Raw genomic sequence first — 44,965 nt, 5'->3', positions numbered from 1 at the left:
GAGACCACCGGCTGAACGGAGATAAAGGGCAAAAGGGGCGATGCAATTGAGCGCGTTGCCCCTGTGAATCTGTACGCACAAAACCTGAAAATCATGATTTCCGATACATGCGCCAGAATGGGGAAGGCCTGATATTAATTTCGCAGAAGAGATATTATGGAACTTATTCTTGCAGCCTTTGAAAATCAGTACCTTACCAATCGGTGGCTTGCCGCTTGTCCCTGCGTTCAACAAAAAGGCCGGCTCGGCGGGCAAGCCGAGCCGGCCTTAAAATCAGGCCGTAAAATTCGGCCCCAGTTAAAAACTCAAAGGACCCCGCTCAGCAATGCCACTCCGGCGACGGCTACCGCCGCGCCAGCACCGCGCACCAGAGCTGCACCTGAGGTCTTCCCGAGTTGCTCACTCAGCCACCCGATGCCGAACCCGAGACCCAGCCCGGCGAGATGAAGCAGCCCCGTCCCGACCACGAAGCCAGCACCGTAGGACAGTGCGCCCGCGCTCTCCGGCATTTCTGCACCATGGGCATGGCCGTGGAAGACAGCAAACAGTCCGACGAGGCCCATGGCCACAGCGAGTGGCGCCTTCACACCAAAGGCGACCACAGCGCCGAGCACGACCACCGATAAGGTGATGCCGGTCTCGACATAAGGCAGAGCGAATCCACCCATTCCGAGCAGTCCGCCAACGACCATGAGGGCCATAAAGCTCACCGGGAGGAGCCACAACGCCCGTCCGCCCATCTGCCAGGCCAGCAGACCGACAGTAACCATTGCCAGGACGTGGTCGAGACCGGTGACAGGATGCAGGAAGCCGTGCACGAAGCCGTGCGTGTCCCCGACACCTGTATGGGCAAACGCAAAGGACGGCACCAGCGCCAACGCGCCAGCCACGCCGAGGGTACGTAAGACGGGACGGGTCATGGAAATCACTCTCCTGAAGGATGGGTCATCTTTGGTTGATTGGACAAAACTCACAAGCCATCGGACTCAACAGATACGCGGCAGTTGATCGCCGACCAGCATGTCGACGATGCGCTCACCGCCGAACCGTGTTGCCATCACGACGCGTCCCGGCCGTTCTGCGACCACCGTGCCGATCGCGGTCGCCCCCTGCCCCAGCGGATGCATTCGCCATGCCGAAAGCGCGGCGGTGGCTTGCTCCTGCGGCACGACGGCCACGAGCTTTCCCTCGTTCGCAAGGTAAAGTGGATCGAGCCCAAGGATCTCGCAGAAGCCGTTCACCTCCGGCCGAATGGGAACGTCCATCTCGCACACCCGAATGCCGACGGCGCTCGCTTCGGCCAATTCGTTGAGGACTGCCGCAACTCCGCCACGCGTGGCGTCCCGCATCATCCGCACACCGGGCGCCGCATCGATCAGCACCGCGATAAGATCATGCAGCGGTGCACAGTCGCTCTCGATCGTGGTCTCCAGGGCCAGATCGCCACGGCCGTTGAGGATCGCGGCTCCATGGTCACCGAGCCAACCGTTCACAAGGACAACGTCACCCGGGCGCGCACGATCTATGCCGACATGCAGCCCGGTGCGCACCACTCCGATGCCGGTGGTGGTGATGAAGAGCTTGTCGCAGGCCCCGCGCGTGACCACCTTGGTATCGCCGGTGACAATGGCGACACCCGCCGCCACCGCCGCGCGCGCCATTGAGGCGGCAACCGTGCGCAGGGTTTCCACAGGCAGCCCTTCTTCGATGATGACGGCGCACGACAAAGCCACCGGCCGCGCGCCGCCCACGGCAAGATCATTCACAGTGCCGCACACGGCCAGGGTGCCGATATCTCCACCGGGAAAGAACAGCGGGTCGACCACGAAGGAATCGGTCGTGAAGGCCAGCCGGTCGCCCAACGCCGCAAGGGCATTGATATCGAACCGCGCCTGGTCCTCGGGGGCAGGGTGCCCTGCCCCCGCAAAGGTTTCCAGGAACACGTCCTCAATGAGGTCGCGCATGGCTGTTCCGCCACCGCCATGGGCCAGGGTCACGCTCGTTTGCGTCACGCGGCGCGGCCGGCGCACCGGCCGATCAAAAGGAATATTCATGCCGCACCCTTCATGCCGCCATACTGATAATAGGCCGCGCACGCGCCTTCAGACGAAACCATGAGCGCACCGAGCGGCATCTCGGGCGTGCAGCCGGTACCAAATACCGGACAAGCCCAGGGCTTCACCGCGCCGGTGAGCACCTCTCCGCAGCGGCAGGCGGCGGGGTCCGCAACCTTTACGTCCGGCACCGAAAAGCGTCGCTCCGCATCGAAGGCGGCATAGGCTTCGCGCAGGCGCACGCCAGAGTCTGCGATCGAGCCCAGCCCACGCCATTCGAAGGTCGGGCGGGTCTCATAGACTTCCGCGACGGCCGCGAGAGCTGCAGGATTGCCATTTTCCGGCACGACGCGGGCATATTGGTTTTCAATCCGCGCTTCGCCCGCCGCGAGCTGGCGCAGCACCATCAGAAGCGATTGCAGCAGGTCGATCGGCTCGAAGCCGGCCACGACAAGCGGCCGGTGAAATTCATCCGCGATGAACCGATAGGGCGCGGTGCCGATCACCATTGAGACATGGCCCGGCCCGATGAAGCCGTCGATGCCGAAATCCGGCTGCTCCAGTAGGGCCCGAAGCGTCGGGATGATGGTGATGTGATTGCAAAACAGGGAGAAGTTCGTGACCCCCTCGCGCGCCGCCCGCAGCACTGTGAGCGCCGTAGAAGGCATTGTGGTCTCAAAGCCGAGACCGAAGAACACCACGTGCCTTTCCCGATTGCGCCGTGCCAGTTCCAGCGCATCGAGCGGCGAATAGACCATGCGCACGTCGGCGCCGTCCGCCTTGGCTTGAAGAAGGCTCTTGCGCGAGCCGGGAACCCGCATCGCGTCCCCGAAGGTCGCGAAGATGACCTCCGGCCGCTCAGCGATGGCCACGCAATCATCCACCCGCCCCATGGGCAAGACGCAGACGGGACAGCCCGGGCCGTGCACGAACTCGATGATGTCTGGCAGCAGACCTTCCAGGCCATAACGGAAGATGGCGTGGGTGTGCCCGCCACACACCTCCATGACGGTGACCGGATTGGAGCGCCCGCGCTCTAGACGCGCGGCAAGAACACCAATCTCGCGGATCAAGCCGGTTGCCAGGGCCGGGTCGCGGAACTCGTTGACGAAACGCATGCCCGCCTCCCTACCCGGCTCGCACGAGCGGCTCGACGCTGCCCGTTCTCATGGCGTCCATTTCCGCATCCATCTCACCAATTTCGGCGAGCACTTTCAGCGTCGCAGCCGCCTCAGCCTCGTCGATGCGGCTCATGGCGAAGCCCACGTGAACCAGCACCCACACCCCGATGAGCGCCTCCGGGGGCTCGCCGGGGAGTGTCACGCACACCACGTCCACGCTGCGACGCACGCCCGAGACGTCCACCATTGCCAGCATGGCATCCGCGTCGGAGATCGCGACAATCCGGCCGGGAATTCCAAGACACATGGCTTTATCCCTCAATGTCGCGCGAAGGTACGGCCGCGGGCGATGCCGTAGCGGTCGAGCTTGGCGCGCAGGCCTACGCGAGAGAGACCGAGTTCCTCGGCCGCCCGGCTCTTGTTCCAACGGCAGCGCACCAATGTCTCCATCAGGATGGAAGCCTCGATGCGCTCGATGCGTTCTTTCAGCAGGCCGCCGTCAGGCAGGGAGATCTGCTGGGGCGCACTTTCCGCAGCGGCCGCCGCGCGCAGAACATGGGACGAGAGAAGATCAGCGCCCAGATCCGGCCCCGCGGCCAAAACAAGCATCCGCAAGACTTCGTTCTGCATCTCGCGCACATTGCCAGGCCAGTCATAAGCCTCGATGCAGGCGAGGGCCTCTTCGGTGAACCCCTTCACCGTCTTCCCATGGAGGTTGCACAGGCTGTCGAGAATGGCCGTTGCCAGCACCCGCAGATCGTTCCGCCGGGTGCGCAGGGCCGGCATCATCAGCACCATAGCCGACAGGCGGTAATAGAGATCCTCGCGGAAGCGCCCCGCCGCCACTTCCTGCGTAAGGTCGCGATGAGTCGCAGCCAGCACGCGGATGTTCACCCGCTTTGCCTCATTGGAGCCCACCGGGCGAATTTCGCCTTCCTGCAGGAACCGCAGCAGCTTGACCTGGAAGGCCGGCGAAACATCGCCAATTTCGTCGAGAAGCACGGTGCCGCCGTCGGCCTCGTCGAATAGCCCGATGCGGGTTGCGTGCGCACCGGTAAAGGCGCCCTTCTTGTGCCCGAAGAGTTCGGATTCCAGCAATTCGTCCGGGATCGCCCCGCAATTGACCGCAAAGAAGGGGCGGTCCGAGCGCAGGCTGGAATAATGGATGGCGCGTGCGAGCAGTTCCTTTCCGGTCCCGGTCTCGCCCTGAATGAGCACCGGCACGTCGAACACCGCCACCTGTGCCGCCCGCCGGCACGTCTCGTTCAGGGGGCTCTCCGGGGTACGGATCAAGGTATCGAAATTAAAGTTCCGCGCCACCCGTTCGCGTTGCGCAGCCATACGTGCCTGCGCCACCGGCGCTGCGAGCTTCAGTTCGAGGGACAAGCGGTGGTGGTCGCGTTGCAGTGTGAACAGATGGGCCGCATTGCGCGCCACCAGCAGTAGTTGATCCGGGTGCCAGGGCTTGGTGATGTATTGATAGATGCCTGCGCCGTTGATGGCGCCAATCATGTCTTCCGGCTCAGTGTAGCCGGTAACGATGACGCGGACGATTTCCGGCCAGCGTTCGCGCACCTCCGTCAGGAACGCGACGCCGGAGACGTCCGGCATGCGCTGGTCGCAGAAGATCGCCTGCACCCACTCGCTTTCCAGAATGCGGCGAGCCTCCGCCGCGCTCAGGGCGGTGAACACCTCAAATTCCTCGCCAAGCACGCGCGCCATCACTTCGACGGAACGCAACTCATCGTCGACCAGGAGCAGGGCGGGGCGTGTGCTCACCGTTCTACTCCGCTACGGCGTGCGCGACGCCGCGCAGCGCATGCGCCCGCATTTCGGCAGCGCGAACCAGAGTTTCCAACCGGGCGCGCCGAGCGCCCTCCAGCCAAGCCAGCCAATCGGAAAACCCGGATCCGGAGCGGGAGGAGACGGTGATCACGGTTGCGCTGGGATTGATGCGCGCCACGTTGCGGGTGATGGCGTCGAAATCCACATCCAGATGCGGCAGCAGGTCGGCCTTGGTCAGGAGCACCAGATCTGCACCCTGAAAAATATCAGGATATTTCAGCGGCTTGTCCTCGCCCTCGGTGACCGAGAGCAAGGTGATGCGCTTATCCTCTCCAAGATCGAAGGCTGCCGGGCAAACCAGATTTCCCACATTCTCGATGAACAGCACGCCTCCCGCCGGTAGGGGCACGCGGTCCAGGGCATGGCCGACCATATGTGCATCAAGATGGCAGCCCTTGCCGGTATTGATCTGCACCGCCGGGAAGCCGACCGCGCGGATGCGCTCAGCATCATTCGCCGTTTGCTGATCACCCTCGATGACAGCCGCGGGAACGCGGCCGGCCAGTGCTTTCAGGGTCTCCACAAGCAGCGTTGTCTTTCCGGCGCCCGGGCCTGCGAGCAGGTTGAGCGTAAAAATGCCGTCCTCCGCCAAGCGGGCGCGGTTCTGCGCCGCGAACCCATCATTCTTGGCCAGGATATTCTGCTCGATTTCCACCATCCGGCGCGGATCGAGGCCGGGAGCATGAGCATGCCGCGGCCCGGCTTCGTCATGGCCATGGGGACCATGGGTGTGAGTGTGCCCTGCCCCGTGCGCGTGCTCCCCTTGCTGGTGCTGCCCGTGCGCATGCCCCGCGTGCTCCCGGGCCCCATGGGCATGAGAATGCCCATGGTCATGTGAGCTGGACGGGGGCGCCTCGGCTCCATCGGGGCCGGAAATGGTGACCGCATCTGAACCGCAACCGCAGGTGACGCACATCACACGACCTCCAGGTCTTTGATTTTCATTTCTGTGCCGCCATTTGGCACAAGGCGTTCGCCACCGCAGGCTGGGCAAGGGTCGAGCCGTCCTGAAAGCGGCACCGTGATACCGCAATCGAAGCACCACGCGGTGCCGCCCTCTTCCATCACGATCAGTTCGGCGCCCTCAGCCAGGGAGCCACGCATGACCACGTCGAACCCAAAGCGGAGAGCCTCCACCTCGACCCCAGCGAACGCACCGATTGCAAGGCGCACGCGCGTGATGCGGGAAAAGCTCTGGGTCCGCGCGGCGTCCTCAAGCGCATCACGCAGGCTCTCGCATAGGGCCATTTCGTGCATCTCAAATCTCCCCTGCGCATTGGAGCGTGAGGGGAACACAGGGATTGACCGCGCTTTCCGCAAGCTTCGCAAGCATCGGCGCCTCGCGTCGTGCCGGCAAAGCCGCAAGCATGCGCTCCAGCAGACCATCCGGCGCGAGGTTCCAGGCACTTGGAGTGTGCACACGATAGGCGAGAATTAGGCCATCCCTCGCCTCCGCCCGGTGCACGAGCAAGCCGCGCGCCGCCTGCGCATAACCCGCCCCTGCCCTGCTGCGCCCAAAGGGCGGGCGCGCCGCACGTCCTGAAAGCGCACAGAATAGATCCACCACGCGCGCGAAGAGGCGCACGAACAGGCTCGGGCCCTCACTCATCAGAAGTTCACGGATGACCGGCACATCGCGCACCCGGTCGAGCACCGTGGTTTCACGCGGGTCGGTCGGCTGAACATCCAGGGTTTCCACTTCGACCGAAGCCAGTGCGGCGCGGCCCCAGGCTGGATCAAGCCGGTCGCGCAGATCGCGCAGCAGGTGAGCCGCCGGCTCCGAGCCCGTCTCAAGCCAACTATTAAGATCCGACTCCGAGAATTCAGATAAGTCCTCGCCGCAGACATGGCGCGCCACGTCACTGGCCTGACCGCCTGCCAGCAGCGTCAGTCCCGCACGGTCCGGCTTTGAGCCGAGCAAGACAGGCCAGCCATGGAAAAGCGCGAGGCCGTGATCGCGTGCCGTTTCCGCATGGATCGCGTCCTCTCGCACCGCATCCACCTGACCGAGAGCGGCCGCAGCGGCGGCCCGATGCGCCGCCGCGCACAGGTTGAATACACGCGGCAGAAGCTCCAAAGCCTGCTCTACACTTCGCCCGACCAGCAGCGGCTCGGGATCGAGCGCCCGCTGGGCGCTGAAGCGCCAGCTGCTCGCATATTCTGCCGTGGTCAGGGCTAAGGTCATGCGGGCTCCGACGCAGGTCGGGCGGCCGAGGCAGCGCCGAAAATCAGTTCGCGACGCGATGGCTGGGGCGACAGCGCCGGGCGGTCGGACCCTGCCGCGAGCGTCCCCGTCTCATCCTCGTTTAACGCTTCGGCCTCCTCCGCCTCCTGCGCGGCCAATTCTTCAGTGCGCCGTCGCCGGATTTCCGCCGTGGGAGCCCCGTCTTCCCGGTGAGCCGGATCGAATAGCGCGATCAGCGCGGCCTTTGCGGTCTCGCTCGCCTGAAGCATGGAGGTGAAATCAAACATGGGCGAAAACAACGAGCAGGCTTTATAAGGCCCGACGTCAGGCCGGTTGGCGCCGAGGAATTCGTACCATCCGGAAGGAAAGGCGATCAGCTCCTTCTCGCCCGTCACAAGGCGAGACCAGTCATCCTCCGGCCCCGGGAGCAGCACCAGATTCATGAACCAGGGCGTCACCAGCATGCCGAGGACGCGGCCCTCATGCGGCCGGAAGCCGATTGCCTTTACGGACAATGTCTCGTTGACGATCGGCACGCCCCGCATCTGCCCCGCATGGATCTCACGGAATGCTGCTTCGAGGCGCGGCGAGACCGTGCGGATGATCTCCTCCAAGCGGGGATCGACCGCAGGAGCGGACGCGATGGCCACCCCCTCCCCCCGATCGAGCACCATGAACTGATCGCGCTCACCATCACAGACCGGACAGCGCCAGTGGGCCGGCAGATCGGCAAAGGCGGTGCCGGCAGGGACCTGCCAAGTCTCGCACCCATCAGCCGGATCATAGACATGCCAGCACACCTTGCACTCAAGTCGAGTGCGCGGATCGAGCCCGCCAGCGGCTCCGCGAAATGATCCTTCAAAGCGCATGATCCGCCCTCATCGTATCGCTGCGAGCACTTCGACCAGCCGCTCAGCGGAATCCGCGAGATCCTCCGGGGCCGCGCATGCCACTTCGGGAATGTCGGTGATTTCCAGCGTGTCGAGAATGAGCATGTCGGTGGAATTGTAATAACGCACCCGCCATACATCCCGCCGCGCGGCGGCATCGATGCGGCAATTGCCGTAGCCGCGCGAAAGGATGGTGAGGCAACCGACACCCACGGCGGCATCGATCAGCGCGAGATCTTCCGGCGTATGCGGAAGCAGGGAAAAATTGATGACATGGGCGGGTGTCCCCGGTTCCCGTGCCTGCGTGCGGTGAGCAATCTCGGCGATGATGGGGGGAGCATTCACGACGCCCTGGCGCGGCCGGGCCGTATCCGAAAGGTCGATGTCCCAGCGCGAGGGAAAGGCGCGAAGCAGCGCGCCGCGTGGAAAAGCGCCCACCTCGATCCGATCCACCCCCTCAGCGCCAAGCACCCGCCAGACTCCGGCAAAGGTGGCTTCCTGGATTTCGAGGGGCGTTCCGCCGCCAACCCGCACGGCAACCTCCCCTTCCCCCAGCGCCTCATCGATCAGCCGCCGGTTTGCACCATCGAAGCCGGCGAGGGACACCGTGGCATGATCTCCGGGTTGCCAGCTCTGAAGCGCTCGCAACACCTCCTCCAGCGCGGCGAAGGCTGGCGCAAAGCCGACCTTATCCTCGACATCAGGAACGTGGGGCTCATAGACCCGCATGCCAGACGGCATCGGCAAATAGGCGAGCCCGTCGGCACCTTCCGTCTGGCTGCCGGGACCGAAGCCGATGGGGGGCTGTGTGGCGATGGGGAGCGCGGCCATGGGGTCTGATCTCAGTGAGTGACACAGGTTTCGGCGAGGACAGCCCCGAGCCGCGTGAGATATTCGTCCCAATCCCGCATGCGGGCGATGGAGCCGATGGGATCGCCGTTGCGCAGAACGACAATGGCCGGCAGCGCCAGCGCCATGGCCTCACGCAGGGCGGCTTCGACGGCGGGCCCCGCCACAGCACCGGTCAGGCGGCCGCGCCCAGAGTCCAAGGCTTGGACAAGCTCTGGCAGGACCACAGCGATATCCGGCGTTTCCATATGCGATTTGCCGTGCGCCGGCAGGAACAGAAGCTGGTCGCGCGGATCGCCGAAAAGATCATCAGGCGCAAGGATATAGGCGTACCCATGTGCGGTCATGAGGCGTTGCACCAAGGGATGCAATGCAGCGGCAGCATGAGGGGCGGGAGACGCAATCTCGGGCATTAAGCGTCCTTTCGGCCGGCCGCATGAGCGGCGGCGAGATGGGGCGGAAGTTGGGGTTCGCGATCCAAATCGGCGAAGGCGGCCGCAAGGGCACTCGCCGAGCCGGTCCCCGACATCACTGCGGATAGGGCCGCAAGAGCATCGGCGATCAGACGTGCCTCTTGCGCCTCCAGAAGACTTCGAGCAGCGCCCAGAAACACCAGGACATGATCACCGGCCTTGGCTTCCGGAACCAGGGACAAGTCCACACCCTCCAGGCCCGCAGCGCTCTCACATTGAGCGAAGTCTCCCGCGCGGCTGACAATGCGCATGGGAATGCCGACACACATGTCACGCGTCTCCCTGCCGGTGAGCGAGAACGCGGTCATCACCAATGCGGCAGGCATCCGCCGCGCTTGGTCGTCCAGCTTCATAGGCATCGCGGGCGATGGCTGGTGCGAGAACGGCTTCCTTCGCTTGCGTCCTTGGCGCGGGCGAGACACCAAATGAGTCTCGCAGCAAGGACAACACATGCGCGGCTGCGGGCGCCACCTGCGCCGCCACCACTTCGGTCAGACCGCCGCCGTAATCATCCAGCGTGTGGGGCTGCACCCCCACCAGGCGCAGGACTCGGGGCGCACAGCCGCGCAATTGCAGCAAAGCCAGAACTTCTTGAAAACCGGTCTGGTGGAGACTGACCTTGCGCGCCCCCAGAACGGCGGGCACTTCATCGTCTGATAAAAAATGCAAGGTGCCGGGAGGCAATCCGTAATCCACCGCGTCGACGATGACGACGATATCGGCATCTTCCAGATACGGCAGGAGATAGAGCCCTTGGGTTCCACCATCGAGAAGGGTCACCGCATCGGGCATCACATAGTCGCGGTCGATAGCTTCGACGACGCGCACGCCGAAGCCCTCATCCGCCCAAAGGATGTTGCCAATTCCGAGCACGAGGATGCGATCGTCGAGCATGCGACGCTATCTCCCTGGTTGGCTCCCAATGCGGTCTGCCGCCGCGGCTTTTTCGAACTAGTCCAATACAAGAGACGTGCCAGCGCGCGGCCGGATCGCAAATCGTGTGACGGCAATGCTCGGCCTTGGCCGTGAATATGCCCGCCTTCAAACAAACTGTCAGGTATCTTTCCACTTTTGACAAACAATGGAAGCATGACTTCCAAACGAAAGGGCGCAGCTTGCGCCGCGCCCTTTTTGCCCTCGAAGCCCGCAAACGCTATTCGGGGTCGTCGTCGCGGAAGGTGCGATAGCCATTGGTCATGGCCGAAATCATGCTCTGGCGGGACATGATGTCTTCCCGGATGACGGAATAGACATGGATGATCACAAACAGGATGAACACCCACATGCCGATGTGGTGATAGGTGTGCACGTTCATGCTTCCGCCGAGGGCCGGGATGATCCAGCCGAACAGCCTGTCCTGCCAGCTTCCCAATCCCTCGCCTTCGGAATAAAGCGCGAAGCCGGTGCCGATCATGAACAGGCCGCCCACTACCATCACCCAGAACATGAACAATTGGGCGAGAGGGTTGTGGCCCACGAACTTCAACGGCCGTGGCTTCAGGAAGGCATACCATTTCACTTCGACGATGAGGCCCCGCCAGAAGCTGGCGCGCCAGAACGGGAAGGTAAAAAGCTCGCGGGCATACTTATTGCCCACGAACGCCCAGAGAATCCGCCCCACGAAGCCAATGGCGAAGATGTAGGCCGCCGAGAAGTGGATGAAGCGGATGATCCCCATCTGGTAGTGGGCGCTGGCCTCTCCCGAGAGCGTCGGGAGCGGCGAGGCGATGAGATAGCCGGTGATGCACAGCACTACGATGGATAGCGCATTGACCCAGTGCCACAGCCGCACCGGCGCTTCATAGACATAGACCGTGGTCAGCTTGCGCCATCCACGGACTGGTGCCGCATCATTTGCGGGAACGGCAGTGGAAGGCGTTGCCGAGCCGAGAGAGGTGTCGGTCATAGCTGCCTCCCCTCAGCGCACGGTGACGCGGGCAAGTTCCTCGCCGCCCGGCGCCAGCACATGGGTGGAACAGGCCAGGCATGGATCGAATGAATGCAAGGTGCGCAGGATCTCCACCGGCTCCTCGGGGCGCTCCATGGGCGTATTCAGAAGCGAGGCCTCGAACGCGCCGATGTTGCCCTTGGGATCGCGCGGGCCGCCGTTCCAGGTCGTGGGCACCACGCACTGGTAGTTCTCGATCCGCCCGTCCTTGATCTTGATCCAGTGGCCGAGCCCGCCGCGTGGGGCTGCCACCGTACCGACGCCCTTGGCTTCCTTCGGCCAAGTCGCAGGGTCCCATTTCTCGACATTGGCCGTGGTGCTGTCGCCGGCCTTGATGTTGGCGATGAGATTGTCGAAATCGCCCAGCATCATCTCGGCGCAATAATGCGCCTCAAGCGCGCGCGCGAGCGTGCGGCCGATGGTGGTGGGAAGCGCCTGCTTCGGTGTCAGATTCGTGCCGGCCAGCGTGTTGAAGCGACCGAGCGCCTCATCCACCTGCCCCTTCACGTAATCCACCCCGTGGGCATAGGCGAGGGTGTAGCGGGCGAGCGGGCCGACCTCGCACGCATTGCCCTTCCACCGCGGCGCCTTGATCCAGGAATATTTCGCCGCCTCGTCCACGGCTTCGATGTTGGTCTTGGTGCCTTTGGCCGCCGGGCCGAGCTGGTAGTTCGGCTCCGTGACGCCGTCCCAGGGATGCAGGCCGACGTCGTTCTTGCCGGCGCCATAGGTGTACCAGGAATGGGTGACGAACTCCTGCACCTGCTCGGGGTCGCGCGGGTCGATGGGGTGGATCTCGTTCCAATTGCCGTTCAGGATCACGCCGCCCGGCAGGCGATCCGTGGATTTCTGGCCCTGGATGGCTTCGTAATCGCCATAATCCATGACGTTGGTGGCCGAAAGGCCGCCGCCATAGAGCCAGCCCTTGTAATAGCTGGCGATGGCGATGACGTCCGGCACATAGACGTTCTTGGAGAATTCATAGGCTTCCTGAAGCTTCAGCTTCACGAAGTTCAGGCGCTCCATGTTCAGCGGCGCGCCGGCTGACATGTCGCCTTCCATGTTGATGGCACACGGCACGCCGCCCACCATGTAGTTCGGATGCGGGTTCTTGCCGCCGAAGATGGTGTGGACCTTGACGATCTCGCGCTGGAAATCCAGCGCCTCAAGATAGTGCGTCACCGCCAGCAGATCGGCCTCGGGCGGCAGCAGATAGGCTGGGTTGTCCCAATAGCCGTTCTTGAAAATACCGAGCTGTCCGCTCTCGACGAATTTCTTCAGCCGGTTCTGCACGTCGCGGAAATAGCCGGGCGAGGATTTGGAATGGTCGGAAATCGCCTGCTGGAGGGCCGACGTCGCCTTCGGATCCGCCTTCAGAGCATTGACTGGGTTCACCCAGTCGAGCGCATGCAGGTGATAGAAATGCACCACGTGATCATGCCATTGCAGCACCTTGGCCATGATCTCGCGGATCAGGAAGGCGTTGTTGGGGATCTTGATCTGCAACGCATCTTCCACCGCGCGCACCGAGGTGAGCGCGTGGCAGCCGGTGCACACGCCGCAGATGCGCTCCACGAACGCCCAGGCGTCGCGCGGATCGCGGCCCTTGAGAATGACCTCCAGCCCGCGCCACATGGTGCCGGTGGAGACCGCGTTGCGGATCACATTGTTGGCGTCCACATTCACTTCGCAGCGCATGTGGCCTTCGATGCGGGTGACCGGATCGACGACGATGCGGCGCCCGGCGGTGTCCAGGCTGAAGCCGTTGGGGGTCAGGATGGTCACTTGGCGTCTCCCTTATGCTGGGCGCGCTTCAGGGCGCTGACCGCCGCATGCAGCACCACGGCGCCGCCCACGACGCCCGCAGCCGCGAGCCCGATCTGATCCGCATTGGCTTCCACACCGAAGCCCTTGCCGTTGATGTCCGCGAGGCGCGCATACCAGGAGCCCTTGTCCCAGAAGCCGTCCTCCGAGCAGCCGATGCAGCCGTGGCCGGCCTGGATCGGGAAGGAGACGCCGTCGTTCCAGCGCACGGTCGAGCAGGCGTTGTAGGTGGTCGGGCCCTTGCAGCCCATCTTGTAGAGGCAATAGCCCTTGCGGGCGCCCTCATCGTCGAACTTCTCGACATATTGGCCGGCGTCGAAATGCGGGCGCCGGTAGCATTTGTCGTGGATGCGCTGGGAATAGAACATCTTGGGCCGGCCCTGGCGGTCCAGCTCGGGAATGCGGTCGAAGGTGAGCATGTAGGTGATGACGCCGGTCATTACCTCGGCGATGGGCGGGCAGCCCGGCACCTTGATGATGGGCTTGTCGAAGATCACCTCATGCACCGGGGTGGCGCGGGTGGGGTTCGGGCGCGCGGCCTGCACGCAGCCATAGGAGGCGCAGGACCCCCAGGAGATGATGGCCTTTGCGTCCTTGGCCACTTTCTTCAACTGGTCCACGAACGGCTTGCCGCCGATGATGCAATACATGCCGTCTTCATTGAGCGGCGGATTGCCCTCCACCGCGAGGATGTAATTGCCTTTGTATTTGGTCATCACCTCGTCGAGGATGGCTTCCGCCTGGTGGCCCGCCGACGCCATGAGCGTGTCGTCATAGTCCAGCGAGATCATCGAGAGCACCACATCCTTCACCAGGGGATGGGCGGAGCGGATGAAGCTCTCCGAGCAGCAGGTACATTCCAGCCCGTGCAGCCACAGCACCGGAAGGCGCGGCTTGGTCTCCATCGCATGGGCGATCTGCGGCGCGAGTTCCGGGCCGAGGCCGAGCGCGGCGGCGGTGAGCGAGCAATATTTCAAGAACGAGCGGCGGGTGATGCCCTGCCGCCGCATGACATCATAAAAGGTCTCGAGGCCGGCCATGCGGCGTCCCTCCTGGTGGTGCTCTCGCGCCATCGCGTCGAGGCGATGCGCTCAAGCTCCATCAGCAACCCGCGTGCCAGTTTTTATTTATTTTATTTGCAAGGTGTTAGGTTAAGCGCCCTGCAATTCGACCGGAAAGTGGCGCCCCACTTTCCAGCTCGGCCGGAAAGCTTGTGACCGATTCTGCTCCGGCCAAAAGGCACGCGGCCGCGACTGCTGCCTGTCCGAAGGCAAGCCCGCCGTCGTTTGCTGGTACGTCGGCGGGCGCCAACACCTTCAGTCCGGCAGAGCGAAGCCGTTCCGTCACAGCGTCGAGCAATATTGCGTTTTGGAATACGCCGCCGGAAACGGCCACATGGGCTATCCCTTCGTCCCGCGCGACCTCCACCGCTGCCGCAACGAAGGCTTCAGCGACGCCCGCGTGGAAACGCGCGGCGCAAATCTGAGGAGCGCCGTTTGCCGCACGATCGGCAAGTGCGGCACGCCACAGCGGGGCCGGATCCAATTCCAGCATGCCGTCCTGAACCGCGCATGTGAAAGGATAGGGCGGCGACGCCCCCTGCCCTTCGGCGCAGGCTTCCAGTGCCATCGCCGCCTCCCCTTCAAAACTGAGCCGGTCCGGCGCGAGGCCAAGCAGGGCGGACATGGCGTCGAACAGGCGTCCTGCAGAACTGGCCAGCGGCGCGTTCACGCCCTTCGCTATCATCGCGCGCACGGTTGCCACCGGCTTCCCTGCGAACAGGTCCGCGGGCACTGCTTCGGCACCAACTGCCGCGTCCAGATGGGCCAGCAATACGCGCCAGGGTTCGCGGCTCGCACTATCGCCGCCGGCGAGGGCGATGGGCGAAAGCCGCGCCCGTCGTCGAAAGGTGAGATAATTGCAGACTAAGATCTCCGCGCCCCAAGCCGTGCCGTCGGTGCCGAACCCGAGACCGTCCAAGGCGATACCGACAACCGGACCTTGGTCGCGCCGCCAGCCATTCTCGGCCATCGCGGCGGCGATATGGGCGTGGTGGTGCTGAATGGCGATGATCGGCAGCCCGCGCCGGTCCGCCTCGCTGCGGCCGAAGCGTGTGGCGCGATAATCGGGATGAAGATCGACAGCGATGGCCAACGGGGCGTGCGTGAAGACGGTTTCGTAATCGCCAAGCGCGGCAACAAACTCATCCTCGATGGCTGGCGTGTCCAGCTCACCGAGATGGTGTGTCAGCAAGGCCTTGCGCCCGTGCGTGAGGCAGGCGGCGCTTTTGAGATCCCCGCCAAATGCCAGCACAGGAGGAGCTTCGGCGAAGTCTTCAGGCAGGTTCAGTGGCCGCGGCGCCTGCCCGCGCCCGCGCCGGAGCACCCGCGTCTGCCCGGATATCACTCGCACCACCGCGTCTTCCAAGCGCCGCGCGATGGGCCTGTTGTGGCCGAGGATCGCATCGACGATGCCGTCCAGCTCCTGCACCGCCTCCTGGTCCCGAAACACCTGGGGTGCATTCGAGCGATTGGCGCTGGTCATCACCAGGGGCCGCCCGGTCCTGGCCAGCAGCAGATGATGCAGGGGCGTATAGGCCAGCATGACGCCAATATGACTCTGGCGGGGCGCAACCCCTTCTGCAAGGGGACTTTCCACCTTGCGGCGCAAGAGCACGATAGGTGCGGACGGATCCGCCAGCGCATCGGCCTCCCCTGTTGCCAGATCGCAAAGCGCGGCCGCCGCGTCGAGATCCGACACCATGATTGCCAAGGGTTTAGATGGTCGGCTCTTACGCCGCCGAAGTTCGCTCACCGCTCCGCTGTTTGTCGCGTCGCATGCGATGTGAAAGCCGCCAATTCCCTTGACTGCGACGATGCCGCCATGCCCGACCAGCGCCGCCGCGCAGGCCAGCGCATCGGCACCGATTGCAGAGACATCTGTGGCTGTCGCCAACGGTGTCCACGTCAAGTGGGGGCCGCACACGGGGCAGGCGATGGGCTGGGCATGAAAGCGCCGGTCTGCGGGATCTTCATATTCCGCGCGGCAATCCGGACACAGGTGAAAGCCACGCATGGTGGTCCGGCCACGGTCATAGGGCAGGCCCTGGACAATGGAAAAACGCGGGCCACAATCGGTACAATTGGTGAAAGCATAGCCAAAGCGCCGCGCCGCCGGATCGGCGATCTCGGCCAGACAGGCCGGACATATGGCGAGATCCGGGATAATGCCCACCGATACCGAACCCGCCCCGCTCTCCACGATACGAAACCCATCTCCAGCCGGCGGTTCGGCGGGATGAGCGGAAATATCCTCGATGCGGGACAGGGCCGGCGCCTCGGCGCGCAGGGCGATCAGCAATGCCTGCAACGTGGTTTGGGATCCGCCCGCGTGGATAAGGACCGCGTCGCCGACATTGCGCACGACACCCCTGAGTTGAAGACGATGGGCGAGGCGCCACACGAAGGGGCGAAACCCGACGCCCTGCACGATGCCGCGCACCGTGATTTCAACCCCCCGCACTTGCGACATGGTGGCCTCAATGCACCGTGCAGACCATGCAGGGATCAAATGACCGCACAATATGCTGCACGCTCAATGGCGTCGGCTCACCCGGGTGCACGACCGCGCCCACCAGGGCCGCTTCGAGCGGACCGGGAACTCCGGCGGCATCGCGGGGCGAGAAGTTCCATGTGGTGGGAGCAATGATCTGATAGCGCGAAATTTTCCCGCCCTCCACCTGCACCCAATGGCCCAGCGCACCGCGCGCGGCCTCCGTAAGCCCGGCGAACTGCCCATGGGCCGGCGTTGCGCCCTGGGCACACCAGGAGCCCTCGGGTTCCAGAGCACGGACCCAACTCTCCATTGCAATCAGCGTGCGGGCACTTTCCACCAGCCGCGCAACAACCCGCGCGAACACGCTGCCGCCGCCGTGCTCCACCAAGGCGCGCAACAGCGGCTGCCCGTCGATCACCTGCCGCGCGAGGGCTCCGGTCTCGAAGGGCTGGCCATTGAGCCGTGGCGCCTTGCACCAAGTGTAGCCCGTCTCGTCGAGACCATCGGGAACAGTCGAGCCCTCGAATGGAGGGTGGGCCCGTGTGCGATCCTCCATCCGGGCATAGGTGTGGTCTTCGGCTATATCAGCCGGATCGAAGGTCTCAACGCGTCCATTCACATGAACGCCAGCGCGATAGAACGTCCCCTCCTGCGAGGGATAGGCGCCATAGGACAGGAACCGATCATAGGCCCGCCCCATATGCGCAAGTTCCAGATCTGCGGCGATCTCCAGGAACAAGCGAAAATCACCATCGGGACCAGTCGCACGCCAGGTATCTAGGTCGTCGCGGCTTGCAAGTGCGGCCACGTGCTCAAGGCGCGTGCCAAAAAGCTGGTCCTCCAGCACCGCGCGCACCGCCCCAAGCGTTGCGAGAAGGCGAACTTTATCGCGGGATTCCGCACGCTTGGTCACCCCGCCCGGCTGGATCGCCAAGGTATGCGGCCAGCGGCCGGCGAGAAGACCGAGCACATGCAGCAATGTCGCCCGTGCCTCCAACATCCGCCGCGCACTGCTGCCGCGCCCGGCCTTGAAGCGGGCCTCCGCCTTGGCGAACCAAGGGCGCCCGGCATAAGCGAGGCGTGCGAAATCGGGCATGAAGAAGAGATGGAAATGGGTGAGATGGTCCGCCACATTTTCCGTCGCGACGATCAGATTTGTCGCGATGCGCCCGTTGCGGGTCGGCTCAAGCCCCTGCAAACCGGCCAGCGCCAATGCGGCGGCCTGGGATTGGGACACCGAGCAGATGCCACAGATGCGCGGCGCGATCACCAGCGCATCCATGGGATCTCGCCCCTCGAGAATACGCTCGAACCCCCGGAATAGCGGCGACGACACCTGCGCCTGCGCCACCGCTCCATTGGCGATGTCGAGCCGAACTTCGAGATCGCCCTCGACGCGATTGAACGGGCCGACGATCAGGCGCGTGATGCCATCGGCCGATGGGCCCTTCTGGCTGCTCATCGCCGCTTGATGTCCCGGATCGTAGGCGGCACCACGAGGTGATCACTCACCGCGTTGCGACGCAGCCTTTCGGGCGTTGCAGCCTTGGCCAGGGAGGACAATGCGATGAACCAAGCCTTGGGCATATCGGTCGGCAGCCCCACCGGAATGCCGGCAATCTTCGGTGTGTCCAGGAATGCGTGGCCGGGCTCCTCGAACTCGGGCGCGGTGCAATTGATGCAGGCATAGCCGCCACGGGTGCAGGAGCCCTCCCCGTTCCAGGACCGCGTGTTGCAATCGGCATGCGCCTGAGTGCCCAGGCACCCAAGGTGCTCCATCATGCAACCAAGATCCGACATTTTCTCCGCGCTCGCCTTGAACTCGTAATATTCGTTGCGCGGGCAGCCGTGGTGCACCAGGTGGTCGGCATAGAAGCGCGGGCGGCGATAGGCATCGAGATCAGTTTCGCCCAACAGACCGGCGGCCAGCAGCATCAAGGTCTCAGTCACCCAATTGGGATGCGTGGGACAGCCCGCCACGTTGATAACCGGTGAGCCCGAACGTGAACGGAACGCGGCGCCGAGCGCCCCGCCCTCGCGTCGCCCATCATATTGTAGGCCGCACGCATCGGCAGGATTGCTGCCCGCCGCCGTCACGCCGCCATAGGCCGCGCAGGTCCCCACCGCAACCACATGTTCGGCAAGGCCGGCAAGCTCGCGCACCCACTCTATGGTCGGGCGCCCGGTGCCTGCGAGCACATGGAAGCGACCGGTTCCGTTGGGACCGCGCAGCAGCGAACCTTCGACGCATAACGCATCCAGCCGAACCGCTCCGGTTCGCACCTGCTCCAGAATGAAAAGCGCCTCGCTGCCGGTCTCCTCGGAAAGACTCGGATGCCACAGCATGCGGATGCCCGCGCCGTCGAGGGTGGTCATCAAGTCTGGCCCCTCGGCACAAAGCAGCGACATGGTGCAACCGCCACACCCGCCGGACTGCAGCCAGAGGATGTTGAAGGGGCGGGTCATGCCTGCCTCCCTCCCTGAGCCGCGGGGACGGTCACGGTGATGACCGCGCCGCCTTCGGGATGATTGCCCGCCTCCAACTGGCCCTCGTGCTCCTGGGCGATGCGATAGCTGATGGACAGACCGAGGCCCGTGCCCTTGCCCACCGGCTTGGTGGTGAAGAAGGGATCGAAAATGCGCGAGAGATGGGGTGGAGCAATTCCGGGTCCGGTGTCACGCACACGAATAACCACGCTCTCGGCCCGTCGTTCACCTTCGATCACCATCCGGCGCTCCGGAGAGGCTTCCATCGCATCCACGGCGTTCTGGATCAGATTCATCATCAGTTGATGCAATTGGCCGGGATGCCCGATGACTTCAAGGCCGGAAGCCATGCTGATCGTCGTCTCGACCGCCGGACTCCGCGCCTTCGCCACCCAGTCGAGCGCGGAGCGCACAACGGCCGCCATGTCCACCAGCTCGGATGCTTCGCGTCGGTCTGAGGAAAAGCGCCTGAGATCGGCGACGATGTCGCGCACCCGTTCCGCCCCCTCAAGCATGCCGGCGATGGTCGGCGCCATTTCGCCCAGCGTGCGGTCGATTTTCAATTGCGCGCGCAGGTCCATGGGGATCGGATCCGGGCCGTGGAGGGCGTCCACATAGGCCACCAAGCGTTCCCCATAGCGTTTGAGGGCATGGGCATTGCCGTAGACGAACGAGATCGGATTATTCAATTCGTGCGCCACGCCCGCGACGAGGCGGCCGAGCGACGCCATCTTCTCGGAATGCACCAGTTGCTGCTGCGCTTGTTTGAGGCGTTCATGAGCGGCGGCAAGATCGCTGTAGGCCTTGCGAAGTTCGCCGATGGGCCGGCCCATGAGGACGATACCAACCGCGCGGCCGCGTGCGTCAAACCGGATGGCGCCGTTCACGGAGACCGGCAGCGGCCCGTCCGGGGTTAAGAAGGCGAAATCGCGATCGACGATGCGCTGGCGCTTTGCCACGATCGCAAGCACGTCGCCGAAACCGGTCGGCGTTTCCGGCGCCAGCAGATCTGCGAGCTTCAGCTCAAGCAGGGCCGACCCGGACCGCCCCAACAACCGCTCGGCCGCGACATTGACTTGCTCGATACGACCGGAGAGGTCGCAGGCGATCAGGGCGTCGGTCATGGAGGCCATGACGCCGGCGATGAAAGCGTGCGCCTCCTCAAGAGCGCTGTTCTTGTTTTCCAACTCTATCTGCTGAGCCACCAGCTCGGCATATGTCTCGTCCATCTTCCGGATGACGGCGATCCAAGCCTGCTCAGCTTCAGGATTGAGACTGCCGACAGCATCAAGCCCAAGCGCACCCGCTGATGGGTAGTCTGTGCGAGAGGTGTCGATGGGTGCAGGCATGATGAAGCGGACCCAAGCTTCTGGCGCGAGCCGCATGCTAAGCCCCCGGCGCCTGTAACTACAACAGCGATCCGTGGCGGCCCACGACACGGCAGGCCACGAAGCACGCTGACGCCGTTCATCCATCGATCGAATTACAAATTAACAGCGATAAATCAGTGACTTGACTGCCTTACCTCATTGCAAATCGAGTAAGACGATTGCGTCAAGCCTCGAAACTCATGCCGTCAAACGCCGGAATAACCTTCTCCGGAAGAATCTCGGCGAGGCGGCCATAATCCAGATCGGTGTGCAGATTGGTCAGGATGCCGAGGCGCGGGCGTTGTCGCGCAATATGCTCCAAAGCATCCTTCAGGCTGAAATGCGATGGATGCGGCAGCTCACGTAACGCATCAACAATCCAGATATCTAAATTATCAAGATATTGCAATGAATTATTCGGAAATGCGCTGACGTCACTTGAATATGCCACGTCGTCGAAACGAAAGCCGAAGGAGTCGATTTCCCCGTGATGTTGGCGAAACGGAAGCGCAGCAATGGGGCCGCCCGGCCCGTTGATCTCCACCACCCGCCCCTCATGGAACCGGTGCTCGGTAAGGATTGGAGGGTAGACGCCGCCGGGCGGCGTCTGGAAACAATAGCCGAACCGCTCATGGAGGGCCGCGGAGGTCTCGGCATCAGTATAGACATCGATGCGGCGGCGCAGATGGATGGCCAGAGGGCGTACGTCATCGATGCCGTGGGTGTGATCGGCGTGGGCGTGGGTGAAGAGAACGCCGTCGAGCCTGTCCACCTGCGCGTCGAGCAACTGCTCTCGCAAGTCAGGCGAGGTGTCCACAAGCACGGTCGTCACGCCTTCCGGCCCGTGCCGCTGGACCAGCAGCGAACAGCGCCGGCGCCGATTGCGCGGATTGGCGGGATCGCAAGCCCCCCACCCCTGCCCCACACGCGGGACGCCGCCTGAGGAACCGCAGCCGAGAATCGTGAAGGTCAGGCCCATGGAAATTCCCGCACATCGTCCAGAAGGAGCCTTACCGCCCTGCGCCCGGATCACCAAGAGCCTCGACCCCCGAACCGTCCTCTTCTCCCCAACCCGGCCCCATGCGTGCGGCACCCAATACCAACGCAACCAACACTGCGCTGCGGCGTTCTGCACTCACGGCTCGTGTGTTTGACGAGCGACGTTCGAAACGGGGCAAGGATATGGATGTGCTGGTTGCCGCTGCGGCTCCCCAGGTCATGAAGGTGTCGCGGGTCCGGGAAGGAAATCCGTTCCCGCTCGGAGCAACCTGGGATGGGCTCGGTGTAAACTTTGCCTTGTTCTCGGCCAATGCCACGAAGGTGGAACTCTGCCTGTTCGACCCGGAGGGCGAGCGCGAAGTTGAGCGCATCGAACTCCCCGAATATACCGATGAGGTCTGGCACGGTTATCTTCCCGATGCCCGCCCCGGCCTCGTCTATGCCTATCGGGTGCACGGCACCTACGAGCCGGCGGCAGGCCATCGCTTCAATCCCAACAAATTGCTGCTCGACCCCTACGGCAAGCAACTAGTGGGTGGATTGACGTGGAATCCAGCCTTGTTCGGCTATCAGATGGAAAGCAAGGACAAGAACAAGGATCTCACCTTCGACACCCGCGACAGCGCCGCCTTCATGCCGAAGTGCCGGGTGATCGACCCGGCTTTCACCTGGGGCATGACGCGGCGACCCATGGTGCCGTGGGACCGGACGATACTCTATGAGGCCCACGCCCGCGGCTACACCATGCTTCATCCCCATGTGCGTGAGGAATTGCGCGGCACCTTCGCCGGCCTGATGGAGCCGGAGGTCATCGACCATGTGCGAGACCTCGGCATCACGGCCGTGGAACTGCTCCCGGTGCACGGCTTCGTGGATGACAGCTATCTCGTCGAAAAAGGGCTGAGAAATTATTGGGGCTATAACAGCATTGCCTTCTTCGCCCCCCATCCGCTCTATCTCGCGAGCCCGAACGTCAACGAGTTCAAGGAGATGGTCACCCGCTATCATGCGGCCGGCATCGAGATCATCCTGGATGTGGTCTACAACCACACCGCGGAGGGAAATGAGCTTGGCCCGACCCTGTCATTCAAAGGCATAGACAACGCCTCTTACTACCGCCTTCCAGAGGACAAGCGCTTCTACATCAACGACACGGGCACCGGAAACACGGTGAACCTCTCCCATCCCCGCGTGCTTCAGATGGTCACCGACAGCCTGCGCTATTGGGCCACGGAGATGCAGGTGGACGGGTTCCGCTTCGATCTCGCCACGATCCTGGGCCGGGAAGAGCACGGCTTCGACGAGGGCGGCGGGTTCCTGGATTCCTGCCGGCAGGATCCCACCTTGTCGCAGGTAAAGTTGATTGCCGAGCCCTGGGACTGCGGCCCTGGTGGATACCAGGTCGGCGGCTTCTCGCCGGGCTGGGCGGAATGGAACGACCGCTATCGTGACACCGTGCGCTCATTCTGGAAGGGCGACGACGGGCAGATCGCCGATCTTGCCACCCGGCTCACCGCATCCGGCGACTTCTTCAACAGGCGCGGCCGCAAGCCTTGGGCGTCGGTGAATTTCATATCTGCCCACGACGGCTTCACCCTGGCCGATCTCGTATCCTACAACGACAAGCACAACGAGGCGAACGGCGAGGACAATCGCGACGGCCATTCCCACAATTTGTCGTGGAATCACGGGGTGGAAGGGCCGTCCGACGATCCGGAGATCAATGCGCTACGGGCCCGTCAGATGCGCAACATGCTGGCCACGCTGCTGTTTTCCCAAGGCACGCCGATGATTCTGGCCGGAGATGAATTTGCCCGCAGCCAGGGGGGAAATAACAACGCCTATTGCCAGGACAACGAAATCGGCTGGATCAACTGGGACTTCTCCCAGGAAGGCGCGGATCTGCGCACCTTCGTCCGGCGCCTGATTAGGGTGCGCCAATCGCATCCCCTGTTGCGCCGCAGTCGGTTTCTCACCGGGGCTTACAACGAAGCACTCGACGTCAAGGATGTCAGCTGGCTATCGCCCGATGGTGGAGAGATGGGGGAGGACCAGTGGCAGGATGGCCTTGGCCGCTGCATGGGCGTTCTGATGGACGGCCGCGCCCAGCCGACAGGCATTCGCCGCAAGGGAACCGACACCACGCTGCTGCTGGTGGTCAACGCCCATTTCGACGTGGTGAACTTCACGCTTCCGGAGGTTGTGGGGGGCAAGGGCTGGCGCCTGATTTTGGATACCAATGTCCCGGAGGGCCAGGATCTGCCGATATTTCCGTTTGGGCAAACCTATGAAGTTACGGGCCGCTCGCTTCTGCTGCTTGAAGTTGCAGCATGAGCGCGACCGACAACGGCGCGCCCGAAAAGAGGGGCGTCACCCTGTTCCCGCGGGAAGTGGTGCGCCCTTCGCTTCTCCCTGCCGGATCCGGTGCGGTCGGCACACTGGTGGCGATGAGCGCCATCGTGGCGATGCTGTATTTCGGGCGGGAAGTGCTGGTGCCCGTTGCGCTTGCGGTGCTGCTCAGCTTCGTCCTGGCCCCGGTGATCCTGGTGCTGCGGCGGCTGAAAGTTCCGCGCACTTTGTCGGTCACCAGCGTGGTGGTGGTGACGTTTCTCGCCCTGGTGGCATTAGGCGCTGTGGTGGCGAGCCAGGTGGTGGAACTGGCCGGGGACCTGCCGCAATATCAGGTCAATATTCGCGACAAGATCCGCTCTCTAAGGGGCGCGACCGAGGGGTCCGGCACCCTGGAGCGGGCCGCGCAGATGCTTCAGGACCTGAGCAACGAACTGGATCGCCCCGAACCGCCCAATCCGATCAACGGCATCCGCCCCGAAGGCGTGGAACAGCCGCCCCTGCCGGTCGAGATCCGCCAGCCGAACCCGGGCACACTCGGGATGCTGAGCGCGGTGATGACGCCGCTGATCCACCCGCTCGCGACCACCGGCATCATCTTCATCTTTCTGATTTTCATCCTGTTGCAGCGCGAGGACCTCCGCAACCGCTTCATCCGACTGGCCGGAGCCAGCGACATTCAACGCACCACGGCCGCCCTCGACGATGCGGCAAGCCGCCTGTCGCGCTTCTTCCTCATGCAGGTGGCCTTGAATGCCGCGTTCGGCACGGTGATCGGGATCGGCCTTTGGCTGATCGGTGTGCCGAGCCCAATCCTGTGGGGCTTTATGGCGGCCGTGCTGCGTTTCGTTCCCTATATTGGCGCAATCATCGCCGCGCTGCTGCCGATCGCCCTTGCTCTTGCAGTGGACCCGGGATGGAGCATCGTGCTCTCCACCATCGCGTTGTTCGTGATCGTAGAGCCGCTCATCGGCCACATCATCGAGCCGCTGGTCTATGGCCGGAGCACGGGCCTTTCGCCGGTCGCTATCGTCGCCTCGGCGACGTTCTGGACTTGGCTGTGGGGACCTGTCGGCCTAGTTCTGGCAACGCCACTTACCTTATGCTTGGTGGTGCTCGGCCGCCACGTCGACCAATTGGAATTCCTCGACGTCATGCTCGGAGACCGCCCGCCCCTGAGCGCGCCGGAGCTGTTCTACCAACGCATGCTGGCCGGCGATCCGACCGAGGCGACCAGCAAGGCAGAGGAATTTCTGCGGGAACGCAGCTTCCTAGCCTATCTCGATCACGTGGCCCTGCCCGGCTTGCGGCTGGCCCAGAACGATCTTGCCCGCGGGACCCTGGACGAAGGCCGAATCGAGCGGTTTCGCTCCAGCCTCGGCGAATTGCTGGACAATCTTTCCGACATTCCCAACGGCATGCCCAAGGGAGACACGAAAGAAGCAGAAGCTGGCGCGGCGATCGCGGCGAGTCCGGCGGGTGCCACCTATCCGGTGCTCGATCCGAAGACGCTTCCGCCGCGCTGGCAGGGGGAAGAGCCGATCCTTTGCATCGCGGCACGATCCGGCCTCGATCAGGCCGCGGCGGACCTTCTGGCCAATCTGCTGAAGCGCCACGGTTTGGCGGCGCAGGTTGCCGGTCCTGAAACGCTCACCGTCGCGAACCTCGCGAAGCTCAGCGGCTCGGATCCCGCACTCACCATCCTCTCGTCGTTGGAAAGCGCCGGAACGGCTCACATGCGCTATTCCACGCGGCGCCTGCGCCGTCGCCTGCCGAGGAGCACGATCCTGCTCGCCGCTTGGGGGGCGCGCGATGATTCGGCGATGCGGGGCTCCCTGGAAAGCCAATCGGACACCGATATTGTGACCTCCAATCTGGAAGAAACCTTGTCGGCATGCCTGATGGCGGCCTCATCCACCTCCCAGGCGGATGCCGAAAGCCCGATCTTCGCGCCGGCACCGGCGGGGCGCAAACCGGAGGTGGGGGCCAAAGCCTAGGGGGAAAACCAACGCCCGCGCCGGTTTTTCTCAGGAATGTTTCATGTGAAACATTGAGTCAGGGAAGAAGAACATCGGATTCATCGCGTTTGTTCTACAATTTCGCGCGATGAATCTGCAACTTCCGGCGAAGTTCAGGTATCCCTTCTTCTCACCCCACGCGTCGCGACCGCGATGCCCCGCCGGCCGGCACCCGGGACGCGATCCGCCCCTGACGTGCCTGAGGCATGGCGGCATGTGCTCCACCACCCGGACGGTATACAAATCTTCATTTGATGTTGCCACCCGCGTATTTTACATGACCCATGCGCAGCAGCCTGCCGCAGCGAGAACGAGGTTGCCGCTTCTCGATGGATGCGTCTGTCCCGTGCCTCGCTTTTTGTCAGCTGGGGATCGGACGGCAATCTGAGAGACGGTGAAAATGGACCCCAGACTTGCGCTCCTCATCGCGGCGTTGCTGATGCTCTCCAATGGCGGGATGCTGGGTCTCATGTTTCGGGACTTGCCGGCGAACCTGCGACCGGCCGTGATCAGCTGGGAACTCGGGACGCTGCTGATTGCGGCGGGATGCGCCACCTTCGCGCTCGACATGCTGATCCCATACGGCGCCGTGATTTTCGTTGCGAATTGCACGATCATTATGGGGCTGACCTTCTACCTGCGTGCGCTGCGCCAATTTTACGGGCGCCCGGATCGCCTCGTCCTGGTGCTTCCCGCCGCTTTGGGAACCATCGCCATTATCTGGTTTGCTTTCGTCGATCCAAACACGCTCACCCGCATCTTGCTGGTGTCGGCCGCCTGGGTCACGCTCATGGGGGCGAGCTGGAAGACGTTGCTGGCCCAGTCCGGCCGGGACAATGCGATGAGCCGCAAGGTGCTGACAGGCATTTTCGGCGTCATCATCGTGTTCGTCATTTTCCGCGCCGTTTATTTCACGGTGGAGGGGATTCCGGAGGACTACAGCGTCGTCGACACGTCGAGCTGGCTGAACCTCGCCACGCCGATGCTGGCGACGGTGCTTCCGGTCAGCGGCACCACCGCCTTCGTCCTCATGTGCTCCGAGCGCATCCGCCGGCAATTGGAGCGGATGGCGTCGACCGATTATCTGACGGGCCTCGCCAATCGCCGCACCTTGATGGATGCCGGAACGCTTCTGTTCGCGGCCGCCCGCGTGCGGAAGTCCCCGTTCGCCCTCGCGCTCATCGATGTCGACGACTTCAAGACCATCAACGACCGGCATGGGCACGAAATCGGTGATCTCGCCCTCAAGCACGTGGCCGAGAGCCTTCAGGCCAATACCCGGGATTCGGAAATGCTGGCGCGGCTTGGCGGCGAGGAATTCGTGGTGCTGCTGGCAGACATGAATGCAGCGCAGGCCAAGGCCTATGGGGAGCGGCTGCGGCAAGCGGTGCTTGATCGCCCATTCGTCGCGGGCGCATCGCATCTCACGATCACCGTATCGATCGGCGTGGCGATCTACCGGCCCGACGACGGCGATTTCGACGTCCTGATGCGGCGCGCCGATCTTGCCCTCTACGCCGCGAAGGCGCGCGGCAGAAACTGTGTCGAGATCAACGCCTGATCCTGGCGATCAATGCGTTTGCCGTTACCGCGCCGAAGGCTGCGCCCGGTCCCTGGAAATTTTGGTTTGAATGGTCGGAGCGAGAGGATTTGAACCTCCGACCCCTAGTCCCCCAGACTAGTGCGCTAACCGGGCTGCGCTACGCTCCGACGTGGAGGGGAGGCTTAGACCATCGGATTGGCCGCCACAAGAGTGAAATGCGCCTCTATCCACCGTCCATCGCCACGCGGCCAAAAGGGCTCCGATTTTTCTCAGCCGAGGGGCGCGCCGAGGCACTCCCCTTCCCTTCCCTTCCCCCTCCTTCCCTCACCGGCCGGCCGCCCGGCTGGTGCTCGGGTGCCATGAGGCGAGAATCGGGCATCGCGGCGATCACGGACGCGCGACTTTGCAAAATGACATTTTTATTTAACAGTAAAAGACCAACACAAATAACAAATAGCTGCCAATATCCCCATTACTTCACCAAGACTATCCCATTTTCTTTCAGCAATACTTATTTAATAAGTCGTATTTTTTAAGCTTAGCCGTGTGATATCACAGTTTCGGCCATAAACGGTGACATTGTCGCCCCAATAGAACGTCATTCGCCGAACTCCCATCAACAACATGGAGGTCGAGGGAATGGAGATCCGGAAGGGGTTTTTTCTAGGATCGTTTGCGCTGACGCTCAGCGCGCTCTGTTCACCAGCCAATGCGGACGTCGCCCAGACCGGCGTTGCTTCCTATTATTGGCAGGGACAGGGCACGGCAAGCGGAGAACGTTTCAATCCCGGTGCCCTGACGGCGGCCCATCGCTCTCTCCCCTTCGGTACGAAGGTTCGCGTGACCAACCTGCGCAATGGCCGTGCAGTCGTGGTCCGCATCAATGACCGTGGACCTTTTGTCCGGGGTCGCATCATCGACGTCTCGCGTGCCGCGGCGTCCGAACTCGGCTTCACCGGGCACGGCGTCACGCGTGTTTCCATTGCCGTCCTCGGTCGCGGGGAGCAGGTTGCACAGGCAAGCTCGGACGAAGCGCCCGCTGCCCCGGCCCCCGTCGCCAATCTTTTCTCCTGGCTTCAGCAACCCCAGGCGCAAGATCCCACGAACTGACGCGTTGCGGTGCCTGCCCGCACGTCGGCCGGCACCGCTCCACACCCTCCAGTGGACATAGAGAGCGCTGGAAAAGAGCTTGATCGGCGGTGCTGGGGTTTTACAGCGGGGACTCGTCCTCGCGCTCCACGGCGCCGCCGAGCAGGCGACGGCACTCCCCCAATTCGTAAAGCGTCGCCTGCAGGCGATGCACATCATCGCGCGACAAGACCGGCGTCGCCGCTGGCGGCATGCCCGACACGCGTGGTTCCGACCGCAGATGCGGCGGCAGATATTGCTCCGGCGGCCCGGGACGGTGCGGCTCGCGCGGCGCGGCTTCCGGCCGGAAGCCCTGGTGATGGTCCCATCTCAACGGCTCAGGGTCTTCCAGGACGTATTCCTCCAAAGGTCCCGTCAGCGGACCGATCCGCGGCCGCTCATCGCCCGGCGGGGCGGGCCGGGGCGCCGGCGCGGCATGCGTCCATGACGACCCCTGTGCAGCTATCCGCCGGCCGTCTCCGCGCTCGTCGGCCCGCAAGGACGCGACATTCATGGCAGGCCCGCGCGACTCTGCGCGGCGCACCGGCGTCCCGGCCTCCGGCCCCGATCCCTGGACACCGGACGCGGGCCCATGCCCGCCGCGCGGCTCCAGGGCACGAAGAGGCTCATCCTCGCGCCATTCCTCGGGCCAGTCGTCCGCCGGGGCCACGGGTCCACGCGAGGGACCAAGCGGCGGACGCCGCTCCTCGCCCCGCATCTCCCCGCTCCGCATATCGGGGCGGAACGCGACATCGCGGTCGCGCGCGCCCGCCTCCTGACGCTCGGATTCGCTGCGGCGGGCCCGCGCGGGGATATATTCCTCTGGCGGACCGGGCACATGCTCCTTCAGGCGACGGATTCGCGCATCCAGCGGCTCGGAAATCTGCGGCGCGTCGGGGCCAAAGGCGGCGTCATCGAAGAACGGCAGAAGCGGGTCTTCAAGCTCGGGGACCGGCGCGGGCTCCGACAGGCGCGATGCAGGGCCCCGCGAGGGACGGCGCTGGGGGATCGGCGCGCGGCGTTCGCGCCCGGCCTCATGCCGCTGCTCCGGCGCAAAGGACGGGGCCGCGCGTTGCGGCGGTAGATCCCGCATCGCGTCGCGATCGAAATCGCGGTCGTCGAAATCGCGGTCGTCGAAATCGCGACCCTCGAATTCTTCATGGACCACCCGGCGAAAGAATTCCGCCTCGTCCTCGCGCTCGTGGCGCGGCTCCGGCGGGGGGCTGGCCCGGCGCGGCTCCGAAGGCCGCTCCACCGGCTGCGGCGCCGAGCGCGCGCGCGGCGCAGCTTCCAGGCGCGGCTCGACAGGCTCTTCATGGCGGCGGGTATGCTGGGAGAATTCCGGAAACGGCAATTCCGCGATCACCGGCGGCTCTTCGATCATCGGTTCGGCGCGCACCTTGCGGCGCGGCAGCAGGCCCAGGAAACCGCCCAGTGCCCCGCCGGCCTCGGCACCGCCGCGCGATGCCGCCCGCTGGCGTGGATTCGGCTCAATATCAGTGGCATAGGGAGCTTCGTCGAGGTCGGGCTCGGGCCCCCGGCGCCTCGGGGCTGCCGTCTCAGGTCCACGCGCGCGCGCTGCGATGGGCATGGTCGGCTGAAACGCCGCCGCTTCTTCCTCGATCGCCAGATCCTGAACGTAATGGATCCCCTGCTCCTTCAGGATGCGCTGAACACCCTTGATGGTGTAGCCGTCGCTATAGAGCAGGTGGCGCACGCCGCGCAGGAGGTCCACGTCCTCGGGCCGGTAGAATCGCCGGCCCCCGGCCCGCTTGATGGGCTTGATCTGCGTGAAGCGGGTTTCCCAGAAGCGCAGGACGTGCTGGGGCAGCTCGAGATCCTCGGCCACCTCGCTGATGGTGCGGAAGGCGTCCGGTGATTTGTCGGTTGGCCTCGCCTCGGGCACGTGCGCTCGCCCTCCATGCACCGCGGACAGTCGTCCGCGCGATCGGATCAGTCGCGATCCAGACCGTTTTCTGTGCGCCCGTTTATGCGATTCTTCAAGATGCTGGACGGTTTGAAAACCATCACCCGTCGCGGCTCGATCGGCACTTCTTCGCCGGTCTTCGGGTTTCGGCCGATCCGCTGCCCTTTGGAGCGGACGACGAAGGAGCCGAACGACGAAAGCTTCACTGTCTCACCCTTGGCGAGGCAGTCGGCGATTTCGCTCAGCACGAGTTCTACAAGCGCTGCGGACTCAGTCCGGGACAAGCCCACCTGTTGGTAGACTGCCTCACAGAGATCGGCACGCGTTATGGTCTTACCAGCCATATGTCTCCCCGGCCCCAAGAGAGAGGGACAGCCGTCGTGACCCTATCCACTCAGGGCGAGGCTGGTCAACGTTATTAGTGATTTACCTACCATCGGATGAGCGCCGAACCCCAGGTGAAGCCGCCGCCCATCGCCTCCAGCAAAACCAGGTCTCCGGTTTTGATGCGCCCATCCTTGCACGCCGTGTCCAGCGCAAGCGGAATGGAGGCGGCGGAAGTATTCCCATGGAGATCCACGGTTGTCACCACCTTGGACGTTGCAATTCCAAGTTTCTGCGCGCTGGCGTCGATGATGCGGCGATTGGCCTGATGCGGAACGAACCAGTCGATGGTCTCCGCCGAGGTTCCGGTGGCGCTGAAAGCGTCCTCGATCACGTCTGTGATCATGCCCACCGCATGCTTGAAAACCTCACGGCCCTCCATGCGCAGATGGCCGACGGTCTGGGTCGAGGACGGCCCGCCATCCACAAACAATTTGCTGCGATGGCGGCCATCGGAGCGCAGATGAGTGGTGAGAATGCCGCGGCCGTCGGCATCTTCAGCGTCGCGCGCCTCGATCACCACCGCACCGGCGCCGTCGCCGAACAGCACGCAGGTGCCGCGGTCCTCCCAATCGAGGATGCGGGAGAAGGTCTCGGCGCCGATCACCAGGGCGCGCGTGAAGCTGCCGGTGCGCAGATGCGCGTCGGCGGTCGCGAGCGCGAACACGAATCCGGAGCACACCGCCTGCAGGTCGAACGCGGCGCCGCGCGTGATGCCCAGTTCCGCCTGGACGGTCGCCGCGGTCGCGGGAAAGGTCTGGTCCGGCGTCGAGGTGGCGAGGATGATCAGGTCGATATCCGCCGCCTCCAGCCCGGCGTCCGCCAGGGCGCGGGTCGCGGCATGCCGCGCGAGATCGGAGGTCAGCTCCCCGGCAGCGGCGATATGACGCTCGCGAATGCCGGTCCGCTGCACGATCCATTCGTCCGACGTCTCCACCGAGCGGGCGAGTTCGGCGTTGGTGAGGACCCGGTCCGGCAGATAGGAGCCCACACCTCGAACCACGGACTTGATGACGCTCACGATTGACCTTCCGCTTCTACCGGCAACGCCGTGCCCGCCGCTCCGCCGGCTGCGGCACGCGTCAGGAGGCTCGTCTTGATGCGCGACAGCAATTCGTGCCGCACCATGTCGTAGCCGAGATCCACGGCGGCGGCGAAGCCTTCCGCATCCGCTCCGCCATGGCTTTTGATCACAACGCCGTTCAGGCCCAGAAACACGCCCCCGTTGGAACGGCGGGGATCCATCTTCTCGCGCAGCACGCGAAAGCCGTCGCGCGCGAGAATATAGCCGAGCCGGGAACGCCAGGTGCGGCCCATGGCGGCGCGCAAATAGCTCGCCAATTGCTTGGCCGTCCCCTCCGCCGTCTTCAGCGCGATATTGCCGGAAAATCCTTCTGTCACCACGACATCCACCGTGCCGGCGCCGATGTCGTTGCCTTCCACGAAGCCGTGGTAGAGCAGGTCGGTGGAGGTGTCCTCGCGCAGCAGGCGGCCGGCTTCCTTGACCTCCTCGACGCCCTTGATCTCCTCCACGCCCACATTCAGCAGCCCGATGGTCGGCCGCTCGATGCTGAACACGGTCCGCGCCATGGCCGATCCCATGATCGCCATCTCGACCAGGCTGTGCGCCGTCGCGCCGATGGACGCGCCGACATCGAGCACGATGCTCTCGCCGCGCAGGGTCGGCCAGATCGCCGCAATCGCCGGCCGGCCGATGCCCGGCATGGTGCGCAGGTTGAACTTGGCCATGGCCATCAGCGCGCCGGTATTGCCCGCCGAGATGGCCGCGTCGGCATCGCGGGTCTTCACCGCGTCGATGGCGCGCCACATGGACGATTTGTAGCGGCCGTTGCGCAACGCCTGGCTGGGCTTGTCGTCCATGCCGACGACGATCTCGGTGTGAATCACCCGCGAGGCGGCGCTCAGCCGGGGATGGGCGGCCAGCACCGCGCGCACCCGCTCCTCGTTGCCGAACAACAGGAATTGCGTGTCCGGGTGGCGTTCGAGCGCGAGCGCCGCCCCGGCCAATATGGTCTCCGGGCCATGGTCCCCGCCCATGGCGTCAACGGCAATGCGAACGGGCACGGTCATCGAGGCAGACGTTCCAGCTTGTTCCGCGGACGAAGAACCCGCTCCAGAGCGGCCGGACAATAACGTCTCGGGCGCACACCGCAATATTTCACACAGGCAATCAAGGCTTGTCCTTCAGGCGAGCGAGCTCCGCGAACGGCGACAGGGTTTCCGGAGCCTCGGCGATGGCTTCGAAGACCTCGCCGGGAAGCCGGGGATAGGGGTCCAACGCCAGAGAGAGGAATTCGGTCGCGAGATGCCCGAGATCGATGCCGCCGTCGACGATGGCGTCGGGCTGATCCAGCTCCGCTTCCGGGTCGTCCTCGTCGAGCGTGCGCACAGCGAGCACCTCCTCCGGGGCGAAATGGACGTCGATCTCCTCCTCGACCTCGGAATCGAAGGCCTCGAGGGAGACCACGGAGACCTGCCGCACCTGCGCCTTCAGGCGGCCGGAGACATGGGCGCCCGCGCCTTCCAGCATGACCTTGAGATCAGCCGTGAAGCCATGGACGGCCGGCACGTCCAGGAAGCGGGCGAGCGCGGCGCGTTGCGCCGCGTCCGGCGCAAGCTGCACCTGGAGCCCGTGGGCAGGAACCTCGGCAAGGGAAATACGATGGGTCAAGGGAAGGTCACTCATGATCAGCACCCTCGCGCGCGATCGGGGTGGGAAAATGGACATCGCCGCTGGCGAACGCTTCGGTCGGGACCGCGGCGAGGGCGGCAACCGTGCGCCTGACATAGGCGACCAGTGCTTCCCCCGGCGCACCAAGCGCCGCAGCTTCGACCTCATATATATTGCGTGCGACCGCTTCGCGCAGCGAGTCCGGCGGCGCACCGGCCTGGAGCGCCGCATCGAACACGCCGGCGCGGCCGTAGAACGCCTGGCCGATCTTCTTCATGCGCTTGGGCACGGTCAGGTCGCCCACGCCCATTTCGCGCAAGCTGCGATCCATGTCGTCGAGAAAGGCGTCGAACACCAATTGTGACATCTCCCGGCTCGCCGCATCACCGTTCTTCAGGCGGTGGCAGGCCAGAAATGTATGCAGCAACACCAATTCGAACCGCCCCTCTATAGTATCTGGGACGGCAAAGTCGGTATAGAAGGCAGGCTGCCGCGCCTGTGCCACGATCACGCCATAGAGGCGCTGGATGGTCGCTCGGCGCTCGGGTCGACGAAACAGATTCAGCATCACTTTTTGCGGGTCTGTGCGTCGCTCGTAGGCTAGACGCGGATGAGCAAGGGGCGTAGCGCGCTGGAGGCGTCGTGGCAAGGGCACTGGCATCGCTCAGGGATCAGGCGGCATATGCCGCAGGGGCAGAAATCGAGGGAATCGGCGTGGCGTCATCGCAAGCAAGAAGTTCCATTTCGCGCAAAGGCGCCCGCGGCCGCGCCTGCGCGGCGGTTGGACTGGCGGTGATCGCCGGCGCGCTGTCCGGCTGCGCGAACTTCGTCGGTGGAACCGGCACGTCGATCAGCGGCGTGGTGCGCACCTACCAGCGCGGCTATGTACTGAGCGACGGCGCGCTGGATCAGGTGCCGGTCGGCTCCAGCCAGGAGCAGGTGCTGCTGGTTCTCGGCACCCCGTCCACCGTCTCCACCGTGAACGGCGACGTGTTCTATTATATCTCCCAGACCGAGAAGCGGATCGCCTTCCTCAAGCCTGAGATTACCGAGCAGAAGGTGATCGCGGTCTATTTCGACAAGAACCGCCGGGTCACTCGCATCGCCAATTACGGCCTGCAGGACGGCAAGGTGTTCGACTTCGTCTCGCAGAAGACCCCGACCAGCGGCGAAGAGCTGAGCGTCATCAAGCAATTGCTGAGCGCCACCAACTTCTCGCTTTAATCGTGTTCTGGCGGGGTGGGCGCGCACGGCGCCCGCCCCCCAGGCCTCTTCTACGGGGCCTAACTTCGGCGGCCTCCTCCGGCCGCCTTTCCTGAAGGTCCTAGAGATAGGCCCGCGCGATGGCGAGGAAGTCGGCGGCCTTCAGGCTTGCTCCGCCCACCAGGGCGCCATCCACATCGCTCGCCCTCAGCAGGGTCGCGGCATTGTCCGGCTTCACCGAGCCGCCGTAGAGGATGCGCACCTTCTCCGCCTCCGCGCCGAACAGCTCGCGCAGGACGCCGCGAATCTCGCCGTGCACTTCCTCCACATCCTTCACGGTGGGCACGCGGCCGGTGCCGATCGCCCACACCGGCTCATAGGCGATCACAAGCTTTTCCGCCGAAATGCCCGCGGGAACGGATCCCCTCACCTGCCGGGCCACCACATGCAGGCAGGCGTCCGCATCGCGCTCGGCTTGCGTCTCGCCGACACAGACCACCGGTACCAGTCCCGCGCGCAGGGCAGCTGCCGCCTTCGCCTGCACCATCGCGTCGCTCTCGCCATGGTCGGTGCGGCGCTCGCTGTGCCCGACGATGACATGGCTGGCGCCGGCATCGGCGATCATCTCGGCCGCGATATCCCCGGTGTGGGCGCCGCAGGGCTTGGCGTGGCAATCCTGGGCGCCGATGGCAATGGCCGAGCCGGCGATCTCGCCGGCAAGGCCCGCGATCAGCGTCGCCGGCGGGCAGATCAACAGATCGACCCGTTCCCGCAAACCCGCGTCATAGCCTTCCACCATGGCCAGCAACTCCGCCCCCGAGTGCCGCAGCCCGTTCATTTTCCAGTTTCCGGCGACGAGCGGGCGGCGAACGACGGGCATGAATTCCTCCGGTGCGGATGACGATGGACAGGGGTGTTTCCGTCCGGTTATCAGAGGGCGCGCGACACGGCAAACGGCCCCGCCTGCGCCGTTGCGGCGCGAGGTCCCCCTCCCTATGATGCGCGCCTTCTGCGTCGGGGCCGCGCCCCTCCTCAAACCAGACTGAGCAATGGTACTTCAGACTCTCCGTAAAGGCGCCTCAGGCTTCATCGCCAAGGCCTTCCTTCTCCTGCTCACCGTCAGCTTTCTCGTTTGGGGCATCGCAGACGTGTTTCGCGGCCCGAGCGCGCGCGCCGTGGCCAAGGTTGGTGACACCGAGATTTCCGCGGACGCGTTCCGCCAGCAATATCTCGATCAGATCCAGCAGATCGGCCGGCGCACCGGGCGCCCGTTCACGCCCGAGCAGGCGCGCGCGTTCGGCCTCGACCGGCAGGTGCTGAACCAGATGGTGGCCGAGGCCACGCTCGACGACGCGGCCAAGAGCCTGGGTCTGGCCATTTCCGATGAAGAGGTGGCGCGCACCGTCCGCGCCAATCCCGCCTTGCGGCGTCCCGGCGCGACCGAGTTCGACCCGGCCTATTTCCAGCAGCTCCTGCGGGCCAACAACCTCACCGAGCCGCGTTTCCTGGCGGCGGAAAAGCAGCGCATGCTGCGTCAGCAGATCGCGTCCGCCGTCGGCGGGGATCTCGTTGCGCCCGCCATCCTGCTGAACGCGGCCCATCGCTATGAGAGCGAGCAGCGCGCAGTGTCCTATCTCGCGGTCGGTCCCGCGGCCGCAGGCCCGGTCGCCGCGCCGACCGACGCGCAGCTTCAGGCCTTTTTCACCACCCACAAGATCACCTTCCGGGCGCCGGAATATCGCAAGATCACGGTTCTTGCCCTCACCCCCGCAACGCTCGCGCCCTGGATTCAGGTGAGCGACGCGGACATCAAGGCCGCCTATGAGCGCAACGCTGCCCGTTTCGGCACGCCGGAGCGCCGCACCGTTCAGCAGATCGTCTTCTCCAAGGCGGACGAGGCGCAGCAGGCCTCGGACAAGATCAAGGCCGGCGAAACCTTCGACCAGATCGCCGCCGCGCGCGGCCTTAGCCCCAAGGACATCGATCTCGGCACAGTGGTGCGGACCGACCTGATCGATCCCAAGATCGCCGAAGCGGCCTTCTCGCTCCCCGTCGACGGCACCAGCGCGCCGGTTCCCGGCGCGTTCGGCTCCGCCCTGGTGCACGTGACCAAGATCGAGCCCGCCCAGCAGCAACCGCTTGAGCAGGTGCAGGACGTGCTGCGCAAGGAGCTTGCCCTCGACCGCGCCCGGCGCGAGCTGCTGGACAAGCACGATGCCATCGAGGACGACCGCGGCTCCGGCGCGACGCTGGCGGAGATCGCGCAGAAGGTCGGCCTGCAGAGCGAGACCATCGATGCCGTGGACCGCTCCGGCCGCGATCCCACCGGGGCCGAGGTGCGGGGCATTCCCGGCGGCGCCGAGGTGATCGCCGGGTCCTTCGCCTCGCAGCCGGGTGTGGAGACCGAGCCGGTGCAATTGCCGGATAACGGCGGCTATGTCTGGTACGACGTCAACGAGGTGACCCCCGCCCGCGAACGCCCGTTCGACGAGGTGCGCGAGCAGGTGGTGGCGCGCTGGACCGAGGACGAGACCGTGAAGGCGGTCGATGCCAAGGCCAAGCAGCTCCTCGCGGACGTGCAGGGCGGCAAGACGCTGGCCGATGTGGCGGGCGCAGCCGGGCTTGAAGTGAAATCTGCGGAAAACCTGCAAAGAGGCCGTGCCGCCTCGGATTTTTCGGCTGATGCCATCGCGAAGATCTTCGACGTGGCCCTGCACGGCTACGGCCTTGCGTCCGGAACCGTGCCGGCGGAGCGCATCCTGTTTCAGGTCACCGGGATTGTCGTGCCGCCGGAAACGACGGCCGAGCAGCAGGCCGCCACACGCATCGGGCAGCAGATCGAGACCGACCTGCTGCTGCAATATCTCGCCCAGTTGCGCACCCAGATCGGCGTCTCGGTGAACGAGCCGCTGCTTCAGCAGTCCATCGGCGCGAGCGCGAATTGAGCGGGATGATGATGAACGCGCCCTCCGATTTTGAGGCTTTCGCCCAACGCTATGCGCGCGGCGAGGCACAGATCGTCACGGTCACGCTGATCGCCGACCTCGAGACCCCGGTCTCCGCCTTCCTCAAGATCGCGGGCGAGAAGCCCAACGCGTTCCTGCTGGAATCGGTGGAGGGCGGGCAGACTCGCGGCCGCTATTCCATGATCGGCCTCGACCCTGACGTGATCTGGCGCGCCAATGGCGACACGGCCGAGATCAACCGCGCGGCACTCAAGGACCGGACGGCGTTCGAGCCCTGCGCCGAACCGCCGCTCGTGGCCCTGCGCAGCCTGCTGGCCGAATCGGCCATCGACCTGCCGGCCGGCGCCCCGCCCATGGCGGCGGGCGTGTTCGGCTATCTCGGCTATGACATGGTGCGCCAGATGGAGCGCCTCGCGCCGGCCAAGCCCGATCCCATCGGCGTGCCGGAAGCCCTGCTGATCCGCCCCACCTTGATGGTGGTGTTCGATGCGGTGAAGGACGAACTCACCGCCGTGACCCCCGTGCGCCCGCAGGACGGCGTGACCGCCCGCGCGGCGTTCGAGGCGGCGCTGGCGCGGCTCGACAGCGTGGTGGCGGGGCTCGATCGGCCCATGGCCCATCCCGCGCCGGAGCCGTTCCACGCCCATGTGGAGCCCGTCTCCAATACCACCGAGGCTGAATTCTGCGCCATGGTGGAGCAGGCGAAGGACTATATCCGCGCCGGCGATATCTTCCAGGTGGTGCTCTCCCAGCGTTTCGAGAGCCCGTTCGCCCTGCCCCCGTTCGCGCTCTACCGCGCGCTGCGTCGGGTCAATCCGGCGCCGTTCCTAGTCTATCTGAACTTCGAGGGCTTCTCGGTCGTCTGTTCCAGCCCCGAGATCCTGGTGCGGCTGCGTGACGGCAAGGTCACCATCCGCCCCATCGCCGGCACCCGCAAGCGCGGCGCGACCCATGTGGAGGACGAGGCGCTGGCAAGCGAGCTTCTCGCCGACCCGAAGGAGCGCGCCGAGCATCTCATGCTGCTGGACCTCGGCCGCAACGATGCCGGCCGCGTCTCGCAGATCGGCACCGTGGAAGTCACCGACAGCTTCTTCATCGAGCGCTACAGTCAGGTGATGCACATCGTCTCCAACGTCGAGGGCAAGGTTGATCCGCGCTTCGACGCGCTCGACGCGCTGGCGGCGGGTTTTCCCGCCGGCACGGTCTCCGGCGCGCCCAAGGTGCGGGCCATGGAGATCATCGACGAACTGGAGAAGGACAAGCGCGGCATCTATGCCGGGGCCATCGGCTATTTCAGCGCCAATGGCGAGATGGACACCTGCATCGTCCTGCGCACCGCCGTGGTGAAGGACGGGCGCATGTATGTGCAGGCCGGCGCCGGGCTGGTGTATGATTCCGTGCCGCTGAGCGAGCACCAGGAATGCATCAACAAGGCCAAGGCGCTGTTCCGTGCCGGCGAGGAAGCGGTGCGCTTCGCCGCCGGCGCCAAAAGGGGCCAGTGACATGGCGCATCCGATCTCCTTTCGCGAGCGATGGCGTCAGGCTTGACCCTTCCGTCACCCCCGCGCTTTAACTCGGGGCGCAGCTCCCACTTTGTCGCGAGGAGCGCGCCTGCCCGGATCCGCCGGGCCTGGAGCCACGATGACCGCCGTAACGCTGATCGATAATTACGACAGCTTCACCTACAACCTCGTCCATTATCTCGGCGAGCTGGGCGCAAATGTCACCGTTCACCGCAACGACGCGCTGAGCGTTGATGAGGTGCTGGCGGAAAAGCCCGATGCCATCGTCATCTCGCCGGGCCCCTGCACCCCCACCGAGGCCGGTATCTGCTGCGATCTGATCGCGCGCGCCAGCACGCAGGTGCCGCTGTTCGGCGTGTGCCTCGGCCACCAGGCCATCGGCCAGGTGTTCGGCGGCGATGTGGTGCGCGCGCCCATCCCCATGCACGGGAAGATGTCGCAGATCCACCACGAGGGCCGCTCGGTGTTTCGCGGGCTCAACCATTCCTTCCTCGCGACCCGCTATCACTCCCTGATCGTCGAGCAGAACACCTTGCCCGCCGCGCTGGAGGTGACCGCGCGCACCGACGATGGCCTGATCATGGGCCTTGCCCACCGCACCCTCCCCGTGCACGGCGTGCAGTTCCATCCCGAGAGCATCGCCTCGGAGAACGGCCACGCCCTGCTGCGCAATTTCCTCGATATCGCCCGGGCCTTCAACGAAGGCCGGCGGGCACGGAGCTGACGCGATGGAACAGTTCCGCCCCCTGCTCGGCAAGGTTGCAACCGGCGCGGCGCTGACCCGCGAGGAATCCGCCTACGTGTTCGACAAGATGATGTCGGGCGAGACCACGCCCTCGCAGATCGGCGCCCTGCTCATGGGGCTGCGGGTGCGCGGCGAGACGGTGGAGGAGATCGTCGGCGCGGTGAGCGTCATGCGCGCCAAGATGCTGACCGTCGAGGCGCCCGAGGCGGCGGTCGACGTGGTGGGCACCGGCGGCGACGCCTCCGGCTCCTATAACATCTCCACCTGCGCCTCCTTCATCGTCGCCGGTGCCGGCGTGCCGGTGGCGAAGCACGGCAACCGCGCGCTGTCCTCCAAGTCCGGCGCGGCGGATGTGCTGGCGGCGCTCGGCGTGCGGCTGGACCTGACCCCCGAGGGCATTTCCCGCTGCATCGCGGAAGCCGGCATCGGCTTCATGTTCGCCCCGGCCCATCACCCCGCCATGAAGCATGTGGGACCCTCGCGGGTGGAAATGGGCACGCGCACCATCTTCAACCTGCTCGGCCCGCTCTCCAACCCCGCCGGGGTGACGCGGCAGATGGTCGGCGTGTTCGCCAAATCCTGGATCGTGCCGCTGGCCGAAGTGCTGCGGACCCTTGGCTCGCAGCGCGCCTGGGTGGTCAACGGCTCCGACGGCCTGGACGAGATCACCCTCTGCGGCGTCACCCACATCGCCTCGCTGGAGGACGACCGGATCCACACGTTCGAGATCGCGCCCGAGGATGTAGGCCTGCGCTGCGTTCCGTCCGAGGCGTTGAAGGGAGGCGACGCCGCCCATAATGCGGTCGCTCTGCGCGCCGTCCTGGACGGGGAGCCCGGCGCCTATCGCGATGTGGCGGTGATGAATGCGGCGGCCGCCCTCCTGATCGCCGGCCGGGCCGCGGACCTGCGCGAAGGCGTTGCGATGGCGCAGACCTCGCTCGACACGGGGTCCGCCCGCGCACGTCTGGAGACGCTTGTCATGATTTCGGACAAAGTCGCGCCCAAGGTGCCGTCATGAGCGACATCCTCACCCGTATCGAAGCCTATAAGCGCGTCGAGATCGCAGCCGCCAAGGCCGCCCGCCCACGCGCCGAAATCGAGGCGGCGGCACGCGCCGCAAGCCCGGTCCGTCCGTTCGCCGGCGCCCTGCGCGCGGCCCTGGACGCCGGCCGCACGGCGCTGATCGCCGAGATCAAGAAGGCCAGTCCCTCCAAGGGCCTGATTCGGGCCGACTTCGATCCGCCCGCGCTCGCTCGCGCCTATGAGGCCGGGGGCGCGACCTGCCTTTCGGTGCTCACCGACACGCCCTCGTTCCAGGGCGCGCCGGAATTCCTGATGGCCGCCCGCGCCGCTGTCTCGCTGCCGGTGCTGCGCAAGGATTTCATGTACGACACCTATCAGGTGGCGGAGGCGCGGGCCTGGGGCGCCGACTGCATTCTCATCATCATGGCCGGCGTAGATGACGCGCTGGCCCGCGATCTGCTTGATGCGGCGACCGCCTACGGCATGGACGCCATTGTGGAAGTCCATGATTCCGAGGAGTTGGACCGGGCGCTTGCCCTGCCCTGCACGTTGGTCGGAATCAACAACCGCAATCTGCGCACGTTCGAAACCACGCTGGCAACCAGCGAGAGCCTGGCGCCCCGCGTGCCGAAGGACCGGATCTGCATCGGCGAGAGCGGCATCTTCACGCAGCAGGACGTGGCGCGGCTCGCCGGCATCGGCATCGGCACGATCCTGGTGGGCGAAAGCCTCATGCGGCAAACCGATGTCGCATCCGCGACCCGAACGCTGCTTGCGGCGTAAACTTGCCGTATACGTCACCTTGAAGTCTAATGCCGTCCCGTCCACCCGCCAACGAGGTGGATGCGCAAATGACGACCAAGGGAGAATGCTCATGAAGACGCTGCTTCTGGCGGCCGCGCTGTCCATCGCCGCCCTTCCCATCGCCGCCCTGCCCGCGCGCGCCGCCGATGTGACCGGCACCTGGGCGACGCCGACCAAAAACGGACTGGTAGAGATCACCCGGTGCGGCAGTTCCGTGTGCGGCCGGCTCGTTTCGTCCGACGGCATCAAGGCCGACCCGGGCCTGAAGGATGTCAATAATTCCAACGCGGCCCTGCGGACCCGCCCGCTGAAGGGCCTGCAGATTCTCCAAGGCTTCGCAGGTGGCCCGGCCGAATGGACGGGCGGCGAGATCTATAATGCCGACGACGGCAAGACCTATAGCGCCACCTTGCGCCTCGACGGCGACAATACGCTGAACGTGCGCGGGTGCGTGATCGTGCCCTTCTGCAAGACCCAGACCTGGACCAGGAGCCGCTGACGCCATGTCCGAACTGACCCACCTCGATGCCCAGGGCGCCGCGCGCATGGTCGATGTCGCGGACAAGGCGGTGACCGCGCGCGAGGCTCTGGCGGAGGGCCGGGTCATCATGGCGTCCGAGACGCTGGACCTCATTTTGTCCGGCAATGCGAAGAAGGGCGACGTCCTCGGCGTCGCCCGCATTGCCGGCATCATGGCCTCCAAGCGCACGCACGAGCTGATTCCGCTCTGCCATCCCCTGATGCTCTCGAAGGTCGAGGTGGAGATAGCGCCGGATGCCGCCCTCCCCGGTCTCGTGGTGCGCGCGCGGGTGAAGGTAAGCGGCCAGACCGGCGTCGAGATGGAAGCGCTCACTGCGGTTTCCATCGCCTGCCTGACCATTTACGACATGGCGAAGGCGGCCGACCGCGGCATGCGCATCGAGGGGGTTCGCCTGTTGGAAAAATCCGGCGGACGCTCCGGCGAATGGCGCGCCGCAGGCGCCTGAGCGAATTCAGATCGAAACCAGTCAAAGACCGTGGTCGTTGGTATAACGCATCCGAACGCATAATGGATTCGGAGCAGGCGACATGGCCTTGATGCCCGTGGATGAGGCGCTTGCGCTTGTGGTGGCGGGCATCGCTGCGCTGCCGGTCGAGAGCGTGAGCGTGGCCGAGGCCACCGGCCGGGTGCTTGCAAGCGATCTCTGGGCGTTGCGCAGCCAGCCGGCGGCCGACATGTCGGCCATGGACGGATACGCAGTTTCCAGCGCCGACATCGCAGAGGTCCCGGCCACGCTGCGGGTCATCGGCGAATCCGCCGCCGGCCGTCCTTTTGCCGGCACGATCGCGCCGGGCGAGACGGTGCGGATCTTCACCGGGGCCTTGCTACCGCACGGTGCCGACACGGTGGTGATCCAGGAGAACATCACCCGCGACGGCGCAACCATCACCACGACCGTGCATACCGCCCCGCTGCGCAATGTGCGCAAGGCCGGTTTCGACTTCCCGGCCGGCGGCCTCATCCTACGGGCAGGGCATCGCCTCACCGACCGCGACGTGATGCTGGCCGCTGCCGCAAATCATGCGCGCCTTGATGTTCGCGCCCGGCCGAAGGTGGGCATTCTGCAGACCGGCGACGAACTGGTGCGGCCCGGCTCGGGAACCGGCGCGCTCTCGGAGGTGGTGGTCTCGAACGTGTACGGGCTCGCCGCACTTGCGCGCGCCTGCGGCGCGGAGCCGGTGGATCTCGGCCTGGTGGGTGATTCCCTGGAGGCCACCCGCGCCGCCATCCGGGCTGCGGCCGAATCGGGGGTCGACGTGCTGGTGACCTCGGGCGGCGCCTCGGTGGGCGAACACGACCTGATCGCGCCCGCGCTGCGGGACGAAGGGGTCGCCCTCACCATTCACAGAATCGCGCTGCGGCCGGGAAAGCCGCTGATGTTCGGCGCGCGCGGCGCGATGCAAGTGCTCGGGCTGCCGGGCAATCCGGTCTCCGCCTATGTCTGCGCGGTGCTGTTCCTCACCACCTTGCTGAACGCCCTGCAGGGCGCCTCCAGGCTGGCACCGGAGCCCCGGCCGGCACGGCTCGGCGCGCCCACCCGGGCGAACGATTCCCGCATCGATTACATGCGCGCTACCCTCTCCCATGCCGAGGACGGCGCCGTGTGCGCTACCCCTCTGCCGATCCAGGACAGCTCGATGCTCTCGACCCTCGCCGCGGCCGATTGCCTGCTGATCCGCCCCGCCTTTGCCCCTCCGGGCGCGGTGGGCGACCCCTGCATGATCCTCCCGTTTCCCTCCTGAAATACCGTTTACGAGATGTTCACCCTTGCGGAACACAAAAGGAACAGCTAATGCTTGTTCATGATTTGTTTCGTTTTCTGTGATGTCTCTCGGGCATCGCTTGAAAAGCGGAAATTGGGATGGGGGCGGACGAGGCCATGCTGACGCGCAAGCAATACGACCTTTTGCGTTTCATCCATGAGCGCTTGAAAGAGACCGGCGTTCCTCCCTCTTTCGACGAGATGAAGGAAGCGCTGGATCTTCGCTCCAAGTCCGGCATTCATCGCCTGATCACGGCGCTGGAAGAGCGTGGCTTCATCCGCCGCCTGCCAAATCGCGCCCGTGCCTTGGAAGTGGTGCGCCTGCCCGACAGCGCGGCGCCTGGCCTTGCGGCCAGTCGCTCCTCCGGCGGCGGGCGTGGCTTCTCCCCGAGCGTGATCGAGGGCAGCCTTGGACGGGTCCGCCCACCGATGGAAGACGAGGATGCCTCGCCCACGGTCACCGTGCCGGTTATGGGCCGCATCGCCGCCGGCTCGCCGATCTCGGCCATACAGACGCGCAGCCATACCTTGAACGTGCCGCCGGAAATGCTTGGCTCGGGCGAGCATTTCGCCCTTGAAGTGCGCGGCGACAGCATGATCGAAGCCGGCATCCTCGATGGCGACACGGTGCTGATCCGCAAATGCGATACGGCTGAGACCGGCGATATCATCGTCGCTTTGGTGGACGACGAGGAAGCCACCTTGAAGCGCCTGCGCAAAAAGGGCGCCTCCATCGCCCTCGAAGCTGCCAACCCGG

Annotated in this window: 43 protein-coding genes, 1 tRNA gene and 1 pseudogene (1 of these 45 only partly in view); 15 read left to right on the top strand and 30 right to left on the bottom strand. The window is 64.9% G+C overall.

All coding sequences use genetic code 11. The annotated features are described in order from the left end of the window. From V5F77_RS17575 to hypB, 7 genes are all read right to left on the bottom strand, one after another. The coding region (locus V5F77_RS17575) for a hypothetical protein (RefSeq protein WP_429006633.1) at positions 1 to 255 on the bottom strand (255 nt) is incomplete at its 3' end. 50 nt (positions 256 to 305) lie between these two features. Then, entirely contained in the window at positions 306 to 920 is a 615-nt protein-coding gene (locus tag V5F77_RS17570; RefSeq protein ID WP_429006632.1) for a HupE/UreJ family protein, read from the bottom strand. Between the two features lie 66 nt (positions 921 to 986). Then, positions 987 to 2,054 carry a hydrogenase expression/formation protein HypE gene (gene hypE / locus V5F77_RS17565; RefSeq protein ID WP_429006631.1) on the bottom strand — a complete coding sequence of 356 codons (1,068 nt, stop codon included), beginning with the start codon at positions 2,052 to 2,054 and terminating at the stop codon, positions 987 to 989. Then, positions 2,051 to 3,172: a hydrogenase formation protein HypD gene (gene hypD / locus V5F77_RS17560; RefSeq protein WP_429006630.1), complete on the bottom strand. Its 1,122-nt coding sequence runs from the start codon at positions 3,170 to 3,172 to the stop codon at positions 2,051 to 2,053. The genes hypE and hypD overlap by 4 nt, the downstream gene beginning before the upstream one ends. Positions 3,173 to 3,182: 10 nt before the next feature. Beyond that, on the bottom strand, positions 3,183 to 3,482 hold the full coding sequence (locus V5F77_RS17555; RefSeq protein WP_429006629.1) for a HypC/HybG/HupF family hydrogenase formation chaperone: 300 nt from the start codon (positions 3,480 to 3,482) through the stop codon (positions 3,183 to 3,185). An 11-nt stretch (positions 3,483 to 3,493) separates the two neighbouring features. Then, a complete protein-coding gene (locus tag V5F77_RS17550) occupies positions 3,494 to 4,954 on the bottom strand; it encodes a sigma-54-dependent transcriptional regulator (RefSeq protein WP_429006628.1) in 1,461 nt (486 codons plus the stop codon). A 4-nt stretch (positions 4,955 to 4,958) separates the two neighbouring features. Further along, positions 4,959 to 5,678 carry a hydrogenase nickel incorporation protein HypB gene (gene hypB / locus V5F77_RS17545; protein ID WP_429006627.1) on the bottom strand — a complete coding sequence of 240 codons (720 nt, stop codon included), beginning with the start codon at positions 5,676 to 5,678 and terminating at the stop codon, positions 4,959 to 4,961. 24 nt (positions 5,679 to 5,702) lie between these two features. Between hypB and V5F77_RS17540 the strand changes: the two genes are divergently transcribed. Further along, entirely contained in the window at positions 5,703 to 5,858 is a 156-nt protein-coding gene (locus V5F77_RS17540; RefSeq protein WP_429006626.1) for a hypothetical protein, read from the top strand. Positions 5,859 to 5,935: 77 nt separating this feature from the next. On the opposite strand, the gene hypA is transcribed toward V5F77_RS17540, so the two are convergent. From hypA to V5F77_RS17465, 15 genes are all read right to left on the bottom strand, one after another. Beyond that, positions 5,936 to 6,277 (bottom strand): hydrogenase maturation nickel metallochaperone HypA, encoded by a 342-nt coding sequence (gene hypA / locus V5F77_RS17535; protein WP_429006625.1) that lies wholly within the window; start codon positions 6,275 to 6,277, stop codon positions 5,936 to 5,938. Position 6,278: 1 nt separating this feature from the next. Next, complete coding sequence (locus V5F77_RS17530; RefSeq protein WP_429006624.1) at positions 6,279 to 7,205, bottom strand: hypothetical protein; 927 nt, start codon at positions 7,203 to 7,205, stop codon at positions 6,279 to 6,281. Then, positions 7,202 to 8,074: a [NiFe]-hydrogenase assembly chaperone HybE gene (locus V5F77_RS17525; RefSeq protein ID WP_429006623.1), complete on the bottom strand. Its 873-nt coding sequence runs from the start codon at positions 8,072 to 8,074 to the stop codon at positions 7,202 to 7,204. Before V5F77_RS17525 ends, V5F77_RS17530 begins: the two co-directional genes overlap by 4 nt. A gap of 9 nt (positions 8,075 to 8,083) precedes the next feature. After that, the gene (locus tag V5F77_RS17520; RefSeq protein ID WP_429006622.1) at positions 8,084 to 8,926 is read right to left on the bottom strand and encodes a hydrogenase expression/formation protein; all 843 of its coding nucleotides are present in this window, start codon (positions 8,924 to 8,926) and stop codon (positions 8,084 to 8,086) included. An 11-nt stretch (positions 8,927 to 8,937) separates the two neighbouring features. Further along, positions 8,938 to 9,357 (bottom strand): hydrogenase, encoded by a 420-nt coding sequence (locus V5F77_RS17515; protein WP_429006621.1) that lies wholly within the window; start codon positions 9,355 to 9,357, stop codon positions 8,938 to 8,940. Further along, the gene (locus tag V5F77_RS17510; protein ID WP_429006620.1) at positions 9,357 to 9,686 is read right to left on the bottom strand and encodes a HypC/HybG/HupF family hydrogenase formation chaperone; all 330 of its coding nucleotides are present in this window, start codon (positions 9,684 to 9,686) and stop codon (positions 9,357 to 9,359) included. The genes V5F77_RS17515 and V5F77_RS17510 overlap by 1 nt, the downstream gene beginning before the upstream one ends. A 1-nt stretch (position 9,687) precedes the next feature. Beyond that, the gene (locus tag V5F77_RS17505) at positions 9,688 to 10,311 is read right to left on the bottom strand and encodes a HyaD/HybD family hydrogenase maturation endopeptidase (RefSeq protein ID WP_429006619.1); all 624 of its coding nucleotides are present in this window, start codon (positions 10,309 to 10,311) and stop codon (positions 9,688 to 9,690) included. A 259-nt stretch (positions 10,312 to 10,570) separates the two neighbouring features. Beyond that, positions 10,571 to 11,323: a Ni/Fe-hydrogenase, b-type cytochrome subunit gene (gene cybH, locus V5F77_RS17500; RefSeq protein ID WP_429006618.1), complete on the bottom strand. Its 753-nt coding sequence runs from the start codon at positions 11,321 to 11,323 to the stop codon at positions 10,571 to 10,573. Between the two features lie 12 nt (positions 11,324 to 11,335). Beyond that, complete coding sequence (locus tag V5F77_RS17495; protein WP_429006617.1) at positions 11,336 to 13,150, bottom strand: nickel-dependent hydrogenase large subunit; 1,815 nt, start codon at positions 13,148 to 13,150, stop codon at positions 11,336 to 11,338. Continuing rightward, positions 13,147 to 14,229: a hydrogenase small subunit gene (locus tag V5F77_RS17490; RefSeq protein ID WP_429006616.1), complete on the bottom strand. Its 1,083-nt coding sequence runs from the start codon at positions 14,227 to 14,229 to the stop codon at positions 13,147 to 13,149. The genes V5F77_RS17495 and V5F77_RS17490 overlap by 4 nt, the downstream gene beginning before the upstream one ends. A 106-nt stretch (positions 14,230 to 14,335) precedes the next feature. After that, complete coding sequence (gene hypF / locus V5F77_RS17485) at positions 14,336 to 16,720, bottom strand: carbamoyltransferase HypF (RefSeq protein WP_429006615.1); 2,385 nt, start codon at positions 16,718 to 16,720, stop codon at positions 14,336 to 14,338. A 7-nt stretch (positions 16,721 to 16,727) separates the two neighbouring features. After that, on the bottom strand, positions 16,728 to 18,206 hold the full coding sequence (locus tag V5F77_RS17480) for a nickel-dependent hydrogenase large subunit (RefSeq protein ID WP_429006614.1): 1,479 nt from the start codon (positions 18,204 to 18,206) through the stop codon (positions 16,728 to 16,730). Then, positions 18,203 to 19,210 (bottom strand): NADH-quinone oxidoreductase subunit B family protein, encoded by a 1,008-nt coding sequence (locus V5F77_RS17475; protein WP_429006613.1) that lies wholly within the window; start codon positions 19,208 to 19,210, stop codon positions 18,203 to 18,205. Before V5F77_RS17475 ends, V5F77_RS17480 begins: the two co-directional genes overlap by 4 nt. Beyond that, positions 19,207 to 20,580, bottom strand: coding sequence for a sensor histidine kinase (locus V5F77_RS17470; RefSeq protein WP_429006612.1), 1,374 nt, complete (start codon positions 20,578 to 20,580; stop codon positions 19,207 to 19,209). The genes V5F77_RS17475 and V5F77_RS17470 overlap by 4 nt, the downstream gene beginning before the upstream one ends. A 205-nt stretch (positions 20,581 to 20,785) precedes the next feature. After that, the gene (locus V5F77_RS17465; RefSeq protein ID WP_429006611.1) at positions 20,786 to 21,580 is read right to left on the bottom strand and encodes an MBL fold metallo-hydrolase; all 795 of its coding nucleotides are present in this window, start codon (positions 21,578 to 21,580) and stop codon (positions 20,786 to 20,788) included. A gap of 203 nt (positions 21,581 to 21,783) precedes the next feature. On the opposite strand from V5F77_RS17465, the gene glgX reads away from it, so the two are divergent. The 3 genes from glgX (at position 21,784) to V5F77_RS17450 (ending at position 27,528) form a co-directional block, all read left to right on the top strand. After that, positions 21,784 to 23,934 carry a glycogen debranching protein GlgX gene (gene glgX / locus V5F77_RS17460; protein ID WP_429006610.1) on the top strand — a complete coding sequence of 717 codons (2,151 nt, stop codon included), beginning with the start codon at positions 21,784 to 21,786 and terminating at the stop codon, positions 23,932 to 23,934. Then, positions 23,931 to 25,946, top strand: coding sequence for an AI-2E family transporter (locus tag V5F77_RS17455; protein ID WP_429006609.1), 2,016 nt, complete (start codon positions 23,931 to 23,933; stop codon positions 25,944 to 25,946). Before glgX ends, V5F77_RS17455 begins: the two co-directional genes overlap by 4 nt. A gap of 421 nt (positions 25,947 to 26,367) precedes the next feature. After that, a complete protein-coding gene (locus V5F77_RS17450; protein ID WP_429006608.1) occupies positions 26,368 to 27,528 on the top strand; it encodes a GGDEF domain-containing protein in 1,161 nt (386 codons plus the stop codon). Positions 27,529 to 27,599: 71 nt separating this feature from the next. On the opposite strand, the gene V5F77_RS17445 is transcribed toward V5F77_RS17450, so the two are convergent. Continuing rightward, a tRNA-Pro gene (locus V5F77_RS17445) sits at positions 27,600 to 27,677 on the bottom strand. A gap of 472 nt (positions 27,678 to 28,149) precedes the next feature. Between V5F77_RS17445 and V5F77_RS17440 the strand changes: the two genes are divergently transcribed. Further along, positions 28,150 to 28,620, top strand: coding sequence for a septal ring lytic transglycosylase RlpA family protein (locus tag V5F77_RS17440; RefSeq protein WP_429006607.1), 471 nt, complete (start codon positions 28,150 to 28,152; stop codon positions 28,618 to 28,620). A 1,618-nt stretch (positions 28,621 to 30,238) separates the two neighbouring features. On the opposite strand, the pseudogene V5F77_RS17435 reads toward V5F77_RS17440, so the two are convergent. The 6 genes and pseudogenes from V5F77_RS17435 to V5F77_RS17410 all read right to left on the bottom strand — a co-directional run. Next, positions 30,239 to 30,544, bottom strand: a pseudogene (locus V5F77_RS17435) (MerR family transcriptional regulator); the annotation flags it as partial. A 47-nt stretch (positions 30,545 to 30,591) separates the two neighbouring features. After that, complete coding sequence (locus V5F77_RS17430; protein ID WP_348845236.1) at positions 30,592 to 30,909, bottom strand: integration host factor subunit alpha; 318 nt, start codon at positions 30,907 to 30,909, stop codon at positions 30,592 to 30,594. Positions 30,910 to 30,995: 86 nt separating this feature from the next. Next, positions 30,996 to 31,970, bottom strand: coding sequence for a beta-ketoacyl-ACP synthase III (locus V5F77_RS17425; RefSeq protein ID WP_429006606.1), 975 nt, complete (start codon positions 31,968 to 31,970; stop codon positions 30,996 to 30,998). Next, the gene (gene plsX / locus V5F77_RS17420; protein ID WP_429006605.1) at positions 31,967 to 33,040 is read right to left on the bottom strand and encodes a phosphate acyltransferase PlsX; all 1,074 of its coding nucleotides are present in this window, start codon (positions 33,038 to 33,040) and stop codon (positions 31,967 to 31,969) included. Before plsX ends, V5F77_RS17425 begins: the two co-directional genes overlap by 4 nt. A gap of 100 nt (positions 33,041 to 33,140) precedes the next feature. Further along, complete coding sequence (locus tag V5F77_RS17415; RefSeq protein ID WP_429006604.1) at positions 33,141 to 33,656, bottom strand: YceD family protein; 516 nt, start codon at positions 33,654 to 33,656, stop codon at positions 33,141 to 33,143. After that, a complete protein-coding gene (locus V5F77_RS17410; protein WP_429006603.1) occupies positions 33,649 to 34,209 on the bottom strand; it encodes a ubiquinol-cytochrome C chaperone family protein in 561 nt (186 codons plus the stop codon). The genes V5F77_RS17415 and V5F77_RS17410 overlap by 8 nt, the downstream gene beginning before the upstream one ends. 146 nt (positions 34,210 to 34,355) lie before the next feature. Here V5F77_RS17410 and V5F77_RS17405 point away from each other — a divergent pair, with 146 nt between their 5' ends. Further along, on the top strand, positions 34,356 to 34,865 hold the full coding sequence (locus V5F77_RS17405) for an outer membrane protein assembly factor BamE (RefSeq protein WP_429006602.1): 510 nt from the start codon (positions 34,356 to 34,358) through the stop codon (positions 34,863 to 34,865). 100 nt (positions 34,866 to 34,965) lie between these two features. Here V5F77_RS17405 and tpiA read toward each other — a convergent pair whose 3' ends face one another. Continuing rightward, positions 34,966 to 35,724: a triose-phosphate isomerase gene (tpiA, locus tag V5F77_RS17400; protein WP_429006601.1), complete on the bottom strand. Its 759-nt coding sequence runs from the start codon at positions 35,722 to 35,724 to the stop codon at positions 34,966 to 34,968. A 169-nt stretch (positions 35,725 to 35,893) separates the two neighbouring features. Here tpiA and V5F77_RS17395 point away from each other — a divergent pair, with 169 nt between their 5' ends. The 9 genes from V5F77_RS17395 to lexA form a co-directional block, all read left to right on the top strand. Continuing rightward, positions 35,894 to 37,789, top strand: a complete 1,896-nt coding sequence (locus tag V5F77_RS17395; protein WP_429006600.1) for a peptidylprolyl isomerase — start codon at positions 35,894 to 35,896, stop codon at positions 37,787 to 37,789. Positions 37,790 to 37,797: 8 nt separating this feature from the next. Further along, on the top strand, positions 37,798 to 39,312 hold the full coding sequence (trpE, locus tag V5F77_RS17390) for an anthranilate synthase component I (RefSeq protein WP_429006636.1): 1,515 nt from the start codon (positions 37,798 to 37,800) through the stop codon (positions 39,310 to 39,312). A gap of 139 nt (positions 39,313 to 39,451) precedes the next feature. Continuing rightward, complete coding sequence (locus V5F77_RS17385; RefSeq protein ID WP_429006599.1) at positions 39,452 to 40,057, top strand: anthranilate synthase component II; 606 nt, start codon at positions 39,452 to 39,454, stop codon at positions 40,055 to 40,057. A gap of 4 nt (positions 40,058 to 40,061) precedes the next feature. Then, on the top strand, positions 40,062 to 41,096 hold the full coding sequence (gene trpD, locus V5F77_RS17380; protein WP_429006598.1) for an anthranilate phosphoribosyltransferase: 1,035 nt from the start codon (positions 40,062 to 40,064) through the stop codon (positions 41,094 to 41,096). Continuing rightward, complete coding sequence (trpC, locus tag V5F77_RS17375) at positions 41,093 to 41,884, top strand: indole-3-glycerol phosphate synthase TrpC (RefSeq protein WP_429006597.1); 792 nt, start codon at positions 41,093 to 41,095, stop codon at positions 41,882 to 41,884. The genes trpD and trpC overlap by 4 nt, the downstream gene beginning before the upstream one ends. A gap of 91 nt (positions 41,885 to 41,975) precedes the next feature. Beyond that, on the top strand, positions 41,976 to 42,404 hold the full coding sequence (locus V5F77_RS17370; RefSeq protein ID WP_429006596.1) for a DUF2147 domain-containing protein: 429 nt from the start codon (positions 41,976 to 41,978) through the stop codon (positions 42,402 to 42,404). Between the two features lie 4 nt (positions 42,405 to 42,408). Next, complete coding sequence (gene moaC / locus V5F77_RS17365) at positions 42,409 to 42,891, top strand: cyclic pyranopterin monophosphate synthase MoaC (RefSeq protein WP_429006595.1); 483 nt, start codon at positions 42,409 to 42,411, stop codon at positions 42,889 to 42,891. A gap of 82 nt (positions 42,892 to 42,973) precedes the next feature. Continuing rightward, positions 42,974 to 44,188, top strand: coding sequence for a molybdopterin molybdotransferase MoeA (locus tag V5F77_RS17360; RefSeq protein WP_429006594.1), 1,215 nt, complete (start codon positions 42,974 to 42,976; stop codon positions 44,186 to 44,188). Between the two features lie 137 nt (positions 44,189 to 44,325). After that, a protein-coding gene (lexA, locus tag V5F77_RS17355) for a transcriptional repressor LexA (RefSeq protein WP_429006635.1) crosses the window boundary here: on the top strand, positions 44,326 to 44,965 show its 5' portion. The gene runs 77 nt beyond the window's last position; the window shows 640 of its 717 coding nt (coding positions 1-640); its start codon is at positions 44,326 to 44,328; its stop codon lies beyond the right edge, outside the window.

Source organism: Roseixanthobacter psychrophilus (assembly GCF_043195195.1).
Lineage (GTDB): Bacteria > Pseudomonadota > Alphaproteobacteria > Rhizobiales > Xanthobacteraceae > NCEH01.
Note: the sequence above shows the minus strand (reverse complement) of the source record. Positions and strands in the feature narration are given on the sequence as shown.

Excerpts from the sequence above, each read along its gene's own strand:
- hypE (WP_429006631.1), bottom strand. The coding sequence starts at position 2,054 with ATGAATATTCCTTTTGATCGGCCGGTGCGCCGGCCGCGCCGCGTGACG.
- V5F77_RS17415 (WP_429006604.1), bottom strand. The coding sequence starts at position 33,656 with ATGAGTGACCTTCCCTTGACCCATCGTATTTCCCTTGCCGAGGTTCCT.
- V5F77_RS17530 (WP_429006624.1), bottom strand. The coding sequence starts at position 7,205 with ATGACCTTAGCCCTGACCACGGCAGAATATGCGAGCAGCTGGCGCTTC.
- V5F77_RS17490 (WP_429006616.1), bottom strand. The coding sequence starts at position 14,229 with ATGGCCGGCCTCGAGACCTTTTATGATGTCATGCGGCGGCAGGGCATC.
- V5F77_RS17480 (WP_429006614.1), bottom strand. The coding sequence starts at position 18,206 with ATGAGCAGCCAGAAGGGCCCATCGGCCGATGGCATCACGCGCCTGATC.
- V5F77_RS17430 (WP_348845236.1), bottom strand. The coding sequence starts at position 30,909 with ATGGCTGGTAAGACCATAACGCGTGCCGATCTCTGTGAGGCAGTCTAC.
- V5F77_RS17510 (WP_429006620.1), bottom strand. The coding sequence starts at position 9,686 with ATGTGTGTCGGCATTCCCATGCGCATTGTCAGCCGCGCGGGAGACTTC.
- V5F77_RS17555 (WP_429006629.1), bottom strand. The coding sequence starts at position 3,482 with ATGTGTCTTGGAATTCCCGGCCGGATTGTCGCGATCTCCGACGCGGAT.
- V5F77_RS17520 (WP_429006622.1), bottom strand. The coding sequence starts at position 8,926 with ATGGCCGCGCTCCCCATCGCCACACAGCCCCCCATCGGCTTCGGTCCC.
- V5F77_RS17455 (WP_429006609.1), top strand. The coding sequence starts at position 23,931 with ATGAGCGCGACCGACAACGGCGCGCCCGAAAAGAGGGGCGTCACCCTG.
- moaC (WP_429006595.1), top strand. The coding sequence starts at position 42,409 with ATGTCCGAACTGACCCACCTCGATGCCCAGGGCGCCGCGCGCATGGTC.
- V5F77_RS17395 (WP_429006600.1), top strand. The coding sequence starts at position 35,894 with ATGGTACTTCAGACTCTCCGTAAAGGCGCCTCAGGCTTCATCGCCAAG.
- trpC (WP_429006597.1), top strand. The coding sequence starts at position 41,093 with ATGAGCGACATCCTCACCCGTATCGAAGCCTATAAGCGCGTCGAGATC.
- hypB (WP_429006627.1), bottom strand. The coding sequence starts at position 5,678 with ATGGTGGAAATCGAGCAGAATATCCTGGCCAAGAATGATGGGTTCGCG.
- V5F77_RS17515 (WP_429006621.1), bottom strand. The coding sequence starts at position 9,357 with ATGCCCGAGATTGCGTCTCCCGCCCCTCATGCTGCCGCTGCATTGCAT.
- glgX (WP_429006610.1), top strand. The coding sequence starts at position 21,784 with ATGGATGTGCTGGTTGCCGCTGCGGCTCCCCAGGTCATGAAGGTGTCG.
- V5F77_RS17410 (WP_429006603.1), bottom strand. The coding sequence starts at position 34,209 with ATGCTGAATCTGTTTCGTCGACCCGAGCGCCGAGCGACCATCCAGCGC.
- hypA (WP_429006625.1), bottom strand. The coding sequence starts at position 6,277 with ATGCACGAAATGGCCCTATGCGAGAGCCTGCGTGATGCGCTTGAGGAC.
- plsX (WP_429006605.1), bottom strand. The coding sequence starts at position 33,040 with ATGACCGTGCCCGTTCGCATTGCCGTTGACGCCATGGGCGGGGACCAT.
- V5F77_RS17385 (WP_429006599.1), top strand. The coding sequence starts at position 39,452 with ATGACCGCCGTAACGCTGATCGATAATTACGACAGCTTCACCTACAAC.
- V5F77_RS17540 (WP_429006626.1), top strand. The coding sequence starts at position 5,703 with ATGAGCATGCCGCGGCCCGGCTTCGTCATGGCCATGGGGACCATGGGT.
- tpiA (WP_429006601.1), bottom strand. The coding sequence starts at position 35,724 with ATGCCCGTCGTTCGCCGCCCGCTCGTCGCCGGAAACTGGAAAATGAAC.
- V5F77_RS17505 (WP_429006619.1), bottom strand. The coding sequence starts at position 10,311 with ATGCTCGACGATCGCATCCTCGTGCTCGGAATTGGCAACATCCTTTGG.
- V5F77_RS17440 (WP_429006607.1), top strand. The coding sequence starts at position 28,150 with ATGGAGATCCGGAAGGGGTTTTTTCTAGGATCGTTTGCGCTGACGCTC.
- hypF (WP_429006615.1), bottom strand. The coding sequence starts at position 16,720 with ATGTCGCAAGTGCGGGGGGTTGAAATCACGGTGCGCGGCATCGTGCAG.
- V5F77_RS17360 (WP_429006594.1), top strand. The coding sequence starts at position 42,974 with ATGGCCTTGATGCCCGTGGATGAGGCGCTTGCGCTTGTGGTGGCGGGC.
- V5F77_RS17470 (WP_429006612.1), bottom strand. The coding sequence starts at position 20,580 with ATGCCTGCACCCATCGACACCTCTCGCACAGACTACCCATCAGCGGGT.
- V5F77_RS17465 (WP_429006611.1), bottom strand. The coding sequence starts at position 21,580 with ATGGGCCTGACCTTCACGATTCTCGGCTGCGGTTCCTCAGGCGGCGTC.
- V5F77_RS17570 (WP_429006632.1), bottom strand. The coding sequence starts at position 920 with ATGACCCGTCCCGTCTTACGTACCCTCGGCGTGGCTGGCGCGTTGGCG.
- V5F77_RS17525 (WP_429006623.1), bottom strand. The coding sequence starts at position 8,074 with ATGCGCTTTGAAGGATCATTTCGCGGAGCCGCTGGCGGGCTCGATCCG.
- hypD (WP_429006630.1), bottom strand. The coding sequence starts at position 3,172 with ATGCGTTTCGTCAACGAGTTCCGCGACCCGGCCCTGGCAACCGGCTTG.
- V5F77_RS17450 (WP_429006608.1), top strand. The coding sequence starts at position 26,368 with ATGGACCCCAGACTTGCGCTCCTCATCGCGGCGTTGCTGATGCTCTCC.
- trpD (WP_429006598.1), top strand. The coding sequence starts at position 40,062 with ATGGAACAGTTCCGCCCCCTGCTCGGCAAGGTTGCAACCGGCGCGGCG.
- trpE (WP_429006636.1), top strand. The coding sequence starts at position 37,798 with ATGATGAACGCGCCCTCCGATTTTGAGGCTTTCGCCCAACGCTATGCG.
- V5F77_RS17475 (WP_429006613.1), bottom strand. The coding sequence starts at position 19,210 with ATGACCCGCCCCTTCAACATCCTCTGGCTGCAGTCCGGCGGGTGTGGC.
- cybH (WP_429006618.1), bottom strand. The coding sequence starts at position 11,323 with ATGACCGACACCTCTCTCGGCTCGGCAACGCCTTCCACTGCCGTTCCC.
- V5F77_RS17370 (WP_429006596.1), top strand. The coding sequence starts at position 41,976 with ATGAAGACGCTGCTTCTGGCGGCCGCGCTGTCCATCGCCGCCCTTCCC.